The organism is Staphylococcus sp. HMSC055C03, from assembly GCF_001809385.1.
Lineage (GTDB): Bacteria > Bacillota > Bacilli > Staphylococcales > Staphylococcaceae > Staphylococcus > Staphylococcus simulans.
Genome location: NZ_KV797496.1, coordinates 1,961 through 54,807 on the forward strand (window position 1 = coordinate 1,961; position 52,847 = coordinate 54,807).

Consider the following 52,847-nt stretch of genomic DNA (forward strand, 5'->3'; position numbering starts at 1 on the left):
ATTGTTATTTATACTTGTAGTATTATTATTTATAATATTATTACTTGTAATATTCTCTTTAACATTTGCGTCAATAGGGGTATTGATTTTTGCGTCAATAGGTATTGATTTTTGCGTCAATAGGTATTGATTTTTTGCGTCAATGGGTAAATTTTTCTTTGCTTCACCTGGTTATCACTTTTGATTATTTCAATTTTTAAATAACCGTATTTATTAAGGTTTGATATTCTTCTTGATATTGTTTCTTTCACTACTTCATATAATCTTGCGAAGTAACTATTTGTTGCTGTACAATAGCCGAATTTGTTACTCAATGCAGTGATTTCTGCGTATAGTAATTTCTCGCTATCTGTGAGTCTATTATCATACCTAACAGCTGCAGTGATTATTGCGTAATAACTGGGTTGGTCGCTCATATGCATTCTCCTTTCTGGTATAATCTTTCTGAATGCTTTTGCATCGGATTGGAGGTGGTAAAATGTATATCGATCCATTAAAAGATGTCAGACCCATATTGAATAAAAATATTTTCAACTTAAGAAACACCATGTTTCAAGCAACAAAACCTTCTAAAGAGTTGAGAAAAACTATTAATCAGATGACGAAATTCAACGATATTTACAAAAACACACTGCTAGATATAGGTCATATTAATTTGAAAAATATTGATACTTCAAATTTGGTGAAAATCAAAGTGCCTACTATTGACATCTCAATGAATTTTAGAAATAACTTATTTTCTGAAAAGACACTTCAAGCATTTAAGGCCCAATCGAATTTTTCTGTAAAGGAAATTACGCGAATTAACAATGTACTTCGCTATTCTTTTATCAATCCCGTTAACCTTTGTAGTGTTAGTGACTCCTTCAATTCTTCCTATCCAATAAGTAATAAAAGCGAAAATAGAAAAGAAGATGACATCGACAATACCAAAATGCAAAAGTATGCACCTCCAACTAAAAAAATGATTAATGCAACTTCGTTAGTCTTCACCCCAAATATTTCATGGAGTTTATTCTCTGGAGTAATGTATAACGAACCTGTTAATGTCCCTATTTCAATATTTGTGTTACTTATTTCTTTAATTTGTTTTTACTTAACATTTGATTACAAAAGTGATGATGAATAATTAATTTATAGAAAAAGAGGGTCCTATAATTTCTAGCATTCCTAATCTCTTCCGCCAAGATGAAGATTAGGAGTGCTATTTTGATTGCTTGTAATCTATCCACTTCCTCCTCTATCCTTTCAACATTTTGTTAAGCCGATCATCTACTGAAACCCAAGAGTTTTCTAAGTGGTATTTCTTGTCGAATGTGTCTACGCCTATGTTGTGCTGTTCTTGATGATGGAATCTGCATAGCGCTAACACTTCATATCCGTAATGGTTCATTGTCTTACGGTTCTTACCTCTACCTATTGCGTAATGGTGTGCAAGGTCTGAATGAGGTTTACCGCATATAATACAGTTACGGTTGACTGTAGACCAGTACAAGAAGGATTTATCTTGTTTAAGCAGGTCACTTGTTTTATAAGTTAATGGAATATTGTTATAAAATATCCAATCAAGCGTAACCTCTATGATTTGGTTTGCTTGGGTACGTGTACAGTCGCTTAATGAGAGGCGTTTTTCATACCCATAGAGGACTTCTACGTAATCCATGAACAAATACCTCATATAGTCTCGAGGTTGCCCTGTGTGGCTCTCTATGTCATTACATAAAGCGAATATTTTCCGGCGTTGTTTATCGCTAATTAGAAAAGGATCTACTACCTTTACTTCGACTTCTACATCCATTCCGTTATCCAGTAACAAGGTTTCTTTGTTGCCAAGTTTTACATTCTTGATGACGGCAGTAATTGTACCGTCATCTTCTTGAATGTAATTAGTGATTCTTTGCATTTAAAACCACTCCTAGAAAGGTAAAGATGAATCATCCATATCAAAGTTGTTGCTATTATTGAATGGATTTTCGCTTTGAAGCGCCTTCTCTCTTTGTTGCACTTCGTTATTTGATTGGTTATTATTTGAGGTTTGCGCATTCTTAGGTTCTAAGAATTGCACACTGTCACACACAACTTCCTTAACAAATACACGACGACCTTCGTCGTTCTCATAGCTGCGTGATTGTAAGCGACCATCGACACCTGCTAAACTGCCTTTATTCAAATAATTATTGACGTTTTCTGCTTGTTTACGAAAAACAACACAGTTGATAAAGTCCACCTGTTGCTCTCCGTTTTTATCCTTAAAATTACGGTTGACCGCCAGTGTGAATGTTGCTACGTCTAAACTTGATGGCGTCACTCGATATTGTGGATCAGCTGTAAGCCTCCCTACAAGTACAACTCTATTTAACATTAGCCATTACCTCCAGGTATTGTTTTTGCGTTGTTTTGTATTTTATTAATTATTTGTACTGCTTCGTTTTCTGTTAGATTGTAGTTTTTAACACCGAATTTTTGCTCAACTACGTTTTGTGGTGCTTCTTTTTTAGTACCTTTGATTAAATTTGTGAAGTTAATAACTTCTTTTTTTAATGTCCCTAGAGTTTGACTACTAGCCATTTGCGCTTGTTTGTTTTTGTAGTTCTTTCCACTCGCCTCATTACCATCATCATCTTGATCACTTGTAATTCCAAACACCGCACTCAATGAATAACGACGCATATATGTTAGTGCTGAACCTACACCTTGAGGAGTATTCTTGTCAGGCTTAGTAGTTGCTGGTGGAAATTCTATATATTCGCCGCTTTCATGTAGTAATACCGTTGAGATTCCTACCAATCCACTTTCTGTAGTGACTGGATATTGCGAGTAAGTCAGTCCATGTTTAGGCGCTACATCATCTATTGCTTCAACTACATTTTCAAGTGGTACATACTTACTTTTGAAGAATGGGTTGTTAGCGTCTTTCATTGGTTGTTTTACTTCTTTGTGGAAGTTTGCTAACGCTTTGTTAAGTTCGGTTATCGATTCTGATTTATTCATACTCAACCTCCTCATATTCAGTTGTTTCAGTTACCGTCTTTTTTATTGCAGTATGGAATGTCATATCTACTGCTGCATCTTCCATTCCGTTGAACTCTCTAGCGTCACTAAGGCTGGTTGAATATTTGATTGTAGTGTTTTGTTCAGTGGGTCTGTTTGTAACATATAAATTGGTATCAGTAATCTTAATAAGGTAGGTAACTGTTTGTTTAGGCATTGGAATTCACCTTTTTTCTATCACTCAATATTTTTTCTATATTTGCTACGCATTGTTTTTGATATTCGTCGCTGTTATCACTACCTACAATCACATGTTGGACATCTAAGTTTTTTCTATACGTGAATACTAGTGTTTGCTTTTTATCATAATTAGAGTATTCGATCGTACCTTGTACTTCCGACTCATCTAACACATCGATAAATTTATGTGAATATTTTTTAAGGTCCATGTAGTACCTCCTGTAAAAATTTGTTATGATGTAAGGGGATTCATTTCATCTTTGACTGTTAGCAAATTTCGGTGCTAGCAGTCTTTTCTATAGCAATCATGCTTACTCATATTGTATGTCTCAAAAGTTATTGCTATATTATCCATATATGATTGACTCCCCTAATAATTTTGGTAATATATGGATATGAGTAATCTCATATCCTACCGACTGTTTGCTATTAACCACTAGCATTCAGTCTTTTTTAATATTTGATTGTGAATAACGTAATATACTCTTCGCCATCATCTACTACTTCACCTTCATCATTGAATATATCTACTTCGTAGTACCAGACTAAAAAGAACAGATATACCGCAAGTGACAGAAGTAAAGAAATCGCTGAAGATAGAATGAAATCTTGTGTTACAAATGTAAGAATAGTTGTGCTTACAAAACAAAATACATATGCTATCCAAAATGATTTATGCATTTTAATTACCCCCTACTTTATACAGTGATTTCTTTTAACTCTCGTATCTTTTCATCTGATAAATCACAATACGGAAACTTTTCTCTCACCAATTGAACGGGGACTTTTCCGCTAATCGCAATAAATCCTTCTTCCTTAAGTTCATTGTTCATCTCTCTTACAATAGAGGTTGCTTTGCTTTTACCAACTCCTGCTAGAACTTGAATATCTTTTATAGTTAAATAGTTTATAATCATAAAGTGTCGTCTCCTTTCATGTATAATTGTTTTATCGCTACTGCGATGGATTGGGGGTGTTAAGAATGGTTAATATCCAAAAATTCCCTTTTACTTATGAAGTCAAGGCTCCTAAGAATGGTGGTACTAATGAATTTATAATAGATACACCTTGGCTTGACGAATATGAAAATTGGCAAGATGGAATGCAGCATGATGAAATTTATCAAACTGATGATTTAAAAATATTTGAGCAACAATATGATAACGGCTTTCATGTAATGTTCATTCAGTTTCCTGACAAGATCATCATCAAGAGTAATTGGGCGTTAGATTATAATAGTAGAGAGGATAAGTATTTACCTCGCATTCAATAATTTTTAATGAATGAACCGTTTTTATTTATGGATAATTTAATTCCATGTCTTTTTCTTTTCGGCACTTTCTCTAATATCGTTGTAGCGATATATAAGAGGAGTGCTATTTTAATTGCTTTGAGTTTGCTCATTTTGTTTCACCTCCTTAATTCCGCTCGATTGTGGTTTTTGGTATATTTCAACCTAGCGACGATAATTAGCTAGGTAATGTTGTTCTCTATCAATTAGGTAGAGAACCTCATTTATTTCAGCGTATGAAAGTTTAGCGTTTTTAATTTCTTCGTTTAATCCTTTTTTTAGTAACTTTTGTTCTTTGTTAAGCAAATTGTTACCTGTTTCAATGCTACGAAGTTGCGGATTTACTACTCTTTTTATTTCTTGCATTATTTGTCCCTCCTATTAAATTGTTTGTTCAATATTTGGTATAATCACCTGGGGTGGTGATATTGTGCTTACAAACGAAGCGAATTTTGTTTTACATCATTTTTAATAGATTTAAAAAAACTAGCGGGTGCTTGATTATTCTCCTACAACATGCCATTCATCAGATATTAAGTCCTCTGCCAATGGTTGCCATCTTTGCTTATAGGACTTCTTATCTGGGATGGTGTACAACATGCCGTGGTATGGGTCGTTTGTAGGTAATATTTCTCCCCGTAACCCTTCATTTCTTAAATCTTTTCTATAAATTGATTTGCCTTTTTCCATCGCTAACTTTGTTGCTTCTTGAATGTTCATTCCATTTCCTCCTTAATCTGTTCGTTCGATATTTGGTATAATTTGGTTATCTCCTTATAGAAAGGAGGTGGGTAACTATGTTTGAAGGTTTAAAATATAACCCGCAAGAATTTGCTTCTGCTTATATCCAAACCCTTCCACATGCTGATAAAATTGATGAATTTAACAACAGAGTGGACTATCAAGAATATTTAGATAAGCGACGTCAACATTACTTTTATCAATATTTAAAGGCTCTTGAATTTGCAAACAGCTTTTCTAAATCTAGCGATACATCCGATGAATAACGTGTAATGTAACGTTCAATCTTTACGACCTTCCAAGTCACAACTGCCATTGTGATGAGGAGGGTTGTTTTGTATAGTTTGCTCATTTCGTTCCACCTCCTTTAATTCGTTCTATCGATTGTGGGTAGGATGTTACGCGTTACTTAAAAATCTTTCAGCGTATAATCTAATCATGTAATCTCTATTACTTTCGTTCATATTTTGAACACTCTTAGATAACCTAGTTAAATTTGCATCCCTTGAAATCCAAAAATTAACACCGTATTTGTCATAAAATTCATTTGGATCCATTGAAAAGGAATCTATGATAAATCCTTCTAACTCGCTATCGTCATAAAAGTCACAAGTAATACCAGCTTGTTTTAACAATAGGTCGTATCTGTCATCGTCATATGGACCTGCGTATTCTAATAAGAACGCCAGACCTTCCTTACCTTCGCTTAACTTAGATTTGATAAGTTCATCTTCTAATTTGACCAATAAATCCATTATTTCCCTCCTAACCCAATCTCTCTAAGATTCTGTAATCGCCATGTCGCGCTGCTGTATCTTTTTGAGTGTCAGTAAGACGTAAGTAATTTTGATTCAAAATTTCTAAGTTTGCGTTTTCTAACAGTCGCATTGCATTTTCATAATCAATATGTTTAATTGTTGTATAAGTGATAGAATTAAAGTGTTTATTGAGCATGCTGTACAAACCTGTGATAAAGTGACAACGTTTCTTGTGGTAAAGCTCATCGGATACTTTTTCAGTGAAGTATTGATTCACAAGTTGATATGATTTTTCAGCAACTTTCGCTTTAATGAACTTAGCTTCGCCATGTGTTAGCGTTAAATTCTTTTCTAGTTTTTTAAAACGATCGTCGAGCGTTTTCTCCATATCGTGCATTTTATAGCTAAACTCTCTCATTTCTTTTTTGGTTTCTTCCATTTCTCTCTCATGCTCAAGCATCTTATCTAAAAGACCTCTACTCATTTCTGCTTGCTGAACTAATTGGTCAGCTTGTCTTCTGCTAATATCGATTAAATTTTTAGACATCGATTACATCTCCCTTTTTAATTTGTTGATTTAATTTTTTGGATAAGTCCAGTAAGTCATCGGCAATCTTTTGAATAGGCTTTATAGCATATTCATTACTCAAAATATATTCATCGTGGATAAAGTAAGTCATCGGTGCGATTTCTTTGATGAGTTCATTACCTTTTTTTACTAAGTCATATACTTCTTTCTGTGCTTTTAACCTACGTTGCCCGTCTGTTAATTTAGCGTTCATATCACTCAGTGCTTTATTCAAATCATCATACTTCTGTGATTTTTCACTCACTTCATCTCTGCGTTGTTTCATCTGTTCGATGTCTTTTTCTAATTTTTCATTACGTTGTTCAATGATCTTTTGATGATGTCTTGATTGAGCAAGTGCTTCTTTAGTCCGTTGATAATCCTCTGGCTCCATGTAACGCTCCACAACCTCCGGCTCCCTATTCTCTGCGTCCTCTAGTTGCTTGCGTGCGATTTCTTCTGAACGCTGTGCTTGTTCCACTTGGGATTGAAGTTGGGCGTTTTGTTCGTCGCGTTGTTTGAGTTGGCGTTTTAATTCACGCAATTCACGTACCGTCATCTCATCAGGTGTTTTAGTTTCGCCAGTTGAAGTAACGTGTTCTTTAGTGCGTTCTGGTTCGGGTAAAGTAGCAATTTGATAAAGAGCTTCAACACCTAAAGTGTTCGACATCGAACGCTCTTGAAATTCATCGGATACTTTTATAAATTTTCTAGCTTGTGAGTCATTAAACTTTACTGATTTCAACCAATTACTCCATTCTCCATGAGCTAAGTCGTTCTCTTTCACATGTTTCAATCTTCGACCTATCTCGAAAATCGACTGACCAGCGATGTTTTGATAACTCTTAATTTCTGTTTCTATTGTTGTTAAATCGTCACTGAGTTGTAATTCGTTCAACTGTTCCACCTCCTATTAAGTTGATACTTTCTCTTTCTCTCGTGAAAACAGATATTCAATTTCATACTCTGGAAAAAAAGTATTTTTAATAAGTAACGCTTCTCCGAATTTGAAATCTGAAATACCGTTAATCTTATCTGATACTGTTTGATAACGGACTTCTAATAAGTCTGCTATGTCCACCAGAGATACTTTTTTCTGTTTTCTGACTTCCTCTAAGTTAGTCAACATAGTACCTCCTCCTTGATACGAATTTTCGTACTTTAAATTTTAAAAACAAGCACTGCCGAAGTGCTTAACTAAACTATATACGAATTTTCGTACTTAGTCAATACTATTTTTCGTATTTTTTCATTTGTTTTATATTGATATACGATTTTTCGCATGATATTATATAAGTACAAATTAGAAACGAGGTAACCAAAATGGAAAAAGAAAAACATTTAAAACATTTAATGGAATTAAAATCTGGTTCGGTTAAAGCTTTTTCAACAGAAATAGGGTTAGCTTATACAACAGTTCGTTCTATATTAGAAAGAGGCGTTTTCAATGCTAAAGTTGAAAATGTCATAAAGATTTGTAAAGGGTTGAATATTAAACCTGAAAGTTTAATGGAGATAGACGACACAATAATTAGTGAATCGATCACAAAAATTATTCAACTCACACCTCCACGCCAGCATAATGTATTAGATTTTGCTAATAAACAATTAGAAGAGCAAAACAATGAAGTATCTGAAAATGACAGAAATATTATTACTATCAAACGTATGCACGCTGCAGCTGCTGGTGTAGTCGGCGAAGAATTGTTTGATGACTTGATTGAAGAAGATGTTGAGTTTTATGAAGATGAAGTTCCTAAGGGTGCTGACTTCTGTATATTAGTTAACGGTGATTCGATGGAACCCATGATTAAAGAAGGTACATACGCATTTATCAAAAGAGAAACTAACATAAAGGATGGAACGATCGCTTTAGTAGTTCTTGATGGTACAAGCTTTATCAAACGTGTTGATATCCATCCGGAATATCTTAAACTTATCTCTTTGAATCCGAAGTATGAAGATATTACAGTAAGTTCATTTAATGATTTGAAAGTAGTAGGAAAAATAGTTTTATAAAATCATAATTTACATTATGGCAAGTCAAAAAATATTTTAAATAAAGGAGTTTGATAATTATGGATTTTATCGCCATTGATATTGAAACTGCTAATGAAAAACGTGATTCTATTTGCTCAATAGCGTTATTAAAATATAAAGATAATAGAATTTGTGATGCTCTCTATACTCATATAGATCCTGAAACATACTTTTCTTCTATAAATACTTCCATACACGGAATAACAAAAGAAGATGTGGCTGATTCTCCTAAAATGTATCAAATGTATGATGCTATTATTAGATTCATTGATAACCATATTATAGTAGCGCATAATACATCCTTTGATATGTATGCATTATGCGATTCTTTTAGAAGATATAATCTACCTTTACCTAACAATCTATATTTTTGTACTTATAGATTAAGTAAAGATCTCTATAATTTACCTTCATATAGACTTCAAGATTTAGCTATACACTTTGACATAGAAAACGAAGAATATCACAATGCTTTTTATGACGCTAAGGTCTGTGCCCAGATTGCCTACTGTATATTAAAAGATCAAGGCATAAGTTTAAATGAATTAGTGGAAAAACAAAATTTTAAGTATGGAATATTAGGTGAAAATGGATTTGTAAAAAAATCGACCAATAAAAAAATAATTAATCTGACTTATAATCAAGAGTTAAATGATAAGAACCATATCTTTTATGGTAAGCACATTTGTTTTACTGGAGCATTAAAATCATTTACGAGAAAAGAAGTAGCACAAACAATTACTGACATCGGTTCTATATATGATTCTACTGTAAAAAAATCAACTAACTATCTAGTTGTAGGAGATTTAGAAAATTTAGAGAAAACACATAATTATACTAAATCAACTAAAATTATAAAAGCAGAAAGATTATCAAATGAGGGGCAAAATATTGAAGTTTTGAGTGAAATGGATTTCTTAAAACTTTGTCAACTTTCACTCCTACATTAACCAAAGCGTAGAGCTGGTGGGGAAAGTAATTTTATAACCCCCCTTCACTCTGGGGCGAAGGAGGAATACGAAATGACAAAGCATAGTAAAACTCTCATTGCATTAATGCCTCTATATCTTTATTTCTTCTACCAAGGATTCTATGTTGTTATTTATAACGAAAGTCCTGTTGCTAGAGTTATAGCAGTTATCAGTATATTGATTTTCACAATCATATTAACGCTGTTTATAACCACTAATCTAATTCAAAATAAGAAATAGCAAAAAGAATATAAAAAAGACGTCTACATAAGTAGACGCTGTAAGGTGGTGATATTATGAGTAATGAAAAGAAAAAACAACAATATAATCCTAATGACCCAGGTCATCGTGGTGGCGGAGGGTCAAGTCATGAGAAAAGAAATAATGAACCTATAAGAAAAGGTTATAATAATCGCACAACAGAGTTTAAAGAACCTACAGAATCTACAATGGAGTCATTGTTTGGTAAAGAATTTAAAAAGCATCATTAGTTTTTTAAACCATAAAATTTATAATATTCATCTGTGTTTTTAGGTTGATAATAATACTCTTTAATAACTTTTTCATGATTTTTTATTATTGGTGTAGGCCTAATTGAAAATATTGAATCTAAATCATTTGTCATTTCATGTTTAAGTAATATTCCTTGATAAATAGGGTGTTCATTATCTTTATACTTTTCTATATAAAACATATTTGAAGTTTGTAAAATTGTATCTATAGCATGTTTGTCATTTAATGGATTTAGATTATTAGATTCTCTTTCCTTATTCATTTTATTTCTAAATTTTTTTATCATATAAGGATAAGCTGATTTATTTAAGACATTTATCACAATAAAGGAAATTATTAACGCTATTATTATCCCGAGAAAATTGTATATATGAATGTAGTTTATAAAATAAAGAACTATCATGAATATACCAATACTAATTAAAGAGAATAGCACCGAAAACATTTTCTTTATTTCAATTTTTTCTGTATCAAAAATTGACAAGTAATCTAAGTAAATATATGTGAATAATCCTGCGACACCAGAACTACATATTAATAAAATTAGTTCCAAAATAGCACCTACTTTTTTATTTGATTATAACATATTTCTATATGTTGAATAGTAAGGATAGATTTAAGCTATATTACTTTTGGATTTAGGACGTAAGGGGGAACATTTATGTGTAAGTATTTGAATAAAAGAAAAAGAGCGATGAACATAAATAACCAAAAAGATATTAGAGAAATTAATAAGGATTTAGAGAAAATATTGTGTGAAAGGGAATTAAAAAAACTCATTAAAAAAGATAAGAAAACCTATTTTAAAAATTAAGGAGGAACATAAAATGAAATTTAACGATTGGCTTATTAAAGTAAAGTATGACGGAGAACACGAAGTTCTTACAAACGAGAACACCCTAGTAATTATCGACCAAGACGACGATGTAGCGTTGTATGTAAGAGATAATGGCGGAGTGTTAAAAGTAAACAAAATAAATTACAATAGCGACTTTTATATCGACGCTGACAATAAAGTTTTAGAGCTTGAAATTCACAATACTGTTTATGATGAATTGTAAAATTATTTCCACTTAAGAAATCAATAACTTTAGGGTACCTCCCCGTACCCTTATTATTTTTTTACCTTTTTTGAGGAGGAATGAGAAAAAATGCCAGTATATAAAGACGATAGTACAAACAAATGGTATTTTTCTGTCAGATATAAAGATGTTTACGGTAATAACAAGCGTAAAATGAAACGAGGTTACAGTACTAAAAGAGAAGCTAAATATGCAGAAGCTGCGTTTTTAAATGATATTAATGAGGGTTATAGCGATTCGAATACCTTCCACTATGTGTTCATGCATTATTTAGAGCATAGCGACTTAAGACCTAAAACTAAAAAACGTAAAATCAATGAATATAACAGACACTTTAAAAATAAGTTCGGTCATATTAATATGAATAAAATTACGCAGAACCAGTGTCAAGAGTTTCGAAAATATTTAATGGATAATATTCCTTCCACTAACACCGCACGCACAATATGGTCTGGTTTCAAAGTAGTTATCAATTACGCTAAAAAATATTTTGGTTTGCGTATAGATCCTACTATCTCAATCAAACCGATTCCACGTGTTAAACCTAAACCAAAGTATATGTTAAGAGAAGAATTTGATGAGCGTGTAAAAGAAGTGGAGGAACAAGATTATCAAGAATTATTTAAGTTGATGTTTTATACCGGGTTGCGCATTGGAGAAGCAATGGCGTTAGTATGGACAGACTTTAATAAATATAAAAAAGAGATATCCATAGACAAAACTATGGACATCTCTAATCGGACTATATATCCCAGAGCTAAAACTGAAAGCTCTGAAGATATTGTCCCCTTACCTAAATTTATTAACCAAATGTTAGCTGATCGCTACCAACGTGAAAAAGCAGCTAACAAATATTTTGATGAACGTAGCTATTTTATTTTTGGTGGAATAGCACCTAAACATTATAGTCATGTTCATAAAAAATTTCAAAAGGCTTTCCCACATTATAATATTCACACGCTGAGACATTCTTATGCATCATACCTTGCGAATAATGGTGTAGATATTTTCGTTTTACAGTCACTCATGAGACACGCTCAAATCACTGAAACGATGGGCACTTACAGCCATTTATACACCCAGAAAAAGCATGATGCGATAGCCATTTTTGATGAGTAAATGGTATCAAAATGGTATCAATAGCCATTTTCCGACTATAAGAATCGCACAACCACGCGGTTTACAGCTATCCAATACTACCTTCCATTTCGAATTTGATTAGACGGTTCATTTCAACGGCATATTCCATTGGTAGTTCTTTTGTGAATGGTTCGATGAAGCCCATTACGATCATTTCAGTTGCTTCTTCTTCTGAAATACCACGGCTCATCAAGTAGAAGAGTTGCTCTTCTGATACTTTAGATACTTTCGCTTCGTGTTCTAATGAAATGTCATCGTTCATAATTTCATTATAAGGAATCGTATCTGAAGTTGATTTGTTATCTAAGATTAAAGTATCGCATTCGATGTTTGAACGTGCACGTTTAGCTTTACGTCCAAATTTAACGATACCACGGTAAACAACTTTACCGCCATCTTTTGAGATAGATTTTGACACGATAGTTGAAGATGTGTTTGGTGCTAAGTGAATCATTTTCGCACCCGCATCTTGAACTTGTCCTTTACCAGCTAATGCGATTGAAAGTGTACTTCCTTTCGCACCTTCACCAGCTAATACACAGTTAGGGTATTTCATAGTCAACTTAGAACCTAAGTTACCATCAACCCATTCCATGTTACCATTCTCATGAACTAAAGTACGTTTTGTAACTAAGTTATAAACGTTGTTAGCCCAGTTTTGAATTGTAGTATAACGAACGTGTGCATCTTTGTGTACAATGATTTCAACTACAGCTGAGTGTAGTGAGTTTGTAGTGTACACAGGTGCTGTACAACCTTCAACGTAGTGCACTGAAGCACCTTCATCAGCGATGATTAAAGTACGTTCGAATTGACCCATGTTTTCTGAGTTAATACGGAAGTATGCTTGTAGTGGTGTATCTAATTTAATATTCTTAGGAATATAAATGAATGAACCACCTGACCATACTGCTGAGTTCAATGCAGCGAATTTGTTATCTGCAGCTGGAACTACTGAAGCGAAGTATTCTTTGAATAATTCTTCGTTTTCACGTAATGCAGAGTCAGTGTCTTTGAAGACAACACCTTTCTCTTCTAATTCAGCTTCCATGTTTTGGTAAACAACTTCTGATTCATATTGTGCAGAAACCCCAGCAAGATATTTTTGCTCTGCTTCAGGAATACCTAAACGGTCGAAAGTACGTTTGATTTCTTCAGGTACTTCGTCCCATGAACGTTCTGCTTGTTCAGAAGGTTTTACATAGTAAGTGATATCGTCAAAGTTTAACTCTGACAAGTCGCCGCCCCATTGTGGCATTGGCATTTTATAGAATAACTCTAAAGATTTTAGACGGAAGTCTAACATCCATTGAGGTTCTTCTTTCATTTTTGAAATCTCAGTTACGATATTTTCTGTTAATCCGCGTTCTGATCTGAAAATGGACACATCATCGTCGTGGAAACCATATTTGTAATCCCCAACATCAGGTGCTTTTTTAGCCATTTCAATCACTCCTTTTATATAATCAACACGATACATAGACACGTGGCAATATTTCAATCAATTGATAGAACTTCATGATGATTTATAGCTTTCACAATATTCTATTGAATATTGCTACTTGTATAAACCAGTCTATCATGGAACTGACAAGTTAGAAACCACCTTGCCAGTTACTTATTCTTTACCCGTTATGGGTGTTTACTTTGCATTTTCTTCAGAATCAGTATCTGCTTGACCTTCACGTTCCACAGTACCTTTTTCTAAAGCTTTCCAAGCAAGTGTTGCACATTTAATACGTGCAGGGAATTGAGAAACACCTTGTAATGCTTCAATATCTCCCATATCTTCAGTTAATTCATAATCTTCGCCAAGCATCATTTTAGAAAATTCTTGACTCATTTCTAATGCTTCTTTTAACGAATGACCTTTAACTGCTTCAGTCATCATAGATGCACTAGACATTGAAATTGAACAACCTTCACCATCAAATTTAGCATCCTCAATAATGCCATCAACAATATCGAAAGTAAGGTGAATTCGGTCTCCGCATGTTGGGTTATTCATATCAACAGTTAAAGAGCCGTTATCTAATTTACCTTTGTTTCTCGGATTTTTATAATGGTCCATAATTACAGATCTATATAGTTGATCTAAATTATTAAAATTCATATGAGAAAAACTCCTTCGTTTGGTTTAAAGCGTAAATTAATTGATCAATGTCTTCTTTTGTATTATAGATATAGAAACTTGCTCTTGCTGTTGAAGATTGATTCAACCATTTCATTAATGGTTGTGCACAGTGATGTCCTGCACGTACAGCAACACCTTCTGTGTCTAATGCCGTCGCAACGTCATGTGGATGAATGTCTTTCAAGTTGAAAGTAATCACACCAGCACGTCTATCTTTTGGCGGACCATAGATTTCTAAGTCTTCAATCGCATCCATTTGTTCGTATGCATATTCAGTCAACTCTTTTTCATGTTGATGAATCGCATCAAAACCAATGTTTTCAAGGTATTTAATTGCTTCAGCTAAGCCAATAGCTTGTGCAATTAAAGGTGTACCTGCTTCGAATTTTGTTGGCAAGTCTGTCCAAGTTGCTTCATATTTACCTACGAAGTCAATCATGTCACCGCCGTATTCGATAGGTTCCATATCTTTAAGCAGACTGCGTTTACCATATAAGACACCAATACCTGTAGGACCAAGCATTTTGTGTCCGCTGAAACTGTAAAAGTCTACATCTATATCTTGCACATCAATTTTCATGTGTGGTGCTGCTTGTGCACCGTCCACACTGATAATTGCACCATGTTCATGCGCAACTTTCGCAATTTCTTTCACATCGTTGATTGTACCTAAAACGTTAGATACATGTGCAATCGCTACAATTTTAGTGTTGTCATTAATTGTGGCTTTCACATCTTCGATGTTTAATTCACCTGTTTCTGTCATCGGGATGAATTTTAAAGTTGCACCTTTACGGCGTGCTAATTCTTGCCAAGGTACGATGTTAGCATGATGTTCCATTTCAGTTACGACAATTTCATCGCCTTCTGAAACATTCGCATCACCATAACTACGTGCGACTAAGTTAATAGAAGCTGTTGTACCTCTTGTGAAAATAATTTCTTCAAAGTAACGTGCATTAATGAAACGTCTTACTGTTTCGCGTGCACCTTCATAACCATCTGTTGCTAATGAGCCGAGTGTGTGTACACCACGATGCACATTAGAATTGTAACGTTTATAATAATCGTCAATCGCTTCGATTACTTGAAGTGGTGTTTGACTTGTCGCTGTTGTATCTAAATAAGCTAAGCGTTTGCCATTGACTTGTTGTTTCAAGATTGGAAAATCTTCAATAACTTCATTAACATTTAGTGTTGTTTCGGCCACTATATCCACAGACCTTTCTTCATTAATAATCACTTGTCGTACAAAATAACTTACAAGCTGACAGGATTTAATGAATAATAATTGACTGCGAACAGGTTATTCAAAAGCGTAAAGAGAAGGAGGAATACGATGCAGTGATGCACATATCATCAGCTGACTTCCTCCTGTTTTTAATCTCTCCTGCCTAGCTTATACTTTTTATTTTGATACTCTTAATTCAATAACGTCACGTAATTGACGTTTTACATCTTCGATTGGCAGTTCTCTTACTACTGGATCTAAGAAACCATGAATAATTAAACGTTCAGCTTCTTGTTGAGAAATACCACGACTCATTAAATAGTAAAGTTGTTCGTCATCAACACGACCAACTGAAGCTGCGTGACCTGCTTCTACGTCATCTTCATCGATTAATAGAATTGGGTTCGCATCTCCGCGTGCTTTTTCAGAAAGCATTAACACACGTGATTCTTGGTTCGCAACTGATTTTGAACCACCGTGTTTGATATAACCGATACCATTAAAGATAATAGTCGCTGCTTCTTCAACTACACCGTGTTTAAGAATGTAACCATCTGTTTCTTTACCGTATTGAACGATTTTAGATGTTACGTTTGATTTTTGATCTCCAGTACCTACTGCTACTGATTTTAATACACTTGTAGAACGGTCCCCAATTAAATTAGTTGTGTTATCAATAATTTGGTTACCTTTGTTCATTAATCCAAGTGCCCAGTTAATTGATGCATCCGCTTCAGTAATACCACGACGAATAATATGGCTAGTGAAACCTTTATCTAAATAGTCTACTGCACCATAAGTGATTTTAGAGTTCGCACCAGCAATCACTTCAGAAACAATGTTCACTTGATTGCCTTCGCCGCTCGCATCTGACAAGTAGTTTTCAACATAAGTCACTTCTGCACTTTGTTCAGTCACAATAATAACGTGATTGAAAAAGCTTGCATTTTCATCATCATGTAAAACTACATATTGAATTGGATGTTCAACGACTACATTTTTCGGTACATATACGAATAAGCCGCCATTGATTAATGCAGTATGCAACGCTGTTAAACGGTGTTCATCTACGTTAACCGCATCTTTCATCAAATATTTTTGAACTAAATCTCCATGATTCACTAAAGCATCTGCTAAGCCTTCAATAATTACACCGTCTTTTTTCGCTTCTTCTGAAACGCGTGTATAAGCAAGTGTATTATTGTGTTGAATCACTAAGTTTTCAGTTTTTTCAACATCAATGATTTTTTCAATTGAATCTGGAATTTCACTGATATCTTGATAAGTTTCAGCTTTTGTTTCGAATTGTTTAAATGAGTCGAAATCCCATTTTGTGATTTTAGTTTTATCTGGTTTTGGCATTTCTAAAGTTTCAGTTAGTTTCAACGCTTCTTTACGTAATTCTGTCATCCAAGAAGGTTCATTTTGGGCTTGTGAATACTCAACAAGTTCTGCTTCAGAAATGTTCAAAGTTTCAGTCGTCATAACTTAATATCCTCCTAACGATACTTATAACATTTAATCGGTTGTTTCTTCTTTACGTAAATGATTTACGCTTCGCTGAATTCTTCTTTAACCCATTCATAACCTTCATTTTCTAAACGATGTGCTAATTCTGGACCACCAGTTTTAACGATTTTACCGTTGTACATAACGTGTACGAAATCAGGTGTAATGTAGTTTAATAAACGTTGATAGTGCGTAATGATTAATGAACCGAAGTCATCTCCACGCATTTCGTTGATACCTTTAGACACAACTTTTAACGCATCGATATCTAAACCTGAGTCAATTTCGTCTAGGATAGCGAATTTAGGTTGTAACATCATTAATTGTAAAATTTCGTTACGTTTTTTCTCGCCGCCTGAGAAACCTTCGTTAAGGTAACGTTGCGCCATGTCTGGATCCATATCTAGGAATTCCATTTCTTTATCTAATTTCTTAATGAATTGCATTAAGTTGATTTCTTTACCTTCTTCACGTTTCGCATTAATTGCTGAACGCATGAAGTCTGCGTTTGTAACACCAGTAATTTCTGATGGATATTGCATTGCTAGGAATAAACCTGCTTTTGCACGTTCGTCAACGTCTAATTCTAAAACGTTAACACCGTCAAGTAATACTTCACCTTTAGTTACTGTGAAAGCTGGGTGACCCATGATTGCTGCTGATAAAGTAGATTTACCAGTACCGTTAGGTCCCATAACTGCATGAATTTCTCCCGTGTTAATTGTTAAGTTAACACCTTTTAAAATTTCTTTATCCTCAATAGACACGTGTAAGTCTTTAATCTCCAATGTTGATGGCATTAAAAGTCCCTCCGTAAACATAAATAGTATTTCAATTACTAGTTTATAATAATTTTAATCTGTAGTCAAAACTGCACTACATTGGTACATTTATAAATTATAACGCAATTAAACCCCAGAATAAACCTTTTAAGTACCTAAATAAAAAGAATTCTTAAATTGTAATGAGTTTCGTTAAAGCGTTTCAATGTGAAATGTTGCACGAATTTCAAAGCTACTGATTCTCATTTTCTGTCCTTCTATTATCATTACCCATATCTTTGTCACATATTATGATAGGGTATCCTTGCTTCCTATACTATTAATAGACGCAAAAAATCACTCCCAAGCATCTATACTTGAGAGTGATTAATAATTTCTTATTCAGCTGGGATAATTAAATTAATTTCAGTGAGTATGTTTAGATGTTCAAAAGGTTGTCATATAAAGGGTTATAGCTATTCTAAAAATTTAAAACCGTTCATAAACTCACCTTTTTTTTATTTGAAGTCATGTTTATGATATGTCATATAGTCATGCACGTCATATAAAAAACTTCTCGTCTTGCTTCCTTTATCTAATTGACCCGTTACACTTACAAAAGCGTCTTGAACCGCTGCTTTATAAGTTCTAAAAAAATTATTCTTACCGTAATATTTTTGGGTTCTATTCAAGTTATTGTTTTTATACTCCACTTCTAATTCTTTTCTTAATTCTCTAGCTAAATCTCTGCCTGTTGTAGTATCGCTTTCAAATATATCCATAATTTCTTTCGCTTTGTCATCAAAATAGTTCATCTTTTTTATAACATCTTCTTTAGTTACGGTATTTGGTGTTTTAAACAATGCTTCTCTCATAACTATACCCTCCCTTTATTTATAAGATATATACTATCAAATGATAATCGCATATATTTTGAAATAAAAAATTCCCCTATGAGATTTCATTGTGCTTCAAAATAATTCAACGTCAATATACTTTATTGCAAATCACACGATCCTTTTAACAACATAATTTATTCCTCTTTATTTTTTATACTAGTTGCTTTTGCTATTGTGAATTATAAACTTTTGTTGTGTTTTAACATTGTACTCTTTGTAAAACTCTACCTTCAAATTATCTAAATAACACTCTACAATATTAAGATAGTGTTCGTCTTCATTTTCACCTAGTATTTCTTTATAGCTTTTTACAAATTCTTCATCACTTAATTTATATTTTTCGCTTAATTCTTTGATGATCTCATCTAATTCATTTATTTTATTTTCAGTAATGTTTTTCACTTCTTGAAAATTATGAATCACACGATCTGGAATGTATAGTTGGTTTAGACTAAATTCATTAGAAGCATTGTTAAAACTTGTCTTAAATTTATTTAAATAATATTGAAAATTCGATAAAAATCTATACCCAAAGCTAATTCGGTATGCATTATCTAAATCATCACTATCATGTAGATAATCGCCAAACAAATACATATATACTTCATTATCCCATTCTTCAAAAGATTTATTGTTAATTGCAATGTGATTATAAAAACCAATTGCTCTTTTTAATTCTGAAAAGTGTTTCATATAAACAGGTGCTTTTTGGTCTAGTAATTTTTCGCCAAATTTTATTTGTGTTTCGCTTTCAATCCTTTTTATATTAATGCTTCTTTCCGCCATTATCCTAATGAATTCTTTAAATAGATAAATAAGGAATATCAGCATAATAGCTTTCCAAGTATCTTGAATAACATTTAATATAACGTTTTCCATTAAACAACCTCCATTTTTGTAATGAAATTAAATTTCTGTGAATAGAAATAAATTTGTTCTCTGCCTCCTTTTTCTCTATACATTTACAACACAATTTGATTATAAACTCACCTTATTTTTCAGTCACTTCCTATTACCAAAACATATTAAAACTCTATAATCAAAACCAAATATGGTTTTTGCCTATGGATACATCAGTACAAGCTAATACTTATTTCTAATACATCATTTCAATGCGTTAAGTTTAATATATAACTATCCTCCCCTACCATTTAAGTACAGCAGCTTTAGCCTCCCAATTTTGAGGAGTCCTCCTATACTACGTATAATTCATGAATAGGTCAGTAGCAATACACGATCACCTTAAAAATATGTATTGGATTATAAAAAATAACCAGCGTCTTTTAATAAGACAGTGGTTAAATATCAATCTTTTAAATCATCTATAAACATGAAACCATTAGGGTTTTGCCTTTGCAGCTTCTCTATTACTTGTTCAGCTTGTTCCTTATCATCACCCACAGTTACAAACATAGTTGTTCCTGTCGATACCTCATGACGTTCTGTAAATAGCTTGTGATACTTCCCTAACATTTCACGTGCTTTGTTGCGGTCGCTTACCTTCACTGGTACGTCCACCATTTCAACATGTCCATTATAGATAACGTTTAAACAGTCTGTATCTGAATTACGCACATACTCACCACGCTTTGCAACAACTTCTTTTATTTCTGTTTCTTGTCCTGTTACTGCTTTACTCATGAGATATAACAACTCTCTAGCTTCTAAAATACCTTTCATCAAGTATCTTTTGCTTTTGTCTCTAAACAAATGTTGATAGGTTCGAAAATGAGCTTTTTTATGTCAAAAACTCAAAACTGATTTAAGTGACCTTTCTTTCTCCCTTTTTCATTAAATCAAACAGACAAAAACCCCATAAACATTGAGTTTACAGGGTTTTATTATCTTCATACGATTATTCAGCTGGGATCACAGCACCATCATATTTTTTGTTGATGTAATCTTTAATATCTTGAGATTGTAATGCTTTGATTAAAGCTTTGATTTTTTTATCTTTTTCGTGACCTTCTTTAACCGCTACTAAGTTTGCGTATGGGTTGTTTTCAGGTTTTTCAAGAGCGATTGAGTCTTTTTTAGGGCTTAACTTTTGTTCAATAGCGAAGTTAGAGTTGATAATTGCTGCATCAACATCTTCGTTTTGATAGATTTTTGGTAAATATTCAGCTGATTGTTTGTTGTTGAATTTGATATCTTTTTTGTTTTCTACGATATCACTGAAGTGTGCATCTTGGATTTTAACGCCTTTTTTCAATTTGATTAAACCTTCGTCAACGAAGAATTTCAAGAAACGTCCTTCTTCAGCTGGGTTGTTAGAAACATAAACTGTTGCACCTTTTGGCAATTCTTTTAAGCTTTTATATTTTTTAGAGTATACAGCCATTGGTTCTAAGTGAACGTTACCAACAGATACTAATTTGTACCCTTTATCTTTTTTCTCAGTGTTTAAATAAGGTGTGTGTTGGAAGAAGTTCGCATCCAATTCACCGCTGTTTACTAATTTGTTAGGTGTTGTATAGTCGTTGATTGTTTTGATTTTCAAGTCATAACCTTCTTTTTTCAAGATAGGTTTAGCTTGTTCTAAAAGTTCAGCGTGAGGCGCTGGTGAAGCACCAACTGTGATTGTTTTAGAATCTTCGCCTCCTGCTGATTTATCCTTACTGCCACATGCTGCTAAAACTACAGTTAATACTAAAACCGCTAAAATACTAATAATTTTTTTCATTGGATTGATCCTTTCAAAATAGAATTAACGTTTATCAATTTTATTTGTAGCCCAGTCACCCACAAATTGAATGATGAACACAAACACTAAAATAAAGATTGTTGAAACTAAAATGACATCATTTTGGTTTCGAGTAAAACCAGTTAAATATGCTAAGTTACCTAAACCGCCTGCACCGATAACACCGGCAACTGCAGTAGAACCTACTAATGCGATTGCAGTAACTGTAATACCTGAAATCAAGGCAGGACGTGATTCTGGAATTAACACTTTACGAATAATCGTCCATGTGTTTGCTCCCATAGAACGCGCTGCTTCAATAACGCCTTTATCAATTTCTTTAAATGCGATTTCCACTAAACGTGCATAGAATGGAGCCGCACCAATAACTAATGCTGGAAGTGCTCCTGTCGGACCACTGATTGTGCCAAGTAATAAACTTGTGAACGGAATCAACAGCAAGATTAAAATGATGAAGGGAATTGCTCTGAATAAGTTCACAATAAATGACACGATTTGATAAAACACTTTTGCTGTCGGTGATTTACTCTTAGCTGTTAGGAATAATAGTACGCCTAGAATTAAACCGATCACGAACGCAAAAATTGTAGAAATGGCTGTCATATAGAGTGTTTCGTATGTAGCCAGCCAAACTTGGTCCCATTGAACATTCGGCATTGTGACCATTTCACGTAATATATCACTGAACGATTTATCCATTACGAACCACCTCCACACCTACATTACGATTCTCTAATTCGTTTTTAAAATCATCAAAAAATTCAGTTTTCAAGTCTGCAATATGTACAATTAGAAAACCGATTGGTCCGCTTTTCGAATGGCGGATATTCGCTTCTAGTATGTTCACATTCAGATTATATTTTTGAGTGATATATGACACAATCGGTTCTGTCGTCTCTTCACCTACGAAGTTCAAACGTACAATATAACCGTTTGTCGACTCTGGAATCAGTTCCTGAATTGATTCATCAAATTGGTCATTCAAGCCTTCTTTAACGAAACGTTTCGTCACTTGATGTTTAGGGTTTTCAAACACTTCTTTAACTTCACCGCGTTCGATGACCTTACCATTTTCCATTACCGCAACTTCGTCGCAGATTTGGCGAATCACATTCATTTCATGTGTGATAATCACGATTGTTAAATCTTCTTCTTTTCTGATTTTTAATAAGAGTTCTAAAATTTCATCTGTTGTTTGAGGATCTAAAGCACTTGTAGCTTCATCACAAAGTAATACTTTTGGATCGTTGGCTAAGGCACGTGCGATACCAACCCTTTGTTTTTGACCACCAGATAACTCTGACGGATATGCTTTTTCTCGTCCTTTGAGTCCTACAAGCTCAACTAATTCTTCCGCTCTTTTTTCAGCTGCCGCTTTATCCACGCCAGCAATTTCCAACGGAAACTTAATATTATCTAACACTGTTCTAGACCATAATAAGTTGAAGTGTTGGAATATCATACTTACCTTTTGACGCTTTTTCCTTAGTTGCGCTTTGCTGAGTTGTCCTAATTCATCTCCATCTATTATGACTTGACCTGATGTTGGTTCTTCTAAATAATTTAAAATTCTGACAAGTGTACTTTTACCGGCACCTGAAAACCCGATGACACCGTAAATGGTACCTTCCGACACATCTAAATCGACATGATCAACTGCCAGTACTTCTTGGTGTTTCGTCTTATATCTTTTGACGATTTGCTTCAGTTGAATCACTACATTCTCCCCTTTCCTTGCAATACCTACCTACAAATTAAAAAAGCTTTCCCTTATCGCTGCTATGAGCATTAAAGAGAAAGCAATTTGAAATTTCTTTCTCTCATCTTCAAAAGCAGTTCAACTTTTTGTGAATTGGCACCATTTCTTATAAATAAGACGGTTGCCGGGTTTCGTCGGGCACATCCCTCCACCTCTCTTGATAAGAGATAACTATTTAATTGATATTTATCCTACCACTTCACTCAGAAGTAGTCAACAACTATTTTAAATTTTCTAACAAATAAGGAACAGACTGAAATGCGTAAATACGGTCTATCTCCTTATCTTTCGACATCACTAACAAAACAGGAACAGATTGAATTTGATAAGCTTCACTGAAATCAGGATGGAAATTCAAATCTGCTTTGACCAATGGAAGCTGTAAAATTTCATTAGCTATATCTAACATTCTCTCTGAAACTTTACATGTTCCACACATCGGTGTATAACCGAAAATCAAGTGCTTGTCTTGATCAAAGTTTTGTTTGATATCTGTAATTTCTTGCTTAACGTTCATTTATAAACTAATCCTTTCACGGGTGCTTCACCTTTTACCATAAAGCCATGGTTTCTAAGCACTTTGGCAAGATAAGGGCGCGGACAACGTGCGACTTCAGAATAAGTTCTATCGACAAAGATATGTTCACTTTCTGATAGATAATGTTTAAACCATTGACGGATGCGACGGCCTTCTTTATCTGCATCCACTAATATATAGACAGGACGCTCATATAAGTGTTCTATCATATCGTCAAGTTTATCAATGCCCATTGTGCCGTGCGTACAAATAATTTGTACCGGCTCATCAATCACTTCTTGCACACGCTTTTTATCTGTTTTACCTTCAACAACGATTACTTTTTCTAACAATGCCATATTCACTACACTCCAATACTCTCGTGATATCATTGCTTCATTACTCGCAAACGTAAATGCTTAGGTTCTGCCAACTTATATAAAATTGTTGCGTAAGTTGATACTTTCATTGTAACGCAGGTGTTGTTTTAAAGACACGCAACTTGTTTAACAACTAAATAAACACGATAAATTATGTATTATTCAGCTGTAAAGGTTCAGCACTTTAGCGCTCTAGTTTGTTATAGCCTATTTCAAATAAAAAATAACCCCAAAATACAAAGTATCTTGGAGTTTGATTTTTAAAGCCGATTATTCACCGATCATTTCTTTGTATTGATCAGCTGATAATAAATCATCTAATTGGCTTGTGTCATTTAATTTTACTTTAACCATCCATGCTTTTTCGTATGGTGATTCATTTACGAATTCTGGACTGTCTTCTAATTCTTCGTTGACTTCAACTACAGTTCCTGAAACTGGTGCGTATAATTCAGAAACAGTTTTAACTGATTCTACACTTCCGAAAGATTCGCCCTCTTCGATATCATCGTCAGTTTCTGGTAATTCAACGAATACGATGTCACCAAGTTCTCCTTGTGCGTATTCAGTGATACCGATAGTTACTGTATCGTCCTCAACTTTAACCCATTCATGTTCTTTTGAATATTTTAATTCCTCTGGCACTGCCACACGAATCCCCTCCTAATTAATAAATGAATACTCTTTTATGATGCCATATGAAACCTTTTCATTCAACTATTTATAGACATCTTGTAGTTTTTTAATTTTTTGTGTAAATAAAGCGCATATCAATAAGATATTTACTACCTATAATGACTATAAATTAGTTTACCCAAGTATCTTTGTACTCTTTTTCGTTGAAACCAAGTGTGATTTTATTGCCTGAAACCGCAAGTGGTCTTTTAACAAGCATTCCGTCAGAAGCCAATAAATCTAGTTTTTCATCATCAGACAAACTGTCAAGTCTATCTTTCAGACCTAGTTCACGATACTTACCTCCGCGTTTATTGAATAGCTTATCAATTTCAACGCCGGTTTTATCAATAATATCTTGTAGTTCTCTTTTATTAGGGTTTAGTTCTACGATGTCGATAGGTTCATAACTTACACCATATTCATCTAAAAATTTTGCTGCTTTCTTGCATGTCGTACAGTTTTGGTACTGATAAAATCTAATCATCTTTTGACCTCCTTTAACTATTATGTCTAATATACCAAATTTCTAAAAATTACGCTTTAAATTGTCGGTTTAATATTTTTAAATTTACGTTCAAATTCGCTATAATATATATAATAGGATTAGAAAAAGGAGCGAAATGAAAATGGAAGCAATTAAAACACGTGAAGATTTCGATAAAATTATCGAAAGTAACGAACCTGTGATTATTAAATTCGAAGCAGGATGGTGCCCTGATTGTCGCGCAATGGATATGTGGATTGATCCAATTGTTGAAAAATACAACGACTATAAATGGTACAACGTAAATCGTGACGAATTAGAAGATGTTGCTCAAGATTACGAAGTAATGGGTATTCCAAGTTTACTTGTTTTCAAAAACGGTGAAAAAACAGCACACTTGCACTCAGCAAATGCTAAATCACCAGAGCAAGTTGAAGACTTCTTAAGCGAAACATTTAAATAAGTCATTTAAATAACGTAATATAGACTAAATAAAGCCAAGCTGATTTCAGCTTGGCTTTACTCATATAATTAATACTCTGAAATAAAGTTCTCAGTGTGACGTGGTTTCTTTGGAGGAATCTTCGTGTCCATATCAGTAAGATATAAAAATCCAACTAAATCTTCATCATCTTCGACACCTATTACTTTTCTCACTTTAGGCATAAAAATATATGGCGGTGTCTTCCAGCACGTACCGATACCCGCTTCATGCAACAGCAACATCAAGTTTTGTGCATAAGCACCGAATGCCAGATGATTTTCAAGATTTTCTTTTTGTCTAGGATCTCGTTTTACAATTAATACGAGCAATCCACCCAATTTTGTCACTGCATCATAGTGACTTTGTTGTTTCTCTGGTTCATTTCTAAATGCATAACGAGAAACAGTTCGACTTAAATCCCCTAGTCTGTCCTTTGAGACATGAATGATTCTCCATGGTTCTCTCATCCCATGATTTGGTGCATCTGTAGAGAGTTTTAGTGCTTCATATAGCGCTGTATCATCTATATGCATATCATGGTCGAATATCTTCACACTTCTTCTTGATGAAATTGCATCTCTTAATTCCACAATCTAACTCTCCTTTATATTAATGATAACCATTATCAATTACAGTATAGATTGAAATACATATTATATCAAATTATTTGTTTGATTCGTATAATGTCAAAATTTCTTTTAATTTAGTAACATGTATTTGTCCTGGCGCTTGCGGCTCTCCCAAGCAACCATAAGAAATACTTCCACCAAATACACCTTGAGCCGTTCTTGATACTAAACCAAGATGAGACATAGATATACCTACTACTTTCATTTTGACACTTTGAGAAGATACATAGAGTGCATCTAACAGATAGGTCACATCTTCAGGATCTTTTGGCATTACTGCTAGTTTTAGATAATCAGCTTCTGTTTTACTCATTTTAAAATAAGTGAATTTCAATTGTTCAATTGCTGGTGTTTCTTCAAAATCATGTTGAGACAGTACCACTTCTAAACCTGCTGCTTGCGCTTCAGCCACTAATTCAGTGATTTTTTCCTTATACGCTTCTTCCCATTCAATATCAATCATGTCATAACCTTGAACTTGCATTAATTCTTGTAATAGCGCATAATAAGATTCTTGCGCTTTATTGCCATTTCCACCTTGTGAAGCTGTGCGATATGTGATTAACAGCTTAACTTTAGGAAGACTTTTTCGTAACGCGGCAATAAGTGTTTCAATCTCAGCAATTTCAATCGTTTGACGTTGGTCAATTCTTAGTTCAATTATATCGATGGCTGCTTGCGCATCAATCAACTCCGTTTGCAACTTCTGTGTTATGTCAGCTTCTGGTGCTATCGTTACAGCAATTTCTACTTGCGTCATCCTATCTACCCCTTGCTTATATAATATGGCCAGTTTGTTTCTTTAATAATAGTTTAACATTAGTCAGCGTATTAGAGTGTAATGCGCGTTATTTTATACTTTTAAACTACCAATCATTAGACAGTTTCATATTAAAAGTTTGCAGATATTTTATTGGCGAAATATTCATGGTGTGATTAAAAACTACTTTTAAAATAAGATTAGCTTTTTGATATACCATATATTTTAGTTAAAATCGTCCAATATTGTGAACAATCGCTTTTCAAACTTTACTTTTTTCTTAGGGACACCTATTAAGTGTTGCTTTGATTAAAAGTATATAATAATATTAAATTAAACTTATCAATAATGACCACATTATTAAATTTAAGCAAAAGTTAAGAAAGTCATAAGAGAGGTGTTAAATCCATGAAAGAAATTAGATTACTAAATCCTGATGATTTAGAAGAGGTCTATCAGCTATTTAAAGAAGCTACAAGTGATCCAAAAAATATTTATACTTGGGCGATTTATGATGAGGATAAAGTGTGCAGGGAATATTTCAAAAAGTTGATAGATGCCAATAACAATGCACAATATCTGTTCGGTGTATTTTTTAATAATGAATTAGTGGGAGCTTTGACATTATTCCATCCAATTATAGTTGGAACACAGCATAAAGCTATAATTGAAAATATGTATGTGAAGGATATTGACCATTTGGATGAGAAGTTATTAAATACTGTCGCAAACTTTTGTACTGAACTTCAAATTGAGAAAATTATGGCCCCTGTTGCTTCAAATAATATCAGTGCACTGACTTTCTATAGTGAGTACGGTTTCTCAAAAATAGGTTTTGAAACGAATTCTCGTAAATATGGCGATGAATATATTGATGAGCATTGGTTGATTTATCCTATTAAAAAGGCTGCAGACGTTAATTAATACGTTGTGAAAAACACTAATGAACGCAAAAAAATTCGGTACATTCCCGTGTACCGAATTGATTAAGTAAAGTAAGTTGTAATTAAGTGACCGTAAATCGTAACGGTTACGTTTTATATTACATGACGTTTCGTCATTTGTAAACCATAAATCGTAAAAATTACGATTTATTTTTATCTATAAGAAAAGCAAGTGCACAATTTTGAGATGCACTTGCTTTTCTTTTAGTTACTTTTATATACACTGATGGCTCTGTTAGCTGATTCTAAAAGATGATGTTCAAAATAATTCTCATGTACATAATCATATATATTATCTATATCTGTTTCTTCTTTAGGAAAATTATGATCTCTTACAATGCAATCGGCTAATTGTCCGAATGGCGTATCATCTTCCATAAAAGTAATAATAAACTTATAAAAACTCATGTAACAACCCCACTTAAAGATATTTCTGAATGAAAAAACATTAACAACGATAAATTTCCACCAAAGAGGAAATCATTCTTATCAGTTAAATAGGCTTTTTCAACAGTATAACATAAGCATCGGAATAAAATACAGTTAATAAAAAAATCTTATTTAACAAACAACTGTATTTATATCCAAACCTTTTCTCTTTTGTAACGCAATGTTCGAAAACTTTAAGATGGCTTTGTTCTCTATATGCAATCATTTATACATCTTAATTATAAAGTTAGCCTAAACACACAAGAAATACAAGATATTCTTATTTAAATTGATATATTTTATACACATTTTTTACATAAAATTCATAATTTCGTGCGAATCTTTAAATAGTTATGAGTTCAGAATGAACATTACATTTTAAACAATTAAACCTCATAAAAAATTAAACCTCATAAAAAAGCAGAGCACGAAATGCTCTGCTTCTGATAAATACAATTCGGTTGTTAGAATCCGCGTCCAGCACCTCCGCCGCCGAAGCCGCCGCCTCCGCCGAAGCTGCCGCCGCTGAAACCACCGCCACTTGATGAACCGCCACCAAAACCTCCAGTGCCGACCCACCAAGTACCTGTATTATCTCTTCTGCGACCGCCTCCTCTTGGAGGTCCGCCGCCACCATTTTTAATGGAGATAATAATGATGATAATGATAATAATAAAAATAATACCAAATAAGCTGAATGGCCCATCACCTTCTGATTGGTTTTGCGCTTTAGGTGTATCTTCAGTAAATTTTTCACCATCATAGCCATAAGCTTTGGCTATTTCTTTCCAAATTGCATTATAAAGTTGTGTGATGCCTTGACTGTAATATGCTTTTTGTTTTTCTTTATTATCAGTCTGTCCTGCTTTTTCAGCATAAGGCATGAAGTTATCATCAATCAATGCGCCGACTTTAGCATCATTTAAGACACCTTCTAACCCTCGGCCAACCGCAACTTGAATACCACGATTTTGATATTCATTGCCGTTATCTAAATTGACTAAAATTACAACGCCTCGACTATGCTTTTGATCACCGACTTTATAATGTCGGCCTGCTTGATAAGCATAATCTTCTTTTGGTGTTTGTCCGATTGATTTCATGGTCATCACCAAAATGTCTGAATCTGTACCGTCTTGAAGTTTTTGGCCTTTTTTAGCCATCTCATCTTTATCTTGGCTCGTAATCAAATCTGCGTGGTCTTGTACAAAAACAGGTTGTTCTAATTCCGGAAATTTATCTGATGCCGCAAACATACTTTGTGCGACGAGTAACATCCCAACCCATATGACAGCTAAGACGCTGGCACTTTTTCTGATCATTGAGATGAGTCAGTGCCGAAATCAACTTTAGGTGCTTTATCTGCACCACTTTCGGCTTTAAAGTATTCTTTCTTATCAAATCCGAATAGCTTAGCTACAATGGTTGTTGGGAAATGGCGAATCGCTTGGTTATATTTGTTAACAGATGTATTATAATCATTTCGTGCTACTGCAATTCTATTTTCTGTACCTGCAAGCTCGTCACGTAATCCTGTAAATTGTTTATCTGCTTTTAAATCAGGATAATTTTCACTGATAGCTAATAATCTGCTTAATGCAGAATTGACTTCGCCATTAGCTTCCGCTTTCTCTTTTGGTGTTGATGCACCTGCAAGTTTACTACGTGCATCAGAAACTTGTTTAAATACATCTTCTTCATGCTTAGCGTAACCTTTAACAGTGTTCACAAGGTTAGGAATTAAGTCTACACGACGTTGTAATTGGTTATCGATGTTTGAAAGTGCTGTATTCGTATCTTCGTCCATACCGACAAGTTTATTATATGGGCCAATCATTGTAACTCCAATGATGACAATAACAATGCCGATAATAATAAGCGGTGTAAGTATTTTCTTCATATCTTTCTCCTTTTGCTTAAAATTATTCATTTTAATTATACAATATTGATACCCTATCTGGCTAAAGTTGAAGATTGCAATCAACCTTTAAAATCTTTACAAAAAATTAATTTTTATTTTTTGGTAATTGACAGATGCAATTACAGAAAATGGATGTATAATAACAGTTGTATTTAAAATATACACCAAAATCTACCCTATTAAAGAAGGTGTTTATGTGGCTTTCCTAAAGAAACCCTTAACTGTTTATTTATTACTATTTCTGAGCACGACATTACTAGGTGCACTGTTATTATATTTGCCATGGACTGGTAAACAATATACATCTTTTATCGATGCATTCTTTGTCGCATCAAGCGCATTTACAGTCACTGGCCTATCAACTGTGGATATTACTTCGCAATTCAACTGGCTTGGTGACCTTATTATTATGTTTTTAATTCAAATCGGTGGTTTAGGGATTGTGACCATTACGACACTCACTTTAATCATAGCGAATCGCAGAATTTCTATGCATGAACGCAAATTAATCATGGTCACTTGGAATGTTGATGAGCCAGGCGGAATGGTTCGTTTAATTCGACAACTAACACTCTATAGCTTGTCTACAGAATTTATAGGCATGTTATTACTTGCCTTATCTTTCGTACCTAGATATGGCTTCGGCAAAGGATTATTTATCAGCATCTTTACTTCTGTTTCAGCCTTTAATAATGCAGGATTTGCATTATTTTCTAAGAATATGATTGGATTTAATGATGATCCAGTTGTTACGCTTGTCATTCCCATTTTAATTATTATGGGCGGGCTGGGACCAGTAGTCATGTCAGATTTAGTAAAAACTAGAAGATTAAATAAACTAAAGCTACATACCAAAGTTGTGCTTTCAACAACATTAGTCTTAATTTTTGGCGGCATGGCGCTTTACTTTTTATTAGAGTTCAACAATACTTTAAAACCTTTCAGTATGTGGGGTAAGCTTGGGACTTCATTCTTTCAATCCGTCACAACAAGAACAGCAGGTTTCCAATCTGTTGACTTAGAATTAATTCATACCCCTACCGCATTAATGATGATGGTACTTATGTTTATCGGTGGTGCACCGTTTAGTGCTGCTGGTGGGATTAAAGTCACAACTTTCATTGTTATGATTATGTTTGTTTATAGTACTTTACGCAATGAAGACCATACCACTATCTTCAGCAGAACAATCAAACCTAAAACAATTGCGAAAGCCATTGCGGTCACAACAGTCAGCTTTATCTTTGTATTAACTGTCACATTTATTGTTAGTCTATTAAATGAAACAACACCTTTCATGAAAGTCATCTTCGAAGTCGTATCTGCTTTTGGTACAGTCGGCTTAAGTATGAACTTCACTTCTGAATATGGTACATTAACTAAAATCATCATTATTATTGTGATGATTTGCGGTAAATTAGGTGTTGTCACAGTATTAGCACTCTTCATCCCAAGTAAAAAACGATTTTATCAATATGCAAAAGGTAATATTTATTTATAACCTAATCTTCACTAGACCTGTTTTTACAGGTCTTTTTTATTTTGAAAAGGGTTTCATACCATCTGAAAGATGGCTATAGTTAAGTAATACACATAAAGAGAGAAAGGTTGTTGATTCAATGAAAAAGTTATTCGCACTCTTAGCCATGAGTATATTAATCGTTTCAGCATGCGGGCAAAATGATGAAAAACCAAAAGAAGATACCGAAGACAAAGCAGCTACTGAAAAGAAAGACAAATCACAATCTAAAAATGAAGAAAATGAAAAGGAAAAACAAACAGACAAAAATCAACAAAAAGAAAATAATACGCAAAACGAACAACAAGCAAACACTGAACAGCAAAATAAAGATGAATCAACTGCAGAAAAACAGAATCAACAAAATCAACAAAGCCAGCAAGTTGATTTAAGCAATATCACCGACAGAGCAACTTTAGAAAATGTAATTTATGGTAATTATGCAGAAATTGATAAGATCAAAGCTTATAATAGTGCCGTTGCGAATGGCGTAATTCCACAAGGCAACGTGACAGAAGGTCCTGCAAGTGCCGCATATGAAAGCTCACTTCGTGTAGAAAGTGGTGCTGAACAATCTGTCTACAATCAAAATGCACAGTCACAAGCTGAGGAGCCAACAGAAGATGTAAATGCGGAAATCAATGCAGCGCAAACAGAAGAAGAATATATCGATGCTTTACGAAAAAAATATAACGGTGGATTATCTTCAGCTGAAATTCAAACCAAACATGCAATTGAACAAGGATACTATGATGGTGATGAAGCTGAACAACAAGCAGTTTATGATGAAATAGAACGAAGAGAAGCAGACATCGAAGCTGGTAAATTCGATCACTACAAACAATAAATAAGAAGGTAAATAAAAAACAGCACAACAACCTTTTCAGATTGTTGTGCTATTTTAATCAGTTTAGGTAAAAATTATGACATTTTTACAACGTTTGCAGCTTGTTCGCCACGGTCGCCTTCAACGATGTCGAAGTCAACTTTTTGGCCTTCTTCTAATGATTTGTAACCTTCGCCTTGGATAGCTGAGAAATGTACGAATACGTCGTTACCATCTTCTCTTTCGATAAATCCAAAACCTTTTTCTGCGTTAAACCATTTAACTGTACCACTATTCATATAAAAATCCTCCGTATGTGCTTTTGCACGAATATTTGTAACTTGTTTATAAAAATCAATGGGAGTAAATTCATACGAATTAAAACTGCAAATCAATTTCACGAACAATTACTTAAGTACTATACTACACCCATTATTTAGGTTTGTATACCCTTTTGCCTCATTTCTTCAAAATAATTTAGATACCACAATTATTCAGACAATATAATCATTAAAATCACAAATATTTGTCATTAAGATGATGGAAAACGAAACCTATAAAACTATAATAAATCAAGTAAAATTGATTAGAATGCAATTTAATTCCATAATTCTCATTAATCAGGTATGATTAATTCACTAAATAGAAAAGGAGTGATGATATGACCAAACAAGTCGTATTAATTACAGGTGCAACAAGTGGAATTGGTTTTCAAACAGCACAACTTTTAGCTGATAAAGGATACACTGTTTATGGAGTTGGTAGAAGAATAGAAAAACTGAACGCTTTAAAAAATATACATGCAATAAAAATGGATATTACAGATGAATCATCCATACAAAAAACTGTTGAACAAGTGATTTCAGAACAAAATCGTATCGATATTCTCATTAATAATGCAGGTTATGGTTCGTACGGAGCTATAGAAGATGTAGAAATTTCAGAAGCAAGAAAACAATTTGAAGTAAATCTTTTTGGTTTAGCACGACTCACTCAATTAGTGTTGCCCTATATGCGTAAACAACATTCTGGGAAAATCATTAATATATCCTCGATGGGTGGCCGTTTCACTTCATACTTTGGCGCATGGTATCATGCCACTAAATACGCTTTAGAAGCTTTCAGTGATGCTTTAAGAATGGAAGTTGAGCCATTTGGCATTGAAGTTTCTATTATTGAACCTGGTGGCATCAAAACTGATTGGGGTCATATCGCAGCAGATCAATTAGCAGCATCAGCTAAAGGTGGCGCATATGAAAAAGCAGCACTTAAAGCAGCAGAAGGTATGCACAAACAATATAATTCTAATTTACTTTCAAACCCTAAAATTATTGCCGATACTATTTTAAAGGCCGCTTCAAAAAAGAAACCTAAAGCACGTTATTTAATCGGTATGGGCGCAAAACCTCTTGTTTTCTTACATGCCATTTTACCAGCAAGACTCTTTGATCACATTGCTAGACGCTTAAGTTAAAAAAGAAAGGTCTAACATTGATAAAATTCATCCATCAATGTTAGACCTTTTTATACAAATAGTGGCTTTTATTTATCTAATAAATCTTCTACAGGCTCACCAATTCTTACATAATGATTACCTACTACACGTGTAATTGGATTTAATTTTTCAACATCCACATAAGCTTTATCTACATCATAAATTTCATCATCAATGTAAATTGACTTTATTTGTCCTACAAGCATGTCTGTTCCTTTTTGTTCATCTCCTAATTCTAAATGATGAACTAATTCACATTCATATCGAACTTTGGCTTCTTTCACACTAGGTACATTCACAACTTTAGAATCAGTTGTTGTAAGATCAGTCATGTTTAGTTCGTTCACATCAGCCCCATAATTATCGCCTGTTTTCACCACATCTTTAACGATATCTTCATCTACAATATGCACCACAAATTCTTTAGTACTTAGAATGTTTGCACTTGTATCTTTAAGTTCCCCATTATCTTTACCTACAGATATCATCAGCATCGGTGGTTCAGGACACACTACGTTAAAGAATGCAAAGGGTGCTGCATTTACATTACCTTCTTCATCTTGTGAAGTGACAAAAGCAATTGGTCTAGGTGTCACTGTACCTATCAACATTTTATACATATTTCCTGTTTCTAAGTCTTTTGGATTTATATACATACTCATATCACCTTTCTCATTCATATTCATACATTCTATAATATTTCTGCACCATCATAAATCTTAAGGACTTATACATGAACAAGTCATTTAATTCAGTTCACAAAGATTAATATTAAAATATTTTAGTGATATTTTCATGACACTTTTTTGACAGTCACCTCAATTTTTTTTAAAATTATTTAGCCCGTTTTGTTAAAAACAAAGATTAAAGTGATATAATTTAAACGTTATAAAATAATTAAGGTAACTGTATTGCACTATTTAGTTATCTATTATCTCTTCGATTCTATATGAAGACAGCAATTTTTTAGATACTAACTACTTATTTACATTGATAAATAAGCGGAAATTGTATTTAACTTTACTTGATTCATAAAATCTAAGATTGATAACTGAGTTTTCTTACGCTTAATTATAAAAACAAACAACATCAGGAGGAATCAACATGAAAGAAAAAGAAAAGTGGTATCAGTCAACTTGGTTCACAATTTTAATGCTATTATTTGTATTCCCAGTAGGATTATTCCTAATGTGGAAGTTTAAGAAAAACTGGAAGTTATGGGTAAAAATCTTGATTACTGTGTTAGTTGCAATAAGTGTGGTTAATATGATGACTAATAAGACACCGACTGGCAATAACACAAGCAAGACTAAAACAGAACAAAAATCAGATAAACAAGAGGCAAAAAAAGATGATAAAAAACCAGAAACAAAATCATCGAATAAAATGAACGAAGTTGTTAAAGTCGGAAAAATGGAGTTTAATGTAACTAATAAAGCCATTGTAGATCAAGTTGGAGATGTAATGACAAATAATGCAAAAGGCAAATTCATAGTATTAGATATTACAGTTAAAAATAACGGAGATAAAGCTGTAGACATTACCGATTCGTTCTTTAAACTTTTAAGCGATAAAAAAACATTTGAAGCTGATGGTTCTGCAACAATCACTGCAAACCAAGCTGTATCGCCTGATGATTTAGGTTTTATTGGTGACAAAATCAATCCCGAAAGTACAAAAAATGCAAAACTTGTATTTGATGTAGCACCTAGTATTGCTGAAAAAGATAATTTAGTATTGCAAGTACAGTCTGGTTTTTGGGGAACAGAAACAGCAAAAATCGAATTAAAATAAATGTCTATGTTCTAAAACAATTTAGGAACGGTGAATTTCTCACCGTTCTTTTTTCTGTAGCAACAAAAAATAAAAGCCTCTAACCGCAATGGTTAAAGGCTCTATGTATGGAGGCGGCGGGATTTGAACCCGCGTCCAAGGATCCTGATACAAATCTTTCTACGTGTGTAGTCTATTATTCAAATTTCACATGATGGTAGGAAATAGACAACCAACATCATGCTAGTTCGATTAATCTCTTCTAGACAGACTTCGAACAGCAGTGCCTAGCGTATCCTACTAAAGTTGAATCACGTTAACAGCACATAGGCGATGCTGTTAGGTGATGCAGAGTGCGATTAGGCAGCTACTGCTAAATTATTGTTTGTTTTGCCAGTTATTATAAACTGTGTGTGTTGATGACGGAGACAACCCTCCGACACGCTTAATAAGCTCTGGGGACCCCTGTCGAATCCAAAACGCCCCCGAAATAATATTAAATAGATTCTATTCACTAGAATCCAATAGCACTCTTTATCATATCAAATATACATTTAGTAATCAATATAATTGTTTATAAATGATTTTCAAATAAACTAAGAATGCGGGAAGCAGGTTTAACCTGCTTTCCCTTAATAACGATCTTTCATCGCACGCTGCATGTCGCGTTTAATTGCTTTATCTTTAAGATCTTGACGTTTGTCATATTTCTTCTTACCTCTTGCGACGCCAATCAACATTTTACATACACCATGTTTCAGATACAGTTTTAATGGGATAATCGAATAACCGATTTCTCTTGTACGTGTGCCTAATTTTTCAATTTCTCTTTTGTGTAAGAGTAATTTTCTTGGTCGCACTGGATCGTGATTAAATCGATTGGCTTCTTCGTATGGCGCAATATGCATATTATGAACGTAAATTTCACCATTTTTTACTTGAGCGAAACTATCTTTTAAGTTTGCGCTGCCACGACGAATCGATTTAATCTCTGTACCTTTTAACACAATGCCCGCTTCAATCGTATCTTCTACATTATAGTCATGTCTGGCTTTACGATTCTCCGCTAAAGTACCAGGAGACTTTTTCTTCTTCTTCGACATCGTGTTCACCTCTTGTTGAAAATTTTATAAAAAGAGAGGAGCGGCCATCCCACTCAATATCTCTTATTTTTTCTTTTTACGCGCTTTTTGTTTTACCTTTTTACTTTTGTAAAACGGTTTGTGGTTCGTGTCCTTTTGTTTATCACGATTACGTTGGTTTTTACCTTTACGCTGTTTCTTCTTACCTTTTTTCTTGTCGCCGCCTAAGCTTTTACCACGTGTTTTCGTTTGAATCGTTGTGCCACGTGCAGGACGTTCATTTGATTTTCTACGTCTTGGTTCAGGCATACCTACGATTTGGAAATCAATCATACGTTGATCAACATCTACGTTGACGACTTTAATCTTCACTGTATCACCGATACGGAAAACATTACCTGTACGTTCACCAATCATTGCCATTTGACCTTCAGCGAATTGATAATAATCGTCTGTCATACTTGATACATGAACCATACCTTCAACAGTATTCGGTAATTCTACGAACATACCAAAGTTCGCGACTGAGCTGACAATACCTTCAAATTCTTCACCAATATGTTGAAGCATGAACTCTGCTTTCTTAAGTTCATCTGTATCACGTTCTGCTTCGATAGCACGACGTTCACGATTAGACGTATGTTCCGCAATTTCCGGCAATTTGTCTTCCCATTTGCGAAGTTCTTTGCCGCTCATTGAATCTTCAATCAAGTACTTGCGGATTAAACGATGTACTACTAAGTCAGGATAACGACGAATTGGCGATGTAAAGTGCGTATAATAATCTGCAGATAAGCCGAAGTGACCTAAGTTCACATCTTCATAACGTGCCTGTTGCATTGAGCGTAACATCATTGTAGATACAACCGTTTGTTCTGGCAGACCTTTTACTTTCTCATGAATTTCTTGAAGCGTACTTGGAGATACATCTTCTCCTGTGCCTCTTACTAGAATACCGAAGTTCGTAATAAACTCGAAGAATTGCGTTAAGCGATCTGATTTAGGTTGTTCGTGGACACGATAGATAAAGGGTACTTCCATTTTATTGAAATGTTCAGCGACTGTTTCGTTCGCTGCTAACATGAATGATTCAATTAAACGTTCACCTTCACCACGTTCACGCATCTTCACATCTACTGGAATTCCTTCTTCATTAACAATCACTTGCGCTTCATCAATATCGAAGTCGATTTCACCACGACGTTTACGCATTTGAATTAATGTTTCACTTAATTCTTTTGCTAAGTCTAACATCGGTGTCACATCTGGGTATTGTGCACGCACATTTTCATCATGATCAGTGATGATTTGGTTGACTTCATCATATGTCATACGATGATCAGATTGAATGACACTATCAAAGATTTCATGTTTAACAACTTTACCATCTGAATTAATTTCCATACGACAACTTAATGTTAAACGGTCAACATTAGGATTCAATGAACAAATACCATTACTCAAACGGTGTGGAATCATTGGAATAACGCGGTCTACTAAGTAAACACTTGTTCCACGATCATACGCTTCTTTATCTAATGCTGAATTTTCTTTTACATAGTGGCTGACATCCGCAATGCTGACTGTCAATTGCGTATTACCATTCTTCAATTTCTTAAGCGCAATCGCATCATCTAAGTCCTTCGCATCTGCACCATCAATTGTAATCGTCAATTCATCACGTAAATCTTTACGTCCTTCTAATTCTGACGGTTCTATATATTCTGGTACAGCTTCCGCTTCTTTTAAGACTTCATCAGGGAATTCAATTTCAATACCGTGTTGATAAATGATAGATAGAATATCTACACCTGGATCATTTTTATGTCCTAAAATCGCAGACACATGACCTTCAGGATTATCATTTCCTTCAGCATATTTAGAAATTTGAACTAACACTTTATGGCCTTCAACAGCACCTAAACTTTGACCTTTAGGGATAAAGATATCCTGCATAATACGTTTGTCATCAGGAATCACAAATCCAAAGTGACGGCCTTCTGTATAAGTTCCTACCACTTGTGTGATTGAGTGTTTTTCAATAGATTTGACTTCACCTTCGACTTTACCTTTGAAATCTCCGCGTGAGGGCTGTACTTCTACAATAACAGTATCGCCATCCATCGCACGGTTGATTTTTGTCGGTGGAATAAAGATATCTTCCATATCTTCGTCTTCAGGTCTAAGGAAAGCAAACCCTTTTTTGTTTTGGCTTAACGTTCCTTTTACTAAGTTATCTTTCATATTTTTTTGATTACCCTTTCTTTTGTAGCGGTCTGTTTTTGTTCGTTCAACTAAACCTGATTGTTCCAGTTCAACTAACACCTTTATTAAATCTCTAAATGAGTCGGCATTATCTAAACCTAAACGGTCTTGGAAATCTGAAACTGACATGGGTTCATAGTCAGGTTGTTTTATAATTTCTGTGACAGATTGTTTTAAATCCATGATGCCCCCTCCTTTCTTTCTTATTTATAATTTTTTATTCGTCTTATTCAGACCAATCAAGTCCTTCTAAAAACTCATATATATCTTCAAAGACTTGTTCTTTTTCTTTATCAATGGTAATTACATGCCCTGAATCGGCATACCATTTAATATCTTTTTCGTCAGAAGACGCTTCTTCATAAATCACATTTGCTGAATCAGGATTAATCATGGCATCTTTTTCAGCTTGAATGACTAATAATGGATCCATGACTTCATCTACATGATCTCTGACATTTTGAATTGTTTGTTGTAATTCTTTTAATGTACCTGTAGGTTGGAAAGCTTCCATTTCTCGATCAATCGTCTCTTGATCTTTTCCTTGGTATTTCTTAAAGTTGCGTGCATACTCTAAGACACCTTCGTACATTGAGCCTTCTGTCTTAATAAACATAGGCGCACACATGGTTACAATACCCTCTACATCTCTATTTAAGCTTAATTTCAAAGCAAAATCTCCACCTAAGGATAAGCCGGCTACCGCAATTTCATCATAGCCTTTAGATTTTAAGAAATCATAGCCATCTAACGCATCTTTAAACCAAACATGCGGACTAGATTGTAAAATCTCTTCCGGCGGTGCTGCATGTCCCTCATATTGCGGCGCATAAGAAGTATAACCTTTCTTTTGTAAGAAACGGCCTAATTGGCGCACGTCTGATGAATTCCCTGTAAATCCATGTAATAATAACACTGCTCTATTACCTTCTTCAAAGAAGAACGGTTTAGGCAATTTAATCTGCATGTCGTTCAATCCCTTCATCTCTTTCTAAATATACAATACACAATTACCATTATAATGAAAAAAGCCCGACTTTAACATTGTCGGACCTTACATTTACATATTGAGATAAGTAATTGCGAGCATTAAAACGAAAAACACAATAGATAAGACAATTGTGACACGGTTTAAGAATAAATCCACGCCGCGTTGTTTCTGTTTTCCACCAAAGAGCTGTTCAGCGCCCCCGCTGATGGCTCCTGAAAGTCCATTGCTTTTGCTTTCTTGGAGTAACACAACTGTGATTAATGCGATACAGTCTATAACTAATAAAACTGTCAACAAAATGTGCATGCTTTACTCCTCCATTCATAATATACCTAGCAATTATAACACGTTAGGTGTCTATTTATCAAATTCAATTCATAACACACTGAGGATTCTATCGATTGAAAGTACTTTTTCGTTTGATAGAAATAATCAACATATACAGCGCCAAAATCAACGATCCTGCTAGTGTAATCCATAATGGTAATGTCATATAGAATGATTTCACATGGACGATACTTTGTAAGATTGGGCCTGCGTTTACTGCTGTAAAAAATGTTTGTGAAATATAAACCGCAAATAAGAACCACCATAAATAAGGGTGTTGATTCCAAATTGCGATCAATCCACATAAATAAGCCAATAAATACATAATTCCTGTTAAGCGATAACTATTTAAGAAATTTCCGACTGCGTTTTTCGTTGCATCAATCTGATGAGAAGTCAATAAGTCTGTAATAACACTTTTATCCAACACTACAAAAATGTATGTGCCGTACATCATTGCTAAAAAGAGTGATGCATATGCTATAAATCTACCCGATTTTTTTGCACGCATTACTTTATTGTTTTCAGTATCCATGATTTTTTCAAACTCCTTCATGCCTTTAGAATACTTCCATTGTTTTTCATTATATCAGTTCTTGAACATGAGCGGGAGTGTCTGCATTAGAAAGCAAAAAAGAAACTGCAAAGGTTGATGAGACCTTAACAGCTTCTGTAGTAAAGTTACTGAATTAAATTTTGCGTGAACTCAATATCAGTAAAGTCTATCTTATTTGTCTAAGTTGTAGAAAGAATGGATGCCGTCAAATGCAGCTGTTTCGTATAATTCGTCTTCAATACGTAATAATTGGTTGTATTTAGCGATACGGTCAGTTCTTGATAATGAACCTGTTTTGATTTGACCAGCGTTTGTAGCAACTGCGATGTCAGCAATTGTAGTATCTTCAGTTTCACCTGAACGGTGAGAAATAACTGCTGTGTAGTTAGCTTTTTGAGCCATTTGGATAGCGTCAAATGTTTCAGTTAAAGTACCGATTTGGTTAACTTTGATTAAGATTGAGTTACCAATACCTTTTTCGATACCTTCAGATAATTTTTTAGTGTTAGTAACGAATAAGTCGTCACCTACTAATTGAACTTTTTTACCTAAACGATCTGTAAGTTGTTTCCAACCATCCCAGTCGTTTTCGTCCATACCATCTTCGATAGTGATGATTGGGTATTTGTTAACTAATTCTTCTAAGTAGTCAACTTGTTCAGCTGAAGTACGTTTAGCGCCGCCTTCACCTTCGAATTTAGTGTAGTCGTATACGCCGTCTTCGTAGAATTCAGAAGCAGCACAGTCAAATCCTAAGAATACATCTTTACCTGGTTCAAGACCAGAAGTTTTGATTGCTTCTAAGATTGTGTCTACAGCATCTTCAGTACCGTGGAATTTAGGTGCGAAACCACCTTCATCACCTACTGCAGTTTCTAAGTCACGACCTTTAAGAAGTTTAGCTAAGTTGTGGAAGATTTCAGCACCCCAGCGTAATGCTTCTTTGAATGTGTCAGCTCCAACAGGTAAAATCATGAATTCTTGGAATGCGATTGGCGCATCTGAGTGAGAACCACCGTTAACGATGTTCATCATTGGAACTGGTAATTGTTTACCATTGAATCCACCTAAATATTTATAAAGTGGTTGACCTAAGAAGTCAGCTGCAGCACGTGCAACAGCAATAGAAACACCAAGGATAGCGTTAGCACCTAATTTACCTTTGTTTTCTGTTCCGTCTAATTGAATCATCATTTTATCAATTGAAACTTGATCTAATGCTGAGAATTCTCCTTCAACGATTTCAGGAGCAATAATTTCGTTTACGTTTTCAACTGCTTTAGTAACACCTTTACCACCGTAACGTTTTTTGTCACCGTCACGTAATTCTACGGCTTCGTATTCACCTGTAGATGCACCTGATGGTACTAATGCACGACCGAATGCACCGCTTTCAGTTAATACTTCTACTTCAACTGTTGGATTACCGCGAGAATCTAGGACTTCGCGAGCATAAACATCTGTAATAATTGGCATGTTGATAATCTCCTTTTCATAATTGCTTTCATATATATTATAACTTGTCTTGCTTAAAAAATGAATTAATTAAACGATATTGATTGTGAACAATTAATGTTTAATTAATGACTCACCAGTCATTTCTTCAGGTTGTTTAACATCAAGTAAATCAAGTAACGTTGGAGCTAAATCTCCTAATTTACCAGTTTCACGTAATGTCACGCCTTCTTTAGTAACGATAACTGGAACTGGGTTAGTTGTGTGTGTTGTCATTGGTTGATCATCGTCTGTTAATACTTGGTCTGAGTTACCATGGTCAGCTGTAATAATTGCATGGCCACCCATTTCTAAGATTTTGTCTACGACTTCACCAAGACATTCATCTACTGCTTCAATTGCTTTTACAGTAGGCTCTAACATACCACTGTGTCCAACCATATCTGGGTTCGCAAAGTTTAAGATGATTAAGTCTAAGTCACCTTTATCTAACTCGCCTAATAAAGCATCTTTTACTTCATACGCGCTCATTTCAGGTTTTAAGTCATACGTTGCAACTTTTGGAGAGTCGATTAAAATACGACGTTCTCCTTCAAATTCTTCATTGCGTCCACCACTCATGAAGTAAGTAACATGAGGATATTTTTCAGTTTCGGCAATTCTTAATTGTGTTAAGTTGTTTGCTTCAGCAACTTCACCGATTGTTTGTTTTAAATCTACTTTTTCAAATACAACACGACCATCAACTTGATCGTTGTATTTTGTGAAAGTCGCAAAGAATAAATCTTTAGGTTGGTTCACTTCAAAGCCTTTGAAATCTTTGTTTGTGAAGATTTCAGAAAGTTGGCCTGCTCTGTCAGGACGGAAGTTGAAGAATACTACTGAGTCTCCATCTTGAACGCCTTCATTTTGTTCTTTGATTGAGAATGGTACAACGAATTCGTCAGTTAAATCATTTGCATAGTTTGCTTCGATACCTTCTTCTGCTGTTGCATACTCAGGTGTATTGATGTCACGAATTGCGTTATACGCTTTTTCTTCACGTTCCCAACGTTTGTCACGGTCCATTGCATAATAACGACCAGAAATTGATGCAAATTGACCAATACCGATTTCTTTGAATTGTTCTTCAGTTTCTTTCACATATTTTAATGCTGATTTTTGATCTACGTCACGGCCGTCTAAGAAACCATGTACATAGACTTTATCAAGCCCTTGTTGTTTAGCTAATTTTAAGATTGCAAATAGATGTGTGTAGTGACTGTGTACACCACCGTCAGATAGTAAACCAAATACATGCAATGCAGAATTGTTTGCTTTAACGTGTTCAATTGCTTCGTTTAATACTTCGTTTTCAAAGAAGTCGCCGTCTTCAATTGATTTATTAATGCGAGTTAAACTTTGGTAAACAATTCGGCCAGCACCAATGTTCATGTGACCTACTTCTGAGTTACCCATTTGACCTGCAGGAAGACCTACTTCAAGACCACTTGCTTCGATTTGAGTTGTAGGATATTTTGCATAATAACGGTCAAAGTTAGGTTTATGCGCTTGTTTAACTGCGTTTCCGTGTACATCTTCTCTATTTGCAAAACCATCAAGGATGATTAATGCTGTAGGTTGTTTCGCCATATTATTTAGCACCTTCTAATAATTTTACATAGTCTTCAACTTTTAATGAAGCTCCGCCGACTAATGCGCCGTCGATATCAGATTCAGCCATATATTCAACAATGTTGTTAGGTTTTACGCTGCCGCCATATTGAATACGTACTGCATCTGCAACTTCTTGGCTAGCAAGATCTGCAACTGTTTTACGAACAAATGCACTCATTTCGTTTGCATCTTTAGCAGTTGAAGATTTACCAGTACCGATTGCCCAGATTGGTTCATAAGCAATGACAACTTGTTTCAATTGATCGTCTGATAAGCCTTCTAATGCTTTTTTAACTTGTTCGCCGACAACTTCTTCAGCTTTTCCGCCTTCACGTTGTTCAAGTGTTTCACCTACGCAGATAATTGGTGTCATACCGTGGTTGAATACTGCATGTGCTTTTTTGTTAACATCTTCATCAGTTTCGAAGAATAATTCACGACGTTCTGAGTGACCGATGATAACGTATTTCACACCTAAGTCAGCTAACGCAACTGGAGAAGTTTCACCAGTGAAAGCACCGTTATCTTCGAAATAAGTGTTTTCTGCACCGATTGCTAATCCTTCAGCTTCACCGTTTTTAACTGCTGTAGTTAATGCATCTAATTGAATTGTTGGTGCACAGATAACAGCTTCAACTTCGTTTGTATCAGGTAATTGAGGTAAAGCTTTAACAAAGTCTTTTGCCTCTTGTACTGTTTTGTTCATTTTCCAGTTACCTGCAATAATTGGTTTTCTCATTATAAAACGCTCCTTGAAAGTTTATTAATAAGTTACAACTTATTTGTCGCTAATTGATGCAATACCAGGTAATTCTTTACCCTCTAGATATTCTAATGATGCACCGCCGCCAGTTGAAATGTGTGTGAAGTCATCTTCGAATCCAAGCATCATTGCTGCTGCAGCTGAGTCACCGCCACCGATGATTGTAGTTGCATCTTTTAATTCAGCAATAGCTTCACAAACACCGATAGTACCTTGTGCGAAGTTTTCGAATTCGAATACACCCATAGGTCCGTTCCATACTACTGTATGCGCACCTTCTAATTCTTTTTTGAATAATTCAACAGTTTTTGGTCCGATATCTAATGCTTCTTGATCTTCAGGAATTTGATCGATATCTACAACTGTGATTTGTGCATCGTTTGAGAATTCTTTAGCTACTTTACCATCAACTGGTAAAACGATTTTGTTTCCAGCACGTTCTAATAAATCTTTAGCAAAGTCTACTTTGTCAGCTTCTAATAAAGATTTACCGATTTCATAGCCTTGTGCTTTAAGGAAAGTATATGCCATACCGCCACCGATTAAGACTTTATCAGCAACATTTAATAAGTTTTCGATTACACCGATTTTATCTGAAACTTTCGCTCCACCTAAGATTGCTACAACTGGTTTATCAGGGTTGTTTACAACGCCACCGATAAATTTGATTTCTTTTTCCATCAAGTCGCCAGCCGCACTTTCTAAGTGAGATGCAATACCTACGTTTGAAGCGTGTGAACGGTGTGCTGTACCGAATGCATCGTTAACGAATACATCACCTAAAGATGCCCAGTATTTACCTAATTCTGGATCATTTTTAGATTCTTTTTTACCGTCTAAGTCTTCGAAACGTGTATTTTCAACTAAAAGTACTTCGCCTTCTTTTAATGCAGCAACTGCATCTTCTAGTTCTTTACCACGTGTTTGCGGTACGAATTTAACATCTTTGCCTAATTTTTCGCTTAAGCGAACTGCTACAGGTTTTAATGTTAATTTTTCTTTATCACTTTCTTCTTTAACTTTACCTAAGTGAGAGAATAAAACTAATTTACCACCTTGATCAAGGATATACTCAATTGTTGGTAAAGCTTGAACGATACGGTTATCGTTTGTAATTTCTCCATCTTTTAATGGTACGTTGAAGTCTGCACGTTCTAATACGACTTTCCCTTTTAAATCTAAATCAGATACATGTTTTTTTGCCATCAAAACTTCCTCCTTTGAATAAAAGCGCGAATTTATAAAATGTCTGTAATTTGAGGTTAGCATATGGGCAGAAATAATGCAGATATAAATACAGAATCAAATGAAATTTTTCATGTTTCTGAAAATATCTACTCTAATAACCATGTACTTAATGAAAATAAGCGGAGAAGCGTATGTGCCTCCCCGCTTACTCATAAGCTGGTCATCGAATTTCAACAACACATTACCGCTTGTTAAATTCAGACCTTAATATTATTGTTTATAGATTATTTTACGTCTTTGATAAGGTATTCTAAAGTACGTACTAATTGTGCAGTGTAAGACATTTCGTTGTCATACCAAGCTGCAACTTTAACTAATTGACGACCAGATACAGTCATAACACGAGTTTGAGTTGCATCGAATAATGAACCGAATGTCATACCAACTACGTCTGAAGATACGATTTCGTCTTCGTTGTAACCGAATGATTCGTTAGAAGCTGCTTTCATAGCTTCGTTTACTTCTTCGATTGTTACGTCTTTGTCTAATACAACTGTTAATTCAGTTAATGAACCAGTTGCTACAGGAACACGTTGAGCGCCACCGTCTAATTTTCCGTCGATTTCAGGAATTACTTTACCGATTGCTTTAGCAGCACCAGTTGAGTTAGGAACGATGTTTTCAGCTGCTGCACGAGCACGACGTTTGTCGCCTTTTCTGTGTGGACCATCTTGAGTATTTTGGTCACCAGTGTAAGCGTGGATAGTAGTCATGAAACCTTCTACTAAACCGAAGCTGTCATTTAATACTTTTGCTACTGGAGCAAGTGAGTTTGTAGTACAAGAAGCACCTGAAACGATTACGTCAGAACTGTCTAAAGTATCTTGGTTTACGTTATAAACGATTGTTTTAACGTCACCAGTTGCTGGTGCAGAGATTAATACTTTTTTAGCACCTGCGTCAATGTGAGCTTGTGCTTTTTCGTCGCTAGTGTAGAAACCAGTACATTCTAATACGACATCAATGTCTAAATCTTTCCAAGGTAATTTGCTTGCATCTGGTTCTTCGAATGATTTAACTTCTTTACCATTCACGCGGAATCCGCCATCTACAACTTCAACTTCTTCAGTGAAACGTCCTTGCATTGTATCGTATTTTAATAAGTGTGCTAACATTTCATCATCTGTTAAGTCGTTTACTGCTACTACATCGATACCTTCAACATCTTGAATTCTTCTGAATGCTAAACGACCGATTCTACCAAAACCATTAATTGCTACTTTAACTGCCATTATTATGGCCTCCTTTAAAAGATATTGTTAAAAAGTGAAGTCACTTTTTTAAACTAAATTGATTGTGATTGAACTATATTTCTTGCTGCGCCTTCATCTGTAATTAGAATTGTGTTCTTAGGAGCAATGGATAGATACGCTCTGATCGCATCTCCTTTTGAAGCACCTCCAGCTACAGCAAAGATATATTGCTTCGATACTAAATCTTCCATTTGAAGTCCTATCGTTTTAACTTTATGAACGATATGACCTTCGCTGTCGAAATAATATCCAAATGCTTCTCCGACTGCATTGTGATGTTGAAGCTTTTCAATCACTTGTTTAGACGAATGACGTCTATTTGCCATTTTCAGCGCATCACCAATGCCGTGGACGGTTATATTTGATTGTTTAATTATTTCTAATGTATTTCGAACTGAGGGCTCTTGAAGCAACAACTCATATGTTGATTCACTGACATTGTCAGGAACATATAATGTTGTATATTCTCCGCCAGTTTGCTGTGCCATACTTGCTGCAATCGTATTCGCCTGATATACCACATTTTCACCTAAGCCACCTCTTGCGGGGACATAGAATGTTTTGAATGATAGTACATGCATTGATTCACTCACAGAGGCCATTGTGGAACCTCCTGTGATAGAAACGATAGCATCTTCGTAAAAAGTTCGTTCTAATAACTGACCTGCCTGGCTGCCCATCTCTTTTTTTACAGCACTATCCATATCGGTATCACCAGGAACAACATAAACGTTTTTAATTTGATAACGTTCTTTTAACAGTTGTGCTAGATGATAACCGTCTGAATACATGTCAAAGTATGATTCTAAGGATTCAATCAATTCATCGCCTTCAGGAGTTAATTCCATTCCTGTCGGTTTTACCTTGATTAATTCTTGCTTTTTCAACGTATTCGTTTCTGATCTCAACACACGTTCAGTCAAATTCATATATTCACTTAAACTTCTTCTTCCGACTGGCTGGTGCATTTTGATAGTAGTGAGTATTGTAAATCTTCGATACATTTTTTCGACAAGCTCAGGAATCAATTTCTGTTGGACTTTAAGCAAGTCTTCCACTACTATTTCCTCCTCTTTTTATTTAAGGGTCAACATGCAACCATGCTTTGACGTTTTTAGTCCCAGGCGGGACAAAAAAATAACATCTCTTACAATTGTCATAATACTATCATCTGGAATAAAAAGCAAGCTTAAACACTCACTTCAATTCTATTTAAGTAATATTGTTGTGAACAACACTACCTTTACAAATATATTATACCCTTTTTCCACTTAAGAAATCATCTGAAAACCACTTTTTCTTATCATTATATTTTCAGTATTCCCTACTTTATAATGGATATGTACGAAGGAGGTAGTTGCATGACAAATAATGACCAACCTGAAGTCATTGATCCCAATGACCCTCGCTATAAAGATGATGATTACTTTAAACATAGTCCAAGTGAACACCAGCGTTCCCGCTTCGAACAGGATAGAAAAATAAAATATTATTCCTTCGGCTGCACGCCATTCGGATGCGGTTGTTTACCTGTTGTTGCGATTATCGCACTCGTTATCACTTGGCTAATCAGTTTTATCTCATAATGAAAGGACCACAGTGCTTTTGGCATTGCGGTCCTTTTTATGAATTAATCGTCTGACTTCTGTTGGCTCGATTGACTTGAACTTGATTGGTTCGAGCTTGAAGACTGACTTGATTGTGTATTTTGTTGTGGTGCTTGTCTTTGCTGAGTGCTTTGTGATTCATTTACTGACCTTGACTGCTGTTCTTGCCCTGGCCTGGGCTGACTGCTTTGTTGTTGTTTTTCTTGCTGTTGCTGTTTTTGTTGTTGCTGTTGTTTTTGCTGAGCAGCTTGTTGTTCTCGTTGTTGCTGTGCTTGCTCTTTAGCTTGCTGTTGTGCTTGTTCTTGACGTTTTTGCTGAGCTTCTTGTTGTGCTTTTTGTCTTTCTTGAGCCGCTTCTCTAGCTTGCTCACGTTGTTTCTCTGCTTGTTCTTGAGCTTTTTGTTGTGCTTCTTTATCATCAGAACTATCTTTTTGTGGTTTTTGTTCTTTTTGTTGCGCTTTTTGTGTTGCTGCATTTTGACGGGCTTGTTCAGCTTGTTGTCTTTGTTGTTCACGTTGTGCAGCTAATTCATTTTGTCTTGCTTGTTCTGCTGCTTGTTGATCAGCAATTTCTTGTTGACGTTGTTCCTCTTCTTCTTTTTCTTTTTTGCGTTTTTCTGCCTCTCGTTTTTTCTTTTCAGCACGATCTTTTTTCTCTTGCTCTTCTTTTTTCTGTTGTTGACTGTATCGTTCGCTGCTCTTCTTGTTATTATCTACAAAAGCAAAAGTCGCAAATGCTAAACCGAATAATAAGAAAAATACGATTACAGCACTTAGTATCTTAGCGGGTTTGCTCATTTTATTGTTAGACATGTGCTCTCCTCTTTCCAATCCCTTTTCTTTTTCTATAAGTTACTTGAGTTACTTATTTTGATATATTAACTCATACCCTTTTTTACAACATCTTCACTATTATATCTGAGCTGTATTCATTTATATATCATAACATTTTCCACTAGGGTATACATTATTTTGCTTAGGAAACATTTTATAATTTCAATATTTATTTGAATAGGTTAACAGAAGGCGATTGGTCAAAAACCAAGTAAGATGATTAATTGATATAAGATTGTTATAATATACTACATCAACAACCGTAAAAAGACATGATAAAGGACCTATACGTTGCTCGCATAGGTCCAATACTAAAGGGAGTCAAAATTTCACCTTCGCATGTATATTATGGGGTATACTATTTTTAATTAAGAGATGTTTAATTAATTTCGAAGGTACTTCTATTATAACTTAGCTATAAGTGATTTAAACAAGATTACATAGTTTAAATTGACATATTAATGACTAAACATTGAATAAATAATGAATGTTTAGAATGTCTATAATCTATTGGGTTTCGGTATCCAAAACGTTGTTTAATATTAATGAGGTGAATATAAAAATGAAAGAATTTCTTATTACAGGCGGTACAGGTTTAGTTGGGAGTCATTTAGTAGATGCAATACACAGTACAGATTCACATATTACTATTTTAACTCGTCAAGATCGTCAAAACTTAGATGATAAGATCACCTATGTTAACTGGAGTAAAGAAGGTTGGGAAGATAAAGTCCCAGATCATATTGATATTGTGATTAACTTAGCAGGTGCATCATTGAATAAAAGATGGACAGATGAATATAAACAAACTTTGATGTTAAGTCGTATTCAAGCCACACAATCACTTTATGAATTGTTTGAACATAAAGGTGAGTTCCCTAGAATTTTATTCAACGCAAGTGCAGTAGGTTATTATACACCAGATGTGCACCGTACTTACACAGAATTATCAAAATGCGATCCGCATGATTTTCTATCTGATATCACATATCAATGGGAACGTTTTGCGCGTAAATTCGAACAACATGGTACGCGTGTCATTATCGGTCGTTTTGGTATGGTGCTTTCAGATGAAGGTGGTGCTTTACCAACTATGGAATTACCTTACCGCTTCTATCTCGGTGGTAAATTAGGTACTGGTTTCCAATGGTATTCATGGATTCACATTACAGATTTAACACGTGCGATTCTTTTCTTAATCAATCAAGATGATGCTTCAGGCGTCTTCAATATGACAACACCTATTGCTGAGCGTCAAAACTTATTCGGTTATGCTTTAGCACGTGCAATGCACAAACCACATGAATTATGGGTACCAAGTGCACTGTTACGCTTAGTTTTAGGACAAAGAGCAACGATTATCTTAGATACGCAAAAAGCAATTCCGAACCGTCTAGATGCTTATGGTTTCAAATTTGCATATCCTGACTTAAAATCAGCACTTGATAGTTTAGTTCATGAGTAAAAAGCTATATAATATATTTGTATTGTGAGCGCTTATTACTAAATGAAATCATAAAAAATTCGAGCGTTTATACAGATATAGCAAGTATAGTGAATGAAGGTGTATGAATGGATAAAAGCAGTCTTGTAACACGTATTTTAGTAATCATTGCTGGATTACTTTTAATATGTATCGGCAGTTTTTCAATGACGCGAGCTATCCCTTCTTTATATATTGCACTGTTTTACCTAATAGTTGGAATTATTATATTAGGGTGGACCGTCATTAACTTAATAAAACATTATAAAAGACAAAAATAAGAGTTCCGGAAAACCCCCGGAACTCTTTTCATTTCTATATTTAATAACAACTTATTTTTCAGGTTGCATAACTTCGTCGATCAAGCCGTATTCTTTAGCTTCATCTGCAGTTAAGAAGTTATCACGATCAGTGTCTTTTTCAATTTGTTCAATTGATTGACCTGTACGTTCTGATAAGATTTTGTTTAATTTAGCACGTGTTTTTAAGATGTGTGTTGCTGCGATTTCGATTTCAGTCGCTTGACCTTGTGCACCGCCTAGTGGTTGGTGAATCATTACTTCAGCGTTAGGTAATGCGAAACGTTTACCTTTAGCACCTGCTGCAAGCAAGAATGAACCCATTGAAGCAGCCATGCCGATGCAGATTGTTTGTACATCTGGTTTAATGTGTTGGATAGTATCATAAATTGCGAATCCAGCTGTTACACTACCACCTGGAGAGTTGATATATAGATAAATATCTTTCTCAGCATCTTGTGCTTGTAAGAATAACAATTGTGATACGATTGAGTTTGCTACGTTATCATCAATTGCTGAACCTAACATAATAATACGGTCTTTCAATAATCTTGAGTAAATGTCATAAGCACGTTCGCCGCGATTTGTTGTTTCAATTACTGTAGGAATTAAATTCATTCTATTTCCTCCTTGTACTTTTATGAATTATCCTTATTTTAACCTAAAAGTCAAAAATGGTCAAAAATAAAACTCACACCTTTATAATATCATCATATTGACCACTCTACACGAGACAGGTACACTAATAATTGCATGTTAATATTTACCCCTCGTAGTGTAATGGATAACACGTAAGATTCCGGTTCTTGAAATGGGGGTTCGATTCCCTCCGAGGGGGTTATTCATGTTTTTTAAACC

At 34.6% G+C, this 52,847-nt stretch carries 67 protein-coding genes, 1 tRNA gene, 1 other RNA gene, 2 pseudogenes and 1 riboswitch; of the genes and pseudogenes, 18 read left to right on the top strand and 53 right to left on the bottom strand.

The window, feature by feature from the left end; translation table 11 throughout:
* Positions 1 to 416 (bottom strand): annotated as a pseudogene (locus tag HMPREF2603_RS13230) (helix-turn-helix domain-containing protein); the annotation flags it as partial.
* 62 nt (positions 417 to 478) lie between these two features.
* On the opposite strand from HMPREF2603_RS13230, the gene HMPREF2603_RS08450 reads away from it, so the two are divergent.
* Positions 479 to 1,129, top strand: coding sequence for a hypothetical protein (locus HMPREF2603_RS08450; RefSeq protein ID WP_060804384.1), 651 nt, complete (start codon positions 479 to 481; stop codon positions 1,127 to 1,129).
* 111 nt (positions 1,130 to 1,240) lie between these two features.
* On the opposite strand, the gene HMPREF2603_RS08455 is transcribed toward HMPREF2603_RS08450, so the two are convergent.
* From HMPREF2603_RS08455 to HMPREF2603_RS08485, 7 genes are all read right to left on the bottom strand, one after another.
* Positions 1,241 to 1,903: a putative HNHc nuclease gene (locus tag HMPREF2603_RS08455; protein WP_070502056.1), complete on the bottom strand. Its 663-nt coding sequence runs from the start codon at positions 1,901 to 1,903 to the stop codon at positions 1,241 to 1,243.
* A 12-nt stretch (positions 1,904 to 1,915) separates the two neighbouring features.
* The gene (gene ssb, locus HMPREF2603_RS08460) at positions 1,916 to 2,362 is read right to left on the bottom strand and encodes a single-stranded DNA-binding protein (protein WP_060804186.1); all 447 of its coding nucleotides are present in this window, start codon (positions 2,360 to 2,362) and stop codon (positions 1,916 to 1,918) included.
* Positions 2,362 to 2,991, bottom strand: coding sequence for an ERF family protein (locus tag HMPREF2603_RS08465; protein ID WP_070463383.1), 630 nt, complete (start codon positions 2,989 to 2,991; stop codon positions 2,362 to 2,364). Before HMPREF2603_RS08465 ends, ssb begins: the two co-directional genes overlap by 1 nt.
* Positions 2,984 to 3,208 (bottom strand): DUF2483 family protein, encoded by a 225-nt coding sequence (locus HMPREF2603_RS08470; RefSeq protein WP_060804185.1) that lies wholly within the window; start codon positions 3,206 to 3,208, stop codon positions 2,984 to 2,986. The genes HMPREF2603_RS08465 and HMPREF2603_RS08470 overlap by 8 nt, the downstream gene beginning before the upstream one ends.
* Positions 3,201 to 3,440 (bottom strand): hypothetical protein, encoded by a 240-nt coding sequence (locus tag HMPREF2603_RS08475; protein WP_060804184.1) that lies wholly within the window; start codon positions 3,438 to 3,440, stop codon positions 3,201 to 3,203. The genes HMPREF2603_RS08470 and HMPREF2603_RS08475 overlap by 8 nt, the downstream gene beginning before the upstream one ends.
* Before the next feature lie 244 nt (positions 3,441 to 3,684).
* Complete coding sequence (locus HMPREF2603_RS08480) at positions 3,685 to 3,912, bottom strand: hypothetical protein (protein WP_060804183.1); 228 nt, start codon at positions 3,910 to 3,912, stop codon at positions 3,685 to 3,687.
* A 17-nt stretch (positions 3,913 to 3,929) separates the two neighbouring features.
* Positions 3,930 to 4,148: a hypothetical protein gene (locus tag HMPREF2603_RS08485; RefSeq protein WP_060804182.1), complete on the bottom strand. Its 219-nt coding sequence runs from the start codon at positions 4,146 to 4,148 to the stop codon at positions 3,930 to 3,932.
* 65 nt (positions 4,149 to 4,213) lie between these two features.
* Between HMPREF2603_RS08485 and HMPREF2603_RS08490 the strand changes: the two genes are divergently transcribed.
* Complete coding sequence (locus HMPREF2603_RS08490; RefSeq protein WP_060804181.1) at positions 4,214 to 4,504, top strand: hypothetical protein; 291 nt, start codon at positions 4,214 to 4,216, stop codon at positions 4,502 to 4,504.
* Here HMPREF2603_RS08490 and HMPREF2603_RS13380 read toward each other — a convergent pair.
* The 3 genes from HMPREF2603_RS13380 to HMPREF2603_RS08500 form a co-directional block, all read right to left on the bottom strand.
* Positions 4,498 to 4,635: a hypothetical protein gene (locus tag HMPREF2603_RS13380; protein WP_156423345.1), complete on the bottom strand. Its 138-nt coding sequence runs from the start codon at positions 4,633 to 4,635 to the stop codon at positions 4,498 to 4,500. The two genes, HMPREF2603_RS08490 and HMPREF2603_RS13380, sit on opposite strands and share 7 nt — an antisense overlap.
* Positions 4,636 to 4,687: 52 nt before the next feature.
* Positions 4,688 to 4,888 (bottom strand): hypothetical protein, encoded by a 201-nt coding sequence (locus HMPREF2603_RS08495; RefSeq protein ID WP_060804180.1) that lies wholly within the window; start codon positions 4,886 to 4,888, stop codon positions 4,688 to 4,690.
* A 135-nt stretch (positions 4,889 to 5,023) separates the two neighbouring features.
* On the bottom strand, positions 5,024 to 5,242 hold the full coding sequence (locus HMPREF2603_RS08500) for a Thoeris anti-defense Tad2 family protein (protein WP_060804179.1): 219 nt from the start codon (positions 5,240 to 5,242) through the stop codon (positions 5,024 to 5,026).
* A 77-nt stretch (positions 5,243 to 5,319) separates the two neighbouring features.
* On the opposite strand from HMPREF2603_RS08500, the gene HMPREF2603_RS08505 reads away from it, so the two are divergent.
* Positions 5,320 to 5,529, top strand: a complete 210-nt coding sequence (locus tag HMPREF2603_RS08505) for a hypothetical protein (protein ID WP_060804178.1) — start codon at positions 5,320 to 5,322, stop codon at positions 5,527 to 5,529.
* An 11-nt stretch (positions 5,530 to 5,540) separates the two neighbouring features.
* On the opposite strand, the pseudogene HMPREF2603_RS13635 reads toward HMPREF2603_RS08505, so the two are convergent.
* The 5 genes and pseudogenes from HMPREF2603_RS13635 to HMPREF2603_RS08525 all read right to left on the bottom strand — a co-directional run.
* Positions 5,541 to 5,615, bottom strand: a pseudogene (locus HMPREF2603_RS13635) (hypothetical protein); the annotation flags it as partial.
* A gap of 46 nt (positions 5,616 to 5,661) precedes the next feature.
* Positions 5,662 to 6,018: a hypothetical protein gene (locus HMPREF2603_RS08510; protein WP_060804177.1), complete on the bottom strand. Its 357-nt coding sequence runs from the start codon at positions 6,016 to 6,018 to the stop codon at positions 5,662 to 5,664.
* A gap of 10 nt (positions 6,019 to 6,028) precedes the next feature.
* Positions 6,029 to 6,568 (bottom strand): ORF6C domain-containing protein, encoded by a 540-nt coding sequence (locus HMPREF2603_RS08515; protein ID WP_060804176.1) that lies wholly within the window; start codon positions 6,566 to 6,568, stop codon positions 6,029 to 6,031.
* Positions 6,561 to 7,487, bottom strand: a complete 927-nt coding sequence (locus tag HMPREF2603_RS08520) for a DUF3102 domain-containing protein (protein WP_060804175.1) — start codon at positions 7,485 to 7,487, stop codon at positions 6,561 to 6,563. Before HMPREF2603_RS08520 ends, HMPREF2603_RS08515 begins: the two co-directional genes overlap by 8 nt.
* Positions 7,488 to 7,502: 15 nt before the next feature.
* Positions 7,503 to 7,718 carry a hypothetical protein gene (locus tag HMPREF2603_RS08525; protein WP_057510824.1) on the bottom strand — a complete coding sequence of 72 codons (216 nt, stop codon included), beginning with the start codon at positions 7,716 to 7,718 and terminating at the stop codon, positions 7,503 to 7,505.
* A 194-nt stretch (positions 7,719 to 7,912) separates the two neighbouring features.
* On the opposite strand from HMPREF2603_RS08525, the gene HMPREF2603_RS08530 reads away from it, so the two are divergent.
* The 3 genes from HMPREF2603_RS08530 (at position 7,913) to HMPREF2603_RS08545 (ending at position 10,091) form a co-directional block, all read left to right on the top strand.
* A complete protein-coding gene (locus HMPREF2603_RS08530) occupies positions 7,913 to 8,608 on the top strand; it encodes a helix-turn-helix domain-containing protein (RefSeq protein ID WP_060804174.1) in 696 nt (231 codons plus the stop codon).
* Between the two features lie 59 nt (positions 8,609 to 8,667).
* The gene (locus tag HMPREF2603_RS08535) at positions 8,668 to 9,579 is read left to right on the top strand and encodes an exonuclease domain-containing protein (RefSeq protein ID WP_261676377.1); all 912 of its coding nucleotides are present in this window, start codon (positions 8,668 to 8,670) and stop codon (positions 9,577 to 9,579) included.
* A 317-nt stretch (positions 9,580 to 9,896) separates the two neighbouring features.
* Positions 9,897 to 10,091, top strand: coding sequence for a hypothetical protein (locus HMPREF2603_RS08545; protein ID WP_060804171.1), 195 nt, complete (start codon positions 9,897 to 9,899; stop codon positions 10,089 to 10,091).
* Here HMPREF2603_RS08545 and HMPREF2603_RS08550 read toward each other — a convergent pair.
* Positions 10,088 to 10,666 carry a hypothetical protein gene (locus HMPREF2603_RS08550; protein ID WP_060804170.1) on the bottom strand — a complete coding sequence of 193 codons (579 nt, stop codon included), beginning with the start codon at positions 10,664 to 10,666 and terminating at the stop codon, positions 10,088 to 10,090. The genes HMPREF2603_RS08545 and HMPREF2603_RS08550 overlap by 4 nt on opposite strands.
* Before the next feature lie 108 nt (positions 10,667 to 10,774).
* On the opposite strand from HMPREF2603_RS08550, the gene HMPREF2603_RS13385 reads away from it, so the two are divergent.
* The 3 genes from HMPREF2603_RS13385 (at position 10,775) to HMPREF2603_RS08560 (ending at position 12,314) form a co-directional block, all read left to right on the top strand.
* Positions 10,775 to 10,927, top strand: coding sequence for a hypothetical protein (locus HMPREF2603_RS13385; RefSeq protein ID WP_156423344.1), 153 nt, complete (start codon positions 10,775 to 10,777; stop codon positions 10,925 to 10,927).
* Between the two features lie 13 nt (positions 10,928 to 10,940).
* Positions 10,941 to 11,174 (top strand): hypothetical protein, encoded by a 234-nt coding sequence (locus HMPREF2603_RS08555; protein ID WP_060804169.1) that lies wholly within the window; start codon positions 10,941 to 10,943, stop codon positions 11,172 to 11,174.
* Positions 11,175 to 11,264: 90 nt separating this feature from the next.
* Complete coding sequence (locus HMPREF2603_RS08560) at positions 11,265 to 12,314, top strand: site-specific integrase (RefSeq protein ID WP_070468919.1); 1,050 nt, start codon at positions 11,265 to 11,267, stop codon at positions 12,312 to 12,314.
* 67 nt (positions 12,315 to 12,381) lie between these two features.
* Here the strand turns inward: HMPREF2603_RS08560 and sufB are convergent, their stop codons facing one another.
* From sufB to HMPREF2603_RS08635, 15 genes are all read right to left on the bottom strand, one after another.
* Entirely contained in the window at positions 12,382 to 13,779 is a 1,398-nt protein-coding gene (gene sufB / locus HMPREF2603_RS08565; protein ID WP_002481616.1) for a Fe-S cluster assembly protein SufB, read from the bottom strand.
* 198 nt (positions 13,780 to 13,977) lie between these two features.
* On the bottom strand, positions 13,978 to 14,448 hold the full coding sequence (gene sufU / locus HMPREF2603_RS08570) for a Fe-S cluster assembly sulfur transfer protein SufU (protein ID WP_023015332.1): 471 nt from the start codon (positions 14,446 to 14,448) through the stop codon (positions 13,978 to 13,980).
* On the bottom strand, positions 14,438 to 15,688 hold the full coding sequence (locus tag HMPREF2603_RS08575; protein WP_186821789.1) for a cysteine desulfurase: 1,251 nt from the start codon (positions 15,686 to 15,688) through the stop codon (positions 14,438 to 14,440). Before HMPREF2603_RS08575 ends, sufU begins: the two co-directional genes overlap by 11 nt.
* A 189-nt stretch (positions 15,689 to 15,877) precedes the next feature.
* The gene (gene sufD / locus HMPREF2603_RS08580) at positions 15,878 to 17,185 is read right to left on the bottom strand and encodes a Fe-S cluster assembly protein SufD (RefSeq protein ID WP_057510817.1); all 1,308 of its coding nucleotides are present in this window, start codon (positions 17,183 to 17,185) and stop codon (positions 15,878 to 15,880) included.
* A gap of 65 nt (positions 17,186 to 17,250) precedes the next feature.
* Positions 17,251 to 18,009: a Fe-S cluster assembly ATPase SufC gene (sufC, locus tag HMPREF2603_RS08585; protein WP_002481612.1), complete on the bottom strand. Its 759-nt coding sequence runs from the start codon at positions 18,007 to 18,009 to the stop codon at positions 17,251 to 17,253.
* Positions 18,010 to 18,488: 479 nt separating this feature from the next.
* Positions 18,489 to 18,845, bottom strand: coding sequence for a hypothetical protein (locus HMPREF2603_RS08590; protein ID WP_060804167.1), 357 nt, complete (start codon positions 18,843 to 18,845; stop codon positions 18,489 to 18,491).
* A gap of 180 nt (positions 18,846 to 19,025) precedes the next feature.
* Positions 19,026 to 19,748, bottom strand: a complete 723-nt coding sequence (locus HMPREF2603_RS08595; protein ID WP_060804166.1) for a DUF2059 domain-containing protein — start codon at positions 19,746 to 19,748, stop codon at positions 19,026 to 19,028.
* A 426-nt stretch (positions 19,749 to 20,174) separates the two neighbouring features.
* Positions 20,175 to 20,510 (bottom strand): terminase small subunit, encoded by a 336-nt coding sequence (locus HMPREF2603_RS08600; protein WP_180363560.1) that lies wholly within the window; start codon positions 20,508 to 20,510, stop codon positions 20,175 to 20,177.
* A gap of 214 nt (positions 20,511 to 20,724) precedes the next feature.
* Entirely contained in the window at positions 20,725 to 21,552 is an 828-nt protein-coding gene (locus HMPREF2603_RS08605) for a MetQ/NlpA family ABC transporter substrate-binding protein (RefSeq protein ID WP_002481595.1), read from the bottom strand.
* Positions 21,553 to 21,576: 24 nt separating this feature from the next.
* Entirely contained in the window at positions 21,577 to 22,272 is a 696-nt protein-coding gene (locus tag HMPREF2603_RS08610) for a methionine ABC transporter permease (RefSeq protein WP_002481594.1), read from the bottom strand.
* On the bottom strand, positions 22,265 to 23,290 hold the full coding sequence (locus HMPREF2603_RS08615) for a methionine ABC transporter ATP-binding protein (protein ID WP_002481593.1): 1,026 nt from the start codon (positions 23,288 to 23,290) through the stop codon (positions 22,265 to 22,267). Before HMPREF2603_RS08615 ends, HMPREF2603_RS08610 begins: the two co-directional genes overlap by 8 nt.
* Positions 23,291 to 23,390: 100 nt before the next feature.
* Positions 23,391 to 23,499: riboswitch (SAM riboswitch) on the bottom strand.
* 53 nt (positions 23,500 to 23,552) lie between these two features.
* Positions 23,553 to 23,849 (bottom strand): thioredoxin family protein, encoded by a 297-nt coding sequence (locus tag HMPREF2603_RS08620; RefSeq protein ID WP_002481592.1) that lies wholly within the window; start codon positions 23,847 to 23,849, stop codon positions 23,553 to 23,555.
* On the bottom strand, positions 23,846 to 24,208 hold the full coding sequence (locus tag HMPREF2603_RS08625) for a toprim domain-containing protein (protein WP_002481591.1): 363 nt from the start codon (positions 24,206 to 24,208) through the stop codon (positions 23,846 to 23,848). Before HMPREF2603_RS08625 ends, HMPREF2603_RS08620 begins: the two co-directional genes overlap by 4 nt.
* A gap of 291 nt (positions 24,209 to 24,499) precedes the next feature.
* Positions 24,500 to 24,880 carry a glycine cleavage system protein GcvH gene (gene gcvH / locus HMPREF2603_RS08630; RefSeq protein WP_002481590.1) on the bottom strand — a complete coding sequence of 127 codons (381 nt, stop codon included), beginning with the start codon at positions 24,878 to 24,880 and terminating at the stop codon, positions 24,500 to 24,502.
* Positions 24,881 to 25,034: 154 nt separating this feature from the next.
* Positions 25,035 to 25,391 carry an arsenate reductase family protein gene (locus HMPREF2603_RS08635; protein ID WP_002481589.1) on the bottom strand — a complete coding sequence of 119 codons (357 nt, stop codon included), beginning with the start codon at positions 25,389 to 25,391 and terminating at the stop codon, positions 25,035 to 25,037.
* 142 nt (positions 25,392 to 25,533) lie between these two features.
* Here HMPREF2603_RS08635 and HMPREF2603_RS08640 point away from each other — a divergent pair, with 142 nt between their 5' ends.
* On the top strand, positions 25,534 to 25,854 hold the full coding sequence (locus tag HMPREF2603_RS08640; protein ID WP_002481588.1) for a thioredoxin family protein: 321 nt from the start codon (positions 25,534 to 25,536) through the stop codon (positions 25,852 to 25,854).
* A gap of 68 nt (positions 25,855 to 25,922) precedes the next feature.
* On the opposite strand, the gene HMPREF2603_RS08645 is transcribed toward HMPREF2603_RS08640, so the two are convergent.
* Positions 25,923 to 26,465: a nitroreductase family protein gene (locus HMPREF2603_RS08645; protein WP_002481587.1), complete on the bottom strand. Its 543-nt coding sequence runs from the start codon at positions 26,463 to 26,465 to the stop codon at positions 25,923 to 25,925.
* Positions 26,466 to 26,538: 73 nt separating this feature from the next.
* Entirely contained in the window at positions 26,539 to 27,264 is a 726-nt protein-coding gene (aroD, locus tag HMPREF2603_RS08650) for a type I 3-dehydroquinate dehydratase (protein ID WP_023015354.1), read from the bottom strand.
* A 408-nt stretch (positions 27,265 to 27,672) separates the two neighbouring features.
* Between aroD and HMPREF2603_RS08655 the strand changes: the two genes are divergently transcribed.
* Positions 27,673 to 28,188, top strand: a complete 516-nt coding sequence (locus HMPREF2603_RS08655; protein ID WP_002481585.1) for a GNAT family N-acetyltransferase — start codon at positions 27,673 to 27,675, stop codon at positions 28,186 to 28,188.
* Positions 28,189 to 28,412: 224 nt separating this feature from the next.
* Here the strand turns inward: HMPREF2603_RS08655 and HMPREF2603_RS08660 are convergent, their stop codons facing one another.
* The 3 genes from HMPREF2603_RS08660 to HMPREF2603_RS08670 form a co-directional block, all read right to left on the bottom strand.
* Positions 28,413 to 28,616, bottom strand: a complete 204-nt coding sequence (locus HMPREF2603_RS08660; protein ID WP_023015356.1) for a sterile alpha motif-like domain-containing protein — start codon at positions 28,614 to 28,616, stop codon at positions 28,413 to 28,415.
* A 485-nt stretch (positions 28,617 to 29,101) separates the two neighbouring features.
* Positions 29,102 to 29,959 carry a TPM domain-containing protein gene (locus tag HMPREF2603_RS08665; RefSeq protein ID WP_031262601.1) on the bottom strand — a complete coding sequence of 286 codons (858 nt, stop codon included), beginning with the start codon at positions 29,957 to 29,959 and terminating at the stop codon, positions 29,102 to 29,104.
* A complete protein-coding gene (locus HMPREF2603_RS08670) occupies positions 29,956 to 30,537 on the bottom strand; it encodes a LemA family protein (protein WP_002481583.1) in 582 nt (193 codons plus the stop codon). Before HMPREF2603_RS08670 ends, HMPREF2603_RS08665 begins: the two co-directional genes overlap by 4 nt.
* Before the next feature lie 217 nt (positions 30,538 to 30,754).
* On the opposite strand from HMPREF2603_RS08670, the gene HMPREF2603_RS08675 reads away from it, so the two are divergent.
* Together HMPREF2603_RS08675 and HMPREF2603_RS08680 are read left to right on the top strand one after the other, a co-directional pair.
* Complete coding sequence (locus tag HMPREF2603_RS08675; protein WP_002481582.1) at positions 30,755 to 32,059, top strand: TrkH family potassium uptake protein; 1,305 nt, start codon at positions 30,755 to 30,757, stop codon at positions 32,057 to 32,059.
* Positions 32,060 to 32,177: 118 nt separating this feature from the next.
* A complete protein-coding gene (locus HMPREF2603_RS08680; RefSeq protein WP_060804164.1) occupies positions 32,178 to 32,924 on the top strand; it encodes a hypothetical protein in 747 nt (248 codons plus the stop codon).
* Positions 32,925 to 32,998: 74 nt separating this feature from the next.
* Here the strand turns inward: HMPREF2603_RS08680 and HMPREF2603_RS08685 are convergent, their stop codons facing one another.
* On the bottom strand, positions 32,999 to 33,202 hold the full coding sequence (locus tag HMPREF2603_RS08685; RefSeq protein WP_002481579.1) for a cold-shock protein: 204 nt from the start codon (positions 33,200 to 33,202) through the stop codon (positions 32,999 to 33,001).
* 362 nt (positions 33,203 to 33,564) lie between these two features.
* Here HMPREF2603_RS08685 and HMPREF2603_RS08690 point away from each other — a divergent pair, with 362 nt between their 5' ends.
* A complete protein-coding gene (locus HMPREF2603_RS08690; RefSeq protein ID WP_060804163.1) occupies positions 33,565 to 34,377 on the top strand; it encodes an oxidoreductase in 813 nt (270 codons plus the stop codon).
* A 68-nt stretch (positions 34,378 to 34,445) separates the two neighbouring features.
* Here HMPREF2603_RS08690 and HMPREF2603_RS08695 read toward each other — a convergent pair whose 3' ends face one another.
* On the bottom strand, positions 34,446 to 35,054 hold the full coding sequence (locus HMPREF2603_RS08695; protein WP_070462550.1) for a flavin reductase family protein: 609 nt from the start codon (positions 35,052 to 35,054) through the stop codon (positions 34,446 to 34,448).
* A 448-nt stretch (positions 35,055 to 35,502) separates the two neighbouring features.
* Here HMPREF2603_RS08695 and HMPREF2603_RS08700 point away from each other — a divergent pair, with 448 nt between their 5' ends.
* Positions 35,503 to 36,192 carry a DUF4352 domain-containing protein gene (locus HMPREF2603_RS08700; RefSeq protein ID WP_002481576.1) on the top strand — a complete coding sequence of 230 codons (690 nt, stop codon included), beginning with the start codon at positions 35,503 to 35,505 and terminating at the stop codon, positions 36,190 to 36,192.
* Between the two features lie 105 nt (positions 36,193 to 36,297).
* Here the strand turns inward: HMPREF2603_RS08700 and ssrA are convergent.
* The 12 genes from ssrA to HMPREF2603_RS08760 form a co-directional block, all read right to left on the bottom strand.
* Positions 36,298 to 36,658, bottom strand: a transfer-messenger RNA (tmRNA) gene (gene ssrA / locus HMPREF2603_RS08705).
* 145 nt (positions 36,659 to 36,803) lie between these two features.
* Positions 36,804 to 37,274 (bottom strand): SsrA-binding protein SmpB, encoded by a 471-nt coding sequence (gene smpB / locus HMPREF2603_RS08710; protein WP_002481575.1) that lies wholly within the window; start codon positions 37,272 to 37,274, stop codon positions 36,804 to 36,806.
* A gap of 63 nt (positions 37,275 to 37,337) precedes the next feature.
* Positions 37,338 to 39,701 (bottom strand): ribonuclease R, encoded by a 2,364-nt coding sequence (gene rnr / locus HMPREF2603_RS08715; protein ID WP_060804162.1) that lies wholly within the window; start codon positions 39,699 to 39,701, stop codon positions 37,338 to 37,340.
* 43 nt (positions 39,702 to 39,744) lie between these two features.
* Positions 39,745 to 40,485 (bottom strand): alpha/beta hydrolase, encoded by a 741-nt coding sequence (locus HMPREF2603_RS08720; protein ID WP_002481573.1) that lies wholly within the window; start codon positions 40,483 to 40,485, stop codon positions 39,745 to 39,747.
* Positions 40,486 to 40,578: 93 nt separating this feature from the next.
* Positions 40,579 to 40,815, bottom strand: a complete 237-nt coding sequence (gene secG / locus HMPREF2603_RS08725; RefSeq protein ID WP_002481572.1) for a preprotein translocase subunit SecG — start codon at positions 40,813 to 40,815, stop codon at positions 40,579 to 40,581.
* Positions 40,816 to 40,903: 88 nt separating this feature from the next.
* Positions 40,904 to 41,371 carry a hypothetical protein gene (locus HMPREF2603_RS08730; RefSeq protein ID WP_002481571.1) on the bottom strand — a complete coding sequence of 156 codons (468 nt, stop codon included), beginning with the start codon at positions 41,369 to 41,371 and terminating at the stop codon, positions 40,904 to 40,906.
* A gap of 192 nt (positions 41,372 to 41,563) precedes the next feature.
* Positions 41,564 to 42,868, bottom strand: a complete 1,305-nt coding sequence (gene eno, locus HMPREF2603_RS08735; protein ID WP_060804161.1) for a surface-displayed alpha-enolase — start codon at positions 42,866 to 42,868, stop codon at positions 41,564 to 41,566.
* A 93-nt stretch (positions 42,869 to 42,961) separates the two neighbouring features.
* Positions 42,962 to 44,479: a 2,3-bisphosphoglycerate-independent phosphoglycerate mutase gene (gene gpmI / locus HMPREF2603_RS08740; protein ID WP_002481569.1), complete on the bottom strand. Its 1,518-nt coding sequence runs from the start codon at positions 44,477 to 44,479 to the stop codon at positions 42,962 to 42,964.
* Position 44,480: 1 nt separating this feature from the next.
* The gene (gene tpiA, locus HMPREF2603_RS13640; protein ID WP_060804160.1) at positions 44,481 to 45,242 is read right to left on the bottom strand and encodes a triose-phosphate isomerase; all 762 of its coding nucleotides are present in this window, start codon (positions 45,240 to 45,242) and stop codon (positions 44,481 to 44,483) included.
* A gap of 39 nt (positions 45,243 to 45,281) precedes the next feature.
* The gene (locus HMPREF2603_RS13645; RefSeq protein WP_002481567.1) at positions 45,282 to 46,472 is read right to left on the bottom strand and encodes a phosphoglycerate kinase; all 1,191 of its coding nucleotides are present in this window, start codon (positions 46,470 to 46,472) and stop codon (positions 45,282 to 45,284) included.
* 266 nt (positions 46,473 to 46,738) lie between these two features.
* Positions 46,739 to 47,746 (bottom strand): type I glyceraldehyde-3-phosphate dehydrogenase, encoded by a 1,008-nt coding sequence (gene gap / locus HMPREF2603_RS08755; RefSeq protein ID WP_002481566.1) that lies wholly within the window; start codon positions 47,744 to 47,746, stop codon positions 46,739 to 46,741.
* Between the two features lie 53 nt (positions 47,747 to 47,799).
* Positions 47,800 to 48,825 carry a sugar-binding transcriptional regulator gene (locus HMPREF2603_RS08760; RefSeq protein ID WP_060804159.1) on the bottom strand — a complete coding sequence of 342 codons (1,026 nt, stop codon included), beginning with the start codon at positions 48,823 to 48,825 and terminating at the stop codon, positions 47,800 to 47,802.
* A 303-nt stretch (positions 48,826 to 49,128) separates the two neighbouring features.
* Between HMPREF2603_RS08760 and HMPREF2603_RS08765 the strand changes: the two genes are divergently transcribed.
* Positions 49,129 to 49,353 carry a hypothetical protein gene (locus HMPREF2603_RS08765; RefSeq protein ID WP_002481564.1) on the top strand — a complete coding sequence of 75 codons (225 nt, stop codon included), beginning with the start codon at positions 49,129 to 49,131 and terminating at the stop codon, positions 49,351 to 49,353.
* 44 nt (positions 49,354 to 49,397) lie between these two features.
* Here HMPREF2603_RS08765 and HMPREF2603_RS08770 read toward each other — a convergent pair whose 3' ends face one another.
* Positions 49,398 to 50,186 (bottom strand): DUF4887 domain-containing protein, encoded by a 789-nt coding sequence (locus HMPREF2603_RS08770; RefSeq protein ID WP_002481563.1) that lies wholly within the window; start codon positions 50,184 to 50,186, stop codon positions 49,398 to 49,400.
* Positions 50,187 to 50,769: 583 nt separating this feature from the next.
* On the opposite strand from HMPREF2603_RS08770, the gene HMPREF2603_RS08775 reads away from it, so the two are divergent.
* Complete coding sequence (locus HMPREF2603_RS08775) at positions 50,770 to 51,672, top strand: TIGR01777 family oxidoreductase (protein ID WP_060804158.1); 903 nt, start codon at positions 50,770 to 50,772, stop codon at positions 51,670 to 51,672.
* Positions 51,673 to 52,022: 350 nt separating this feature from the next.
* Here HMPREF2603_RS08775 and clpP read toward each other — a convergent pair whose 3' ends face one another.
* Complete coding sequence (gene clpP / locus HMPREF2603_RS08780) at positions 52,023 to 52,607, bottom strand: ATP-dependent Clp endopeptidase proteolytic subunit ClpP (protein ID WP_002481561.1); 585 nt, start codon at positions 52,605 to 52,607, stop codon at positions 52,023 to 52,025.
* A gap of 148 nt (positions 52,608 to 52,755) precedes the next feature.
* Here clpP and HMPREF2603_RS08785 point away from each other — a divergent pair.
* Positions 52,756 to 52,827 (top strand) — tRNA-Arg (locus HMPREF2603_RS08785).
* Positions 52,828 to 52,847: the final 20 nt, after the last annotated feature.

What these genes read in the sequence shown, in the direction of transcription:
- HMPREF2603_RS08450 (WP_060804384.1), top strand. Translation starts at nt 479, where the DNA reads ATGTATATCGATCCATTAAAAGATGTCAGACCCATATTGAATAAAAAT.
- HMPREF2603_RS08455 (WP_070502056.1), bottom strand. Translation starts at nt 1,903, where the DNA reads ATGCAAAGAATCACTAATTACATTCAAGAAGATGACGGTACAATTACT.
- ssb (WP_060804186.1), bottom strand. Translation starts at nt 2,362, where the DNA reads ATGTTAAATAGAGTTGTACTTGTAGGGAGGCTTACAGCTGATCCACAA.
- HMPREF2603_RS08465 (WP_070463383.1), bottom strand. Translation starts at nt 2,991, where the DNA reads ATGAATAAATCAGAATCGATAACCGAACTTAACAAAGCGTTAGCAAAC.
- HMPREF2603_RS08470 (WP_060804185.1), bottom strand. Translation starts at nt 3,208, where the DNA reads ATGCCTAAACAAACAGTTACCTACCTTATTAAGATTACTGATACCAAT.
- HMPREF2603_RS08475 (WP_060804184.1), bottom strand. Translation starts at nt 3,440, where the DNA reads ATGGACCTTAAAAAATATTCACATAAATTTATCGATGTGTTAGATGAG.
- HMPREF2603_RS08480 (WP_060804183.1), bottom strand. Translation starts at nt 3,912, where the DNA reads ATGCATAAATCATTTTGGATAGCATATGTATTTTGTTTTGTAAGCACA.
- HMPREF2603_RS08485 (WP_060804182.1), bottom strand. Translation starts at nt 4,148, where the DNA reads ATGATTATAAACTATTTAACTATAAAAGATATTCAAGTTCTAGCAGGA.
- HMPREF2603_RS08490 (WP_060804181.1), top strand. Translation starts at nt 4,214, where the DNA reads ATGGTTAATATCCAAAAATTCCCTTTTACTTATGAAGTCAAGGCTCCT.
- HMPREF2603_RS13380 (WP_156423345.1), bottom strand. Translation starts at nt 4,635, where the DNA reads ATGAGCAAACTCAAAGCAATTAAAATAGCACTCCTCTTATATATCGCT.
- HMPREF2603_RS08495 (WP_060804180.1), bottom strand. Translation starts at nt 4,888, where the DNA reads ATGCAAGAAATAAAAAGAGTAGTAAATCCGCAACTTCGTAGCATTGAA.
- HMPREF2603_RS08500 (WP_060804179.1), bottom strand. Translation starts at nt 5,242, where the DNA reads ATGAACATTCAAGAAGCAACAAAGTTAGCGATGGAAAAAGGCAAATCA.
- HMPREF2603_RS08505 (WP_060804178.1), top strand. Translation starts at nt 5,320, where the DNA reads ATGTTTGAAGGTTTAAAATATAACCCGCAAGAATTTGCTTCTGCTTAT.
- HMPREF2603_RS08510 (WP_060804177.1), bottom strand. Translation starts at nt 6,018, where the DNA reads ATGGATTTATTGGTCAAATTAGAAGATGAACTTATCAAATCTAAGTTA.
- HMPREF2603_RS08515 (WP_060804176.1), bottom strand. Translation starts at nt 6,568, where the DNA reads ATGTCTAAAAATTTAATCGATATTAGCAGAAGACAAGCTGACCAATTA.
- HMPREF2603_RS08525 (WP_057510824.1), bottom strand. Translation starts at nt 7,718, where the DNA reads ATGTTGACTAACTTAGAGGAAGTCAGAAAACAGAAAAAAGTATCTCTG.
- HMPREF2603_RS08530 (WP_060804174.1), top strand. Translation starts at nt 7,913, where the DNA reads ATGGAAAAAGAAAAACATTTAAAACATTTAATGGAATTAAAATCTGGT.
- HMPREF2603_RS08535 (WP_261676377.1), top strand. Translation starts at nt 8,668, where the DNA reads ATGGATTTTATCGCCATTGATATTGAAACTGCTAATGAAAAACGTGAT.
- HMPREF2603_RS08545 (WP_060804171.1), top strand. Translation starts at nt 9,897, where the DNA reads ATGAGTAATGAAAAGAAAAAACAACAATATAATCCTAATGACCCAGGT.
- HMPREF2603_RS13385 (WP_156423344.1), top strand. Translation starts at nt 10,775, where the DNA reads ATGTGTAAGTATTTGAATAAAAGAAAAAGAGCGATGAACATAAATAAC.
- HMPREF2603_RS08555 (WP_060804169.1), top strand. Translation starts at nt 10,941, where the DNA reads ATGAAATTTAACGATTGGCTTATTAAAGTAAAGTATGACGGAGAACAC.
- HMPREF2603_RS08560 (WP_070468919.1), top strand. Translation starts at nt 11,265, where the DNA reads ATGCCAGTATATAAAGACGATAGTACAAACAAATGGTATTTTTCTGTC.
- sufB (WP_002481616.1), bottom strand. Translation starts at nt 13,779, where the DNA reads ATGGCTAAAAAAGCACCTGATGTTGGGGATTACAAATATGGTTTCCAC.
- sufU (WP_023015332.1), bottom strand. Translation starts at nt 14,448, where the DNA reads ATGAATTTTAATAATTTAGATCAACTATATAGATCTGTAATTATGGAC.
- sufD (WP_057510817.1), bottom strand. Translation starts at nt 17,185, where the DNA reads ATGACGACTGAAACTTTGAACATTTCTGAAGCAGAACTTGTTGAGTAT.
- sufC (WP_002481612.1), bottom strand. Translation starts at nt 18,009, where the DNA reads ATGCCATCAACATTGGAGATTAAAGACTTACACGTGTCTATTGAGGAT.
- HMPREF2603_RS08590 (WP_060804167.1), bottom strand. Translation starts at nt 18,845, where the DNA reads ATGAGAGAAGCATTGTTTAAAACACCAAATACCGTAACTAAAGAAGAT.
- HMPREF2603_RS08595 (WP_060804166.1), bottom strand. Translation starts at nt 19,748, where the DNA reads ATGGAAAACGTTATATTAAATGTTATTCAAGATACTTGGAAAGCTATT.
- HMPREF2603_RS08600 (WP_180363560.1), bottom strand. Translation starts at nt 20,510, where the DNA reads ATGAGTAAAGCAGTAACAGGACAAGAAACAGAAATAAAAGAAGTTGTT.
- HMPREF2603_RS08605 (WP_002481595.1), bottom strand. Translation starts at nt 21,552, where the DNA reads ATGAAAAAAATTATTAGTATTTTAGCGGTTTTAGTATTAACTGTAGTT.
- HMPREF2603_RS08610 (WP_002481594.1), bottom strand. Translation starts at nt 22,272, where the DNA reads ATGGATAAATCGTTCAGTGATATATTACGTGAAATGGTCACAATGCCG.
- HMPREF2603_RS08620 (WP_002481592.1), bottom strand. Translation starts at nt 23,849, where the DNA reads ATGAACGTTAAGCAAGAAATTACAGATATCAAACAAAACTTTGATCAA.
- HMPREF2603_RS08625 (WP_002481591.1), bottom strand. Translation starts at nt 24,208, where the DNA reads ATGGCATTGTTAGAAAAAGTAATCGTTGTTGAAGGTAAAACAGATAAA.
- HMPREF2603_RS08635 (WP_002481589.1), bottom strand. Translation starts at nt 25,391, where the DNA reads ATGATTAGATTTTATCAGTACCAAAACTGTACGACATGCAAGAAAGCA.
- HMPREF2603_RS08640 (WP_002481588.1), top strand. Translation starts at nt 25,534, where the DNA reads ATGGAAGCAATTAAAACACGTGAAGATTTCGATAAAATTATCGAAAGT.
- aroD (WP_023015354.1), bottom strand. Translation starts at nt 27,264, where the DNA reads ATGACGCAAGTAGAAATTGCTGTAACGATAGCACCAGAAGCTGACATA.
- HMPREF2603_RS08655 (WP_002481585.1), top strand. Translation starts at nt 27,673, where the DNA reads ATGAAAGAAATTAGATTACTAAATCCTGATGATTTAGAAGAGGTCTAT.
- HMPREF2603_RS08660 (WP_023015356.1), bottom strand. Translation starts at nt 28,616, where the DNA reads ATGAGTTTTTATAAGTTTATTATTACTTTTATGGAAGATGATACGCCA.
- HMPREF2603_RS08665 (WP_031262601.1), bottom strand. Translation starts at nt 29,959, where the DNA reads ATGATCAGAAAAAGTGCCAGCGTCTTAGCTGTCATATGGGTTGGGATG.
- HMPREF2603_RS08670 (WP_002481583.1), bottom strand. Translation starts at nt 30,537, where the DNA reads ATGAAGAAAATACTTACACCGCTTATTATTATCGGCATTGTTATTGTC.
- HMPREF2603_RS08680 (WP_060804164.1), top strand. Translation starts at nt 32,178, where the DNA reads ATGAAAAAGTTATTCGCACTCTTAGCCATGAGTATATTAATCGTTTCA.
- HMPREF2603_RS08685 (WP_002481579.1), bottom strand. Translation starts at nt 33,202, where the DNA reads ATGAATAGTGGTACAGTTAAATGGTTTAACGCAGAAAAAGGTTTTGGA.
- HMPREF2603_RS08690 (WP_060804163.1), top strand. Translation starts at nt 33,565, where the DNA reads ATGACCAAACAAGTCGTATTAATTACAGGTGCAACAAGTGGAATTGGT.
- HMPREF2603_RS08695 (WP_070462550.1), bottom strand. Translation starts at nt 35,054, where the DNA reads ATGTATATAAATCCAAAAGACTTAGAAACAGGAAATATGTATAAAATG.
- HMPREF2603_RS08700 (WP_002481576.1), top strand. Translation starts at nt 35,503, where the DNA reads ATGAAAGAAAAAGAAAAGTGGTATCAGTCAACTTGGTTCACAATTTTA.
- smpB (WP_002481575.1), bottom strand. Translation starts at nt 37,274, where the DNA reads ATGTCGAAGAAGAAGAAAAAGTCTCCTGGTACTTTAGCGGAGAATCGT.
- rnr (WP_060804162.1), bottom strand. Translation starts at nt 39,701, where the DNA reads ATGGATTTAAAACAATCTGTCACAGAAATTATAAAACAACCTGACTAT.
- HMPREF2603_RS08720 (WP_002481573.1), bottom strand. Translation starts at nt 40,485, where the DNA reads ATGCAGATTAAATTGCCTAAACCGTTCTTCTTTGAAGAAGGTAATAGA.
- secG (WP_002481572.1), bottom strand. Translation starts at nt 40,815, where the DNA reads ATGCACATTTTGTTGACAGTTTTATTAGTTATAGACTGTATCGCATTA.
- HMPREF2603_RS08730 (WP_002481571.1), bottom strand. Translation starts at nt 41,371, where the DNA reads ATGGATACTGAAAACAATAAAGTAATGCGTGCAAAAAAATCGGGTAGA.
- eno (WP_060804161.1), bottom strand. Translation starts at nt 42,868, where the DNA reads ATGCCAATTATTACAGATGTTTATGCTCGCGAAGTCCTAGATTCTCGC.
- gpmI (WP_002481569.1), bottom strand. Translation starts at nt 44,479, where the DNA reads ATGGCGAAACAACCTACAGCATTAATCATCCTTGATGGTTTTGCAAAT.
- tpiA (WP_060804160.1), bottom strand. Translation starts at nt 45,242, where the DNA reads ATGAGAAAACCAATTATTGCAGGTAACTGGAAAATGAACAAAACAGTA.
- HMPREF2603_RS13645 (WP_002481567.1), bottom strand. Translation starts at nt 46,472, where the DNA reads ATGGCAAAAAAACATGTATCTGATTTAGATTTAAAAGGGAAAGTCGTA.
- gap (WP_002481566.1), bottom strand. Translation starts at nt 47,746, where the DNA reads ATGGCAGTTAAAGTAGCAATTAATGGTTTTGGTAGAATCGGTCGTTTA.
- HMPREF2603_RS08765 (WP_002481564.1), top strand. Translation starts at nt 49,129, where the DNA reads ATGACAAATAATGACCAACCTGAAGTCATTGATCCCAATGACCCTCGC.
- HMPREF2603_RS08770 (WP_002481563.1), bottom strand. Translation starts at nt 50,186, where the DNA reads ATGTCTAACAATAAAATGAGCAAACCCGCTAAGATACTAAGTGCTGTA.
- HMPREF2603_RS08775 (WP_060804158.1), top strand. Translation starts at nt 50,770, where the DNA reads ATGAAAGAATTTCTTATTACAGGCGGTACAGGTTTAGTTGGGAGTCAT.
- clpP (WP_002481561.1), bottom strand. Translation starts at nt 52,607, where the DNA reads ATGAATTTAATTCCTACAGTAATTGAAACAACAAATCGCGGCGAACGT.